The 56,316-nt window shown below is 60.9% G+C and carries 52 protein-coding genes (1 of these 52 cut by a window edge); 22 read left to right on the top strand and 30 right to left on the bottom strand.

Annotated elements, in window-relative coordinates:
* The 3 genes in view from CQ002_RS01830 to CQ002_RS01820 are tightly spaced (each overlapping or abutting the next) and all read left to right on the top strand, a layout consistent with a single transcriptional unit that may run on beyond the window.
* Positions 1–628, top strand: the 3' portion of a protein-coding gene (locus CQ002_RS01830) for an HlyD family secretion protein (RefSeq protein WP_105163034.1). Its footprint begins 338 nt before the window's first position; only the last 628 of its 966 coding nucleotides appear in the window; the start codon falls outside the window, past its left edge; its stop codon occupies positions 626–628.
* Positions 625–3,351, top strand: coding sequence for a ribosome-associated ATPase/putative transporter RbbA (gene rbbA / locus CQ002_RS01825; protein WP_105163035.1), 2,727 nt, complete (start codon positions 625–627; stop codon positions 3,349–3,351). The genes CQ002_RS01830 and rbbA overlap by 4 nt, the downstream gene beginning before the upstream one ends.
* The gene (locus CQ002_RS01820; protein WP_105163036.1) at positions 3,351–4,469 is read left to right on the top strand and encodes an ABC transporter permease; all 1,119 of its coding nucleotides are present in this window, start codon (positions 3,351–3,353) and stop codon (positions 4,467–4,469) included. The genes rbbA and CQ002_RS01820 overlap by 1 nt, the downstream gene beginning before the upstream one ends.
* Positions 4,470–4,533: 64 nt before the next feature.
* Here CQ002_RS01820 and CQ002_RS01815 read toward each other — a convergent pair whose 3' ends face one another.
* On the bottom strand, positions 4,534–4,941 hold the full coding sequence (locus tag CQ002_RS01815) for a flagellar basal body-associated protein FliL (RefSeq protein ID WP_015886451.1): 408 nt from the start codon (positions 4,939–4,941) through the stop codon (positions 4,534–4,536).
* Positions 4,942–5,091: 150 nt separating this feature from the next.
* Here CQ002_RS01815 and CQ002_RS01810 point away from each other — a divergent pair, with 150 nt between their 5' ends.
* Together CQ002_RS01810 and glpT are read left to right on the top strand one after the other, a co-directional pair.
* Positions 5,092–6,069: an NADPH:quinone oxidoreductase family protein gene (locus tag CQ002_RS01810; protein ID WP_034110148.1), complete on the top strand. Its 978-nt coding sequence runs from the start codon at positions 5,092–5,094 to the stop codon at positions 6,067–6,069.
* A gap of 230 nt (positions 6,070–6,299) precedes the next feature.
* Entirely contained in the window at positions 6,300–7,637 is a 1,338-nt protein-coding gene (gene glpT / locus CQ002_RS01805; RefSeq protein ID WP_034110150.1) for a glycerol-3-phosphate transporter, read from the top strand.
* Here glpT and CQ002_RS01800 read toward each other — a convergent pair.
* Both CQ002_RS01800 and CQ002_RS01795 read right to left on the bottom strand, forming a co-directional pair.
* Positions 7,634–8,287: a gamma-glutamylcyclotransferase gene (locus CQ002_RS01800; RefSeq protein WP_034110152.1), complete on the bottom strand. Its 654-nt coding sequence runs from the start codon at positions 8,285–8,287 to the stop codon at positions 7,634–7,636. The genes glpT and CQ002_RS01800 overlap by 4 nt on opposite strands.
* A 26-nt stretch (positions 8,288–8,313) precedes the next feature.
* On the bottom strand, positions 8,314–10,701 hold the full coding sequence (locus CQ002_RS01795; RefSeq protein ID WP_105163037.1) for a TonB-dependent siderophore receptor: 2,388 nt from the start codon (positions 10,699–10,701) through the stop codon (positions 8,314–8,316).
* A gap of 328 nt (positions 10,702–11,029) precedes the next feature.
* On the opposite strand from CQ002_RS01795, the gene CQ002_RS01790 reads away from it, so the two are divergent.
* Positions 11,030–11,512, top strand: a complete 483-nt coding sequence (locus tag CQ002_RS01790; RefSeq protein ID WP_069078528.1) for a sn-glycerol-3-phosphate transporter — start codon at positions 11,030–11,032, stop codon at positions 11,510–11,512.
* Between the two features lie 111 nt (positions 11,513–11,623).
* Here the strand turns inward: CQ002_RS01790 and CQ002_RS01785 are convergent, their stop codons facing one another.
* The 6 genes from CQ002_RS01785 to CQ002_RS01760 all read right to left on the bottom strand — a co-directional run bounded on the left by CQ002_RS01785 (position 11,624) and on the right by CQ002_RS01760 (position 18,897).
* Positions 11,624–12,592: a CDP-6-deoxy-delta-3,4-glucoseen reductase gene (locus CQ002_RS01785; RefSeq protein ID WP_034110159.1), complete on the bottom strand. Its 969-nt coding sequence runs from the start codon at positions 12,590–12,592 to the stop codon at positions 11,624–11,626.
* Positions 12,592–14,058: a 4-hydroxy-3-polyprenylbenzoate decarboxylase gene (gene ubiD, locus CQ002_RS01780; RefSeq protein WP_105163038.1), complete on the bottom strand. Its 1,467-nt coding sequence runs from the start codon at positions 14,056–14,058 to the stop codon at positions 12,592–12,594. The genes CQ002_RS01785 and ubiD overlap by 1 nt, the downstream gene beginning before the upstream one ends.
* Positions 14,059–14,117: 59 nt before the next feature.
* Positions 14,118–16,100 (bottom strand): acyltransferase family protein, encoded by a 1,983-nt coding sequence (locus CQ002_RS01775; protein ID WP_105163039.1) that lies wholly within the window; start codon positions 16,098–16,100, stop codon positions 14,118–14,120.
* A gap of 156 nt (positions 16,101–16,256) precedes the next feature.
* Complete coding sequence (gene rho, locus CQ002_RS01770) at positions 16,257–17,516, bottom strand: transcription termination factor Rho (protein ID WP_003176825.1); 1,260 nt, start codon at positions 17,514–17,516, stop codon at positions 16,257–16,259.
* 234 nt (positions 17,517–17,750) lie between these two features.
* A complete protein-coding gene (trxA, locus tag CQ002_RS01765) occupies positions 17,751–18,080 on the bottom strand; it encodes a thioredoxin TrxA (protein ID WP_034110164.1) in 330 nt (109 codons plus the stop codon).
* Positions 18,081–18,201: 121 nt separating this feature from the next.
* Positions 18,202–18,897, bottom strand: a complete 696-nt coding sequence (locus CQ002_RS01760) for a FadR/GntR family transcriptional regulator (RefSeq protein ID WP_034110166.1) — start codon at positions 18,895–18,897, stop codon at positions 18,202–18,204.
* A 264-nt stretch (positions 18,898–19,161) separates the two neighbouring features.
* On the opposite strand from CQ002_RS01760, the gene CQ002_RS01755 reads away from it, so the two are divergent.
* The 4 genes from CQ002_RS01755 to CQ002_RS01740 are packed head-to-tail and all read left to right on the top strand — an operon-like array spanning position 19,162 to position 22,001.
* Positions 19,162–19,947 carry a transporter substrate-binding domain-containing protein gene (locus CQ002_RS01755; protein ID WP_034110168.1) on the top strand — a complete coding sequence of 262 codons (786 nt, stop codon included), beginning with the start codon at positions 19,162–19,164 and terminating at the stop codon, positions 19,945–19,947.
* A 14-nt stretch (positions 19,948–19,961) separates the two neighbouring features.
* The gene (locus CQ002_RS01750; protein ID WP_034110170.1) at positions 19,962–20,630 is read left to right on the top strand and encodes an amino acid ABC transporter permease; all 669 of its coding nucleotides are present in this window, start codon (positions 19,962–19,964) and stop codon (positions 20,628–20,630) included.
* Complete coding sequence (locus CQ002_RS01745) at positions 20,627–21,277, top strand: amino acid ABC transporter permease (protein ID WP_034110172.1); 651 nt, start codon at positions 20,627–20,629, stop codon at positions 21,275–21,277. Before CQ002_RS01750 ends, CQ002_RS01745 begins: the two co-directional genes overlap by 4 nt.
* On the top strand, positions 21,264–22,001 hold the full coding sequence (locus CQ002_RS01740) for an amino acid ABC transporter ATP-binding protein (RefSeq protein WP_034110174.1): 738 nt from the start codon (positions 21,264–21,266) through the stop codon (positions 21,999–22,001). Before CQ002_RS01745 ends, CQ002_RS01740 begins: the two co-directional genes overlap by 14 nt.
* Here the strand turns inward: CQ002_RS01740 and CQ002_RS28715 are convergent.
* The 4 genes from CQ002_RS28715 to CQ002_RS01720 all read right to left on the bottom strand — a co-directional run bounded on the left by CQ002_RS28715 (position 21,973) and on the right by CQ002_RS01720 (position 26,487).
* On the bottom strand, positions 21,973–22,215 hold the full coding sequence (locus tag CQ002_RS28715; RefSeq protein WP_329606144.1) for a hypothetical protein: 243 nt from the start codon (positions 22,213–22,215) through the stop codon (positions 21,973–21,975). The genes CQ002_RS01740 and CQ002_RS28715 overlap by 29 nt on opposite strands.
* Before the next feature lie 289 nt (positions 22,216–22,504).
* Positions 22,505–25,006: a fimbria/pilus outer membrane usher protein gene (locus CQ002_RS01730; RefSeq protein ID WP_267894985.1), complete on the bottom strand. Its 2,502-nt coding sequence runs from the start codon at positions 25,004–25,006 to the stop codon at positions 22,505–22,507.
* 7 nt (positions 25,007–25,013) lie between these two features.
* Positions 25,014–25,730, bottom strand: coding sequence for a fimbria/pilus chaperone family protein (locus tag CQ002_RS01725; protein ID WP_098467556.1), 717 nt, complete (start codon positions 25,728–25,730; stop codon positions 25,014–25,016).
* Positions 25,731–25,827: 97 nt separating this feature from the next.
* The gene (locus tag CQ002_RS01720; protein ID WP_034110177.1) at positions 25,828–26,487 is read right to left on the bottom strand and encodes a DUF1120 domain-containing protein; all 660 of its coding nucleotides are present in this window, start codon (positions 26,485–26,487) and stop codon (positions 25,828–25,830) included.
* A gap of 447 nt (positions 26,488–26,934) precedes the next feature.
* Here CQ002_RS01720 and ppx point away from each other — a divergent pair, with 447 nt between their 5' ends.
* Entirely contained in the window at positions 26,935–28,437 is a 1,503-nt protein-coding gene (ppx, locus tag CQ002_RS01715) for an exopolyphosphatase (protein WP_069078533.1), read from the top strand.
* A 61-nt stretch (positions 28,438–28,498) separates the two neighbouring features.
* Here ppx and ppk1 read toward each other — a convergent pair whose 3' ends face one another.
* The gene (gene ppk1, locus CQ002_RS01710) at positions 28,499–30,721 is read right to left on the bottom strand and encodes a polyphosphate kinase 1 (protein ID WP_034110181.1); all 2,223 of its coding nucleotides are present in this window, start codon (positions 30,719–30,721) and stop codon (positions 28,499–28,501) included.
* 18 nt (positions 30,722–30,739) lie between these two features.
* Entirely contained in the window at positions 30,740–31,753 is a 1,014-nt protein-coding gene (gene hemB / locus CQ002_RS01705) for a porphobilinogen synthase (RefSeq protein ID WP_034110183.1), read from the bottom strand.
* 207 nt (positions 31,754–31,960) lie between these two features.
* Between hemB and CQ002_RS01700 the strand changes: the two genes are divergently transcribed.
* Positions 31,961–32,596: a DedA family protein gene (locus CQ002_RS01700; protein ID WP_034110185.1), complete on the top strand. Its 636-nt coding sequence runs from the start codon at positions 31,961–31,963 to the stop codon at positions 32,594–32,596.
* Here the strand turns inward: CQ002_RS01700 and CQ002_RS01695 are convergent.
* Entirely contained in the window at positions 32,577–33,812 is a 1,236-nt protein-coding gene (locus CQ002_RS01695) for a sterol desaturase family protein (protein ID WP_105163041.1), read from the bottom strand. The two genes, CQ002_RS01700 and CQ002_RS01695, sit on opposite strands and share 20 nt — an antisense overlap.
* Before the next feature lie 116 nt (positions 33,813–33,928).
* Between CQ002_RS01695 and elbB the strand changes: the two genes are divergently transcribed.
* The gene (gene elbB, locus CQ002_RS01690) at positions 33,929–34,594 is read left to right on the top strand and encodes an isoprenoid biosynthesis glyoxalase ElbB (protein ID WP_034110188.1); all 666 of its coding nucleotides are present in this window, start codon (positions 33,929–33,931) and stop codon (positions 34,592–34,594) included.
* 104 nt (positions 34,595–34,698) lie between these two features.
* Here elbB and CQ002_RS01685 read toward each other — a convergent pair whose 3' ends face one another.
* Together CQ002_RS01685 and CQ002_RS01680 are read right to left on the bottom strand one after the other, a co-directional pair.
* Positions 34,699–35,154: a YaiI/YqxD family protein gene (locus CQ002_RS01685; protein WP_098467559.1), complete on the bottom strand. Its 456-nt coding sequence runs from the start codon at positions 35,152–35,154 to the stop codon at positions 34,699–34,701.
* A 2-nt stretch (positions 35,155–35,156) separates the two neighbouring features.
* A complete protein-coding gene (locus CQ002_RS01680; RefSeq protein ID WP_034110192.1) occupies positions 35,157–37,052 on the bottom strand; it encodes an FTR1 family protein in 1,896 nt (631 codons plus the stop codon).
* Between the two features lie 267 nt (positions 37,053–37,319).
* On the opposite strand from CQ002_RS01680, the gene CQ002_RS01675 reads away from it, so the two are divergent.
* Genes CQ002_RS01675 through CQ002_RS01660 form a run of 4 tightly spaced genes read left to right on the top strand, consistent with a single transcriptional unit; the run spans position 37,320 to position 40,463 of the window.
* Entirely contained in the window at positions 37,320–38,714 is a 1,395-nt protein-coding gene (locus CQ002_RS01675; protein ID WP_069078537.1) for a COG3014 family protein, read from the top strand.
* Between the two features lie 10 nt (positions 38,715–38,724).
* A complete protein-coding gene (locus CQ002_RS01670; protein WP_034110196.1) occupies positions 38,725–39,096 on the top strand; it encodes a YcfL family protein in 372 nt (123 codons plus the stop codon).
* A 35-nt stretch (positions 39,097–39,131) separates the two neighbouring features.
* Positions 39,132–39,719, top strand: a complete 588-nt coding sequence (lpoB, locus tag CQ002_RS01665) for a penicillin-binding protein activator LpoB (RefSeq protein WP_105163042.1) — start codon at positions 39,132–39,134, stop codon at positions 39,717–39,719.
* A gap of 3 nt (positions 39,720–39,722) precedes the next feature.
* A complete protein-coding gene (locus tag CQ002_RS01660; protein WP_105163043.1) occupies positions 39,723–40,463 on the top strand; it encodes a penicillin-binding protein activator LpoB in 741 nt (246 codons plus the stop codon).
* A gap of 138 nt (positions 40,464–40,601) precedes the next feature.
* Here CQ002_RS01660 and CQ002_RS01655 read toward each other — a convergent pair whose 3' ends face one another.
* From CQ002_RS01655 to CQ002_RS01645, 3 genes are all read right to left on the bottom strand, one after another.
* On the bottom strand, positions 40,602–41,234 hold the full coding sequence (locus tag CQ002_RS01655) for a LysE family transporter (RefSeq protein ID WP_034110202.1): 633 nt from the start codon (positions 41,232–41,234) through the stop codon (positions 40,602–40,604).
* Between the two features lie 88 nt (positions 41,235–41,322).
* Positions 41,323–41,895, bottom strand: a complete 573-nt coding sequence (locus tag CQ002_RS01650; protein WP_025857438.1) for a mechanosensitive ion channel family protein — start codon at positions 41,893–41,895, stop codon at positions 41,323–41,325.
* Positions 41,895–43,805: an ATP-binding cassette domain-containing protein gene (locus CQ002_RS01645; RefSeq protein ID WP_034110205.1), complete on the bottom strand. Its 1,911-nt coding sequence runs from the start codon at positions 43,803–43,805 to the stop codon at positions 41,895–41,897. The genes CQ002_RS01650 and CQ002_RS01645 overlap by 1 nt, the downstream gene beginning before the upstream one ends.
* Positions 43,806–43,855: 50 nt before the next feature.
* Here CQ002_RS01645 and CQ002_RS01640 point away from each other — a divergent pair, with 50 nt between their 5' ends.
* Entirely contained in the window at positions 43,856–44,323 is a 468-nt protein-coding gene (locus tag CQ002_RS01640; protein WP_105163044.1) for a TIGR02444 family protein, read from the top strand.
* Here CQ002_RS01640 and CQ002_RS01635 read toward each other — a convergent pair.
* Entirely contained in the window at positions 44,320–45,540 is a 1,221-nt protein-coding gene (locus tag CQ002_RS01635; protein WP_105163045.1) for an AlgP family protein, read from the bottom strand. The two genes, CQ002_RS01640 and CQ002_RS01635, sit on opposite strands and share 4 nt — an antisense overlap.
* A gap of 192 nt (positions 45,541–45,732) precedes the next feature.
* Between CQ002_RS01635 and CQ002_RS01630 the strand changes: the two genes are divergently transcribed.
* Positions 45,733–46,410 (top strand): FKBP-type peptidyl-prolyl cis-trans isomerase, encoded by a 678-nt coding sequence (locus CQ002_RS01630; protein WP_105163046.1) that lies wholly within the window; start codon positions 45,733–45,735, stop codon positions 46,408–46,410.
* 54 nt (positions 46,411–46,464) lie between these two features.
* Here the strand turns inward: CQ002_RS01630 and rsd are convergent, their stop codons facing one another.
* The 7 genes from rsd to CQ002_RS01595 form a co-directional block, all read right to left on the bottom strand.
* A complete protein-coding gene (gene rsd / locus CQ002_RS01625; RefSeq protein ID WP_098467565.1) occupies positions 46,465–46,923 on the bottom strand; it encodes a sigma D regulator in 459 nt (152 codons plus the stop codon).
* Between the two features lie 210 nt (positions 46,924–47,133).
* Positions 47,134–47,655 carry a disulfide bond formation protein B gene (locus CQ002_RS01620; RefSeq protein ID WP_034110216.1) on the bottom strand — a complete coding sequence of 174 codons (522 nt, stop codon included), beginning with the start codon at positions 47,653–47,655 and terminating at the stop codon, positions 47,134–47,136.
* A gap of 237 nt (positions 47,656–47,892) precedes the next feature.
* Positions 47,893–49,134, bottom strand: coding sequence for a heme biosynthesis protein HemY (locus CQ002_RS01615; protein WP_034110218.1), 1,242 nt, complete (start codon positions 49,132–49,134; stop codon positions 47,893–47,895).
* A gap of 5 nt (positions 49,135–49,139) precedes the next feature.
* Entirely contained in the window at positions 49,140–50,252 is a 1,113-nt protein-coding gene (locus CQ002_RS01610) for a uroporphyrinogen-III C-methyltransferase (RefSeq protein WP_034110220.1), read from the bottom strand.
* A gap of 18 nt (positions 50,253–50,270) precedes the next feature.
* Complete coding sequence (locus CQ002_RS01605; protein ID WP_105702704.1) at positions 50,271–51,029, bottom strand: uroporphyrinogen-III synthase; 759 nt, start codon at positions 51,027–51,029, stop codon at positions 50,271–50,273.
* Complete coding sequence (hemC, locus tag CQ002_RS01600) at positions 51,026–51,967, bottom strand: hydroxymethylbilane synthase (protein ID WP_034110224.1); 942 nt, start codon at positions 51,965–51,967, stop codon at positions 51,026–51,028. Before hemC ends, CQ002_RS01605 begins: the two co-directional genes overlap by 4 nt.
* Positions 51,968–52,105: 138 nt before the next feature.
* The gene (locus tag CQ002_RS01595; protein WP_034110225.1) at positions 52,106–52,852 is read right to left on the bottom strand and encodes a LytTR family DNA-binding domain-containing protein; all 747 of its coding nucleotides are present in this window, start codon (positions 52,850–52,852) and stop codon (positions 52,106–52,108) included.
* 503 nt (positions 52,853–53,355) lie between these two features.
* Here CQ002_RS01595 and argH point away from each other — a divergent pair.
* Positions 53,356–54,750: an argininosuccinate lyase gene (gene argH / locus CQ002_RS01590; protein ID WP_105163166.1), complete on the top strand. Its 1,395-nt coding sequence runs from the start codon at positions 53,356–53,358 to the stop codon at positions 54,748–54,750.
* Between the two features lie 142 nt (positions 54,751–54,892).
* Here the strand turns inward: argH and CQ002_RS01585 are convergent, their stop codons facing one another.
* Complete coding sequence (locus CQ002_RS01585) at positions 54,893–55,552, bottom strand: glutathione S-transferase family protein (protein WP_034110226.1); 660 nt, start codon at positions 55,550–55,552, stop codon at positions 54,893–54,895.
* Between the two features lie 125 nt (positions 55,553–55,677).
* Between CQ002_RS01585 and CQ002_RS01580 the strand changes: the two genes are divergently transcribed.
* Together CQ002_RS01580 and CQ002_RS01575 are read left to right on the top strand one after the other, a co-directional pair.
* Positions 55,678–55,962, top strand: coding sequence for a hypothetical protein (locus tag CQ002_RS01580; RefSeq protein WP_034110227.1), 285 nt, complete (start codon positions 55,678–55,680; stop codon positions 55,960–55,962).
* A gap of 96 nt (positions 55,963–56,058) precedes the next feature.
* The gene (locus CQ002_RS01575) at positions 56,059–56,313 is read left to right on the top strand and encodes a TIGR02647 family protein (protein ID WP_025857453.1); all 255 of its coding nucleotides are present in this window, start codon (positions 56,059–56,061) and stop codon (positions 56,311–56,313) included.
* The last annotated feature ends 3 nt before the right edge of the window (positions 56,314–56,316 follow it).

Here is a 56,316-nt window from a genome sequence, read left to right as displayed (position 1 = left end):
GCGCCAGAGCGAACAACTGCTGGCCAACCAGGAACTCAAGCGCACCCAGGAGCTGTACAAGCGTGGCTTCGCCAGCAGCCAACTGATCGACCAACAGCAGGCACGGCAAAACACCGGAAACGCGGCGGTGGTTGCTGCGCAGGCCCAGGTCAACTCGGTAAAAGCCGCCATCGGTGCCGCCGAGGCCCAAGTGGCCCAGCTCACCAGCGAGATCGACGACAGCAGCCTGCGCGCGCCTATCGACGGCACTATCCAGCTGCGCCTGGCCGAGCCGGGTGAAGTGCTGGGCGCGGGCGGGCGTGTATTACTGTTGATCGATCCCAATGATCAATACATGAACCTCTACCTGCCCGCCTCCGTGACCGGCCGCCTCACCGTCGGCAGTGACGCACGCATCCTGCTCGACGCCTTGCCCGACCAGCCGCTGCCGGCCAAGATCAGTTTTGTCGCCGCCAAATCCCAATTCACGCCCAAGGAAGTGGAAACCCGCGACGAACGCCAGAAACTGGTGTTCCGCGTCAAACTGCGCCTGGCCCAACCCAGCGCCGTGCCCCAGGCCAAACCGGGTATGCCCGGCGCAGGCTATGTGCGCACGGCTGACATTGACTGGCCGGCCAACCTGCAATGACCGCCCTGGCGCTGCAGGCGACGGGGATCAACCACCGCTACGGCAAGCAGCAAGCACTGGTCGACATCACGTTCAGCTTGCCGGCCGGCACGCGCTGCGGGTTGATTGGCCCGGATGGCGCGGGCAAGTCGAGCCTGCTGGGCTTGATCGCCGGGGTCAAAAAGCTCCAGGACGGCCAGTTACACGTGCTCGGTGGCGCCATCGAGGACCGTCGTCACCGCAACAGTCTGTACCCGCGCATTGCCTTTATGCCCCAGGGTTTGGGTGGCAACCTGTACCCCGAACTGTCCATCCGCGAAAACATCCGGTTCTTTGCCACCCTGTTCGGCCTGTCGAAAGCCGATTGCGACCAACGCATGCACAACCTGCTGCTGGCCACCGACCTCGCACGCTTTGCCGACCGCCCGGCCGGTAAATTGTCCGGTGGAATGAAGCAGAAGCTCGGCCTATGTTGTGCGCTGATCCACGACCCGGACCTGTTGATCCTCGACGAACCCACCACCGGCGTTGACCCGCTGTCACGGCGGCGCTTCTGGGAACTGGTCGAAAGCGTACGCAGCGAGCGCCCGCAATTGACGCTGCTGGTGGCCACGGCCTATATGGAAGAAGCCGAGCAGTTCGAACATTGCCTCATGCTCGATCGCGGCAAGCTGATCGCGGACGGCCTGAGCAGTGAACTGGCATCGGCAACATCCGGCGGCAAATTAGATGAGGCGTTTACCCACTTCCAGGGCGACAGCGCCCACGACAACCAAGCGCTGGTCATCCCTCCAAGGGCAAACGCCAACGCCGATATCGCCATCCAAGCCCATGACCTGACCCTGCGCTTTGGTGATTTCACCGCGGTGAACAAGGTCAGCTTCGCCATTGGCCGAGGCGAGATCTTCGGCTTCCTCGGCTCCAACGGCTGCGGCAAGACCACCACCATGAAAGTCCTCACCGGGCTGATGCCGGCCACTGAAGGCAGTGCGATGCTGCTGGGCAATCCGGTGAACGCCAAGGACCTGGCAACCCGCAAGCGTGTGGGCTTCATGTCGCAAAGCTTCTCGCTGTATGGCGAGCTCAGCGTGCGCCAGAACCTGGTGCTGCATGCACAATTGTTCGACTTGCCCAAGGTGGACAGCGGCCGGCGTATTGACGAGTTGATCCAGCGTTTCGACCTCGGTGACGTGGCTGAACAACCGTCCGGCGAACTGCCCCTTGGCCTGCGCCAGCGCTTGTCACTGGCGGTGGCGGTGCTGCACCGCCCGGAAGTGCTGATCCTCGACGAGCCCACCTCGGGTGTCGACCCGGCCGCGCGAGATGACTTCTGGCGGCTGCTGGTCGAGCTTTCCCGCGAGCAGGGCGTGACCATTTTCCTGTCCACCCACTTCATGAACGAAGCCCAGCGCTGCGACCGCATTTCCCTGATGCACGCGGGCAAGGTGCTTGCCTGCGATACGCCGGACGCGCTGCAACGGCAATTCCACGGCGATACCCTGGAGGCTGCCTTCGTCACCTGCCTGGAACAGGCCCAGGGCGAAGCAGAACCCGCCGCACCCACTGCAACCCCTGCAACCGTCAACGCAACCAGCACACCGCCCGTGAGCAAGCCTGGTTTCAGCCTGCCGCGCCTGCTGGCCGTGGCCAGCCGCGAAAGCAAGGAACTGCTGCGCGACAAAGTGCGCATGGCCTTTGCACTGCTGGGTGCGATGTTCATGATGGTGATCTTCGGCTACGGCATTTCCCTGGATGTGGAAAACCTCGCGTTCGCGGTCTACGACCAGGACCAGACTCCCCAAAGCCGTGCCTACCTGGAGGCCTTTCGCAGCTCCCGCTATTTCGCCGAGCAGTTGCCCATTCAGGACTCGAATGAACTGCACCGACGCTTGCAACGCTCGGAAATCAAACTGGCCCTGGAGATCCCGCCCGGTTTTGGCCGCGATCTCTACGCTGGTCGCCAGCCCACGGTGGCCGCATGGCTCGACGGCGGCATGCCGTTTCGTGCGGAAACCAGCCGTAACTACGTAGAGGCCGTGCACCAGGGCAACCTTGCGCAACTGGCCGAACTGAGCAGCGTGCCACGCAACAACCAGGCGGCCGTCAAGCTGGAGACGCGCTTTCGCTATAACCAGGACGTGGTCAGCGTAAACGCCATCGGCCCCGGCGTGATGGCGCTGATCCTGGCGTTTATCCCGGCGATGCTCACCGCCCTCGGCATCGTGCGCGAGAAGGAACTGGGCTCGATCACCAACTTCTACGCCACGCCACTGACCCGCCTGGAATTCCTGCTCGGCAAACAGGCGCCGTACCTGGCCGTGAGCCTGGTCAACCTGGCGGTATTGGTGGCGATGAACCGCTGGCTGTTCGGCGTGCCGTTCAAGGGCAGCGCCCTGACGCTGGCATGCGGCGGCCTGCTGTACGTACTGGCGACCACCAGCATGGGCCTGCTGATTTCGGCGTTCACCCGTACGCAGATCGCGGCGATCCTGGGCACCATGATCATCACCAGCTTGCCGACGATCCAGTTCTCCGGGCTGATTGTGCCGCGCTCGTCACTGGAAGGTGCGGCGGCATTGATGGGCACGTTGTTTCCGGCCGGGCACTTCCTGGATATTGCCGTGGGCACGTTCACCAAGGCCCTGGACCTGCGCCAGTTGTGGCCGCAGTGCCTGGCGCTGTTCGGGTTTTTCGTAGGGTTTACCGGGCTGAGCCTGATCATGCTCAAGAAGCAGGAGGCCTGATGCATACATTCGCGCACATCCTGCGCCTGGGGATCAAGGAACTGACCAGCCTGCGCCACGACAGCGTGTTGCTGCTGTTCCTGTTCTACGCCTTTACCGTCGCTATCTATATGCCCGCCGCGGGTTCGGTGATCGGCGTGCACAACGCCAGCGTCGCGTTTGTCGATGAGGACCACAGTGCGCTGTCGCGGCAGATGGCCGAGGCGCTGCAGCCGCCCGAGTTCCAGGCGCCCGCGCCGCTGGCCTACGACCAACTGGACAAGGTCATGGACAGCGGTGAATACACTTTCGTGATCAATGTGCCGCCGAATTTCCAGGCCGATCTGCTGGCGGGGCGCCAGCCAGGCGTGCAGGTGAATGTGGATGCCACGGCCATGAGCCAGGCGTTCATGGGCGCGGGCTACATCGGGCGGATTTTCCAACGGGAATTGCTGACCTATAGCGGACAAGGCGATGTCGCCAGCCAGGCACCTGCGCTGCTCACCACTCGGGCGCTGTTCAATACCAACCTGGAAGGCGGGTGGTTCCTGGCGGTGATCCAGATCGTCAACAACATCACCATCCTCGCCATTATCCTGACCGGCACCGCACTGCTACGCGAGCGCGAGCACGGCACCCTCGACCACCTGCTGGTACTGCCGCTGACGGCGCTGGAAATCATGCTGGCGAAAATCTGGAGCAACATGCTGGTGGTGGTGCTGTGCACCTGGCTGTCACTGGAGGTGGTGGTCAAAGGCCTGCTGGGCGTGCCGCTGGCCGGGTCGCTGAGTTTGTTTCTGTTGGTGACGGCGCTCTACCTGTTTGCCAGCACCGCGCTGGGCATCTTCCTCGCCACCCTCGCCCGCTCGACGCCGCAGTTCGGCCTGCTGGCAATCCCGGTGATTATTCCAATGCTACTGCTCTCAGGTGGCAGCACGCCGCTGGACAGCATGCCTGAGTGGCTGCAGTGGGTGATGCAGGGCTCGCCGTCGACGCATTTTGTCAGTTTGAGCGCGGCGATTCTGTTTCGGGATGCGGGGGTGAGTGTGGTGTGGCCAGACTTGCTGGCGCTGGCGGGGATTGGGCTACTGTTTTTTGCGGTGGCGTTGGCGCGGTTCAGGAAGAGCCTGGCGTCGTAACCGACAGGAACCCACGTGTCGTGGTGGACCGGCCGGCCCACCACGACACGTGCGCTTGCGACGCTTACTGGATGATCAAGTTGTTGAACAACAGGTCTTCCACCACCGGTTTGCCGGTCTCGTCGTTCATCACTTGCTGGGTTTGCTTGAGCGCTTCCTGGCGCAGCTTTTCCTTGCCTTCAACGGTGCTCATGGCCTCGTTGGTCTGCTGGGTGAACAGCGCCACCAGTTGGTTACGGATCAAGGGGTCATTGGCTTTGACCAACGCCGCGGCTTCGGTGCCGGTCACGCGCAGGGCGATGTCGGCCTTGAACACCTTGAGTTTCGCTGTGCCGTCCAGCCCGTAGTTACCCACGAACGGCGGGCTCAGGCTGATATAGCTGACCTTCGGCGCCTCGCCTTCCTTGGCTTCTTCGGCCTGGGCTGCCATCGGCAAAGTCAGGGCCAGCATCAACAGGATCCACGCTTTCACAGTTCATTCCTCACATTCGGTTGCCGGGTAGCATAACGCTAGCAAGGCAGAGCACAAGCTTATGGCGGCTTATCAGGCCTGGGCATGCTCGTTGACCCACGGGCGTACCCTCCTACACTTATCGGCCACGACACCAAAAGGAATAGTCCGATGAAAGCTGTGCTGTGCAAAGCCTTCGGCCCCGCCGAAACCCTGGTGCTGGAAGAGATCGCGAGCCCGGCGATCAAGAAGAACGAAATCCTGCTGGACGTGCATGCCGCCGGGGTCAACTTCCCGGACACCCTGATCATCGAAGGCAAGTACCAGTTCAAGCCGCCCTTCCCGTTCTCGCCCGGTGGCGAAGCGGCAGGCGTGGTCAGTGAAGTGGGGGAAAAGGTCAGCCACCTGAAGGTCGGTGACCGGGTCATGGCGTTGACCGGTTGGGGCAGCTTTGCCGAACAGGTTGCGGTGCCGGGCTATAACGTACTGCCGATCCCGCCGAGCATGGACTTCAACACCGCCGCCGCTTTCAGCATGACCTACGGCACCTCGATGCACGCGCTGAAACAACGCGCCAACCTGCAGCCCGGCGAAACCCTGCTGGTCCTCGGCGCATCCGGTGGCGTGGGCCTGGCCGCAGTGGAAATCGGCAAGGCCATGGGCGCACGGGTGATCGCCGCCGCCAGCAGCGCGGACAAACTCGCGGTAGCCAAGGCCGCCGGCGCCGATGAGGTGATCAACTACAGCGAAACTGGCCTGAAAGACGAGATCAAGCGCCTCACCGACGGCAACGGCGCCGATGTCATCTACGATCCGGTGGGTGGCGATCTGTTTGACCAGGCCATCCGTGCCATCGCCTGGAATGGTCGCCTGCTGGTGGTGGGGTTCGCCAGCGGGCGTATCCCGGAACTGCCGGTGAACCTGGCATTGCTCAAGGGGGCTGCGGTGGTCGGGGTGTTCTGGGGTTCATTCGCCCAGCGCCAGCCGCAGGACAATGCGGCGAATTTCCAGCAATTGTTCACCTGGTACGGCGAAGGCAAGCTCAAGCCGCTGGTGTCGCAGGTGTATCCGCTGGAACACGCCGCCCAGGCGATCAATGACCTGGGGCAGCGCAAGGCGGTGGGCAAAGTGGTTGTCCAAACCCGATAACACACCTGCAATGCCGTCCATGTGGGAGCTGGCTTGCCGGCTCCCCTATGAGTGATTCGTTGGCCCCAGGATCCAATCACGACCAGCACTTATCTATTAGCGACATGTTCATAAGAGAACATGCAATTGCTCCCATTTCCTATGTTTGCAGATAAGAGGCGATGCTATTTTCGGTAACGAAACTGTAACATTCGCATCCGCAGTCAAAACAAGAAATTTGGAGCTCTTGAATGTTTGCTTTCTTTCGACCTGCCGCACACCAGGCGCCCCTGCCTGAAGAAAAGATAGACAGTACCTACCGACGCCTGCGCTGGCAGATCTTCGCCGGCATTTTCTTCGGTTACGCCGGGTACTACCTGCTGCGCAAGAACTTTTCCCTGGCCATGCCCTACTTGATCGACGAGGGTTACACCCGCGGCGAGCTGGGCTTGGCGATGTCCGCCATCGCGATTGCGTACGGCCTATCCAAGTTCCTCATGGGCCTGGTGTCCGACCGCTCTAACCCACGCTACTTCCTGCCCTTCGGCCTGCTGGTTTCAGCGGGAGTCATGTTCATTTTCGGTTTCGCACCTTGGGCGACGTCCAGCGTGACCATGATGTTCATTTTGCTGTTCATCAACGGCTGGGCCCAAGGCATGGGCTGGCCGCCCAGTGGTCGCACCATGGTGCACTGGTGGTCGCAGAAAGAGCGCGGCGGCGTGGTGTCGGTGTGGAACGTGGCGCACAACGTCGGCGGTGGCCTGATCGGCCCGCTGTTCCTGCTCGGCATGGCCTGGTTCAACGACTGGCATGCCGCGTTCTACGTGCCAGCCACGGTGGCCTTGCTGGTGGCGGCGTTTGCCTTCATCACCATGCGCGACACCCCGCAGTCGGTGGGCTTGCCCCCGATCGAGCAGTACAAGAACGACTACCCGGAAGGCTACGACGCCAGCCACGAAGACGAATTCAGCGCCAAGGAAATCTTCGTCAAGTACGTGCTGCGCAACAAAATGCTGTGGTACATCGCGTTCGCTAACGTGTTTGTCTACCTGCTGCGCTACGGCGTACTGGACTGGGCACCCACCTACCTCAAGGAAGCCAAGCACTTCACCGTGGATAAATCGTCCTGGGCGTACTTCTTCTACGAGTGGGCCGGTATCCCGGGCACGCTGCTGTGCGGTTGGATGTCGGACAAGATCTTCCGTGGCAACCGTGGCCTGACCGGCATCGTATTCATGGCCCTGGTGACCGTGGCGACCCTGGTGTACTGGCTCAACCCGCCGGGCAACCCGATGGTCGACATGATCGCGCTGGTCTCCATCGGCTTCCTGATCTACGGGCCGGTGATGCTGATCGGTCTGCAGGCGCTGGAGCTGGCACCGAAGAAAGCCGCTGGCACCGCTGCGGGGTTCACCGGCCTGTTCGGTTATCTGGGCGGTTCGGTGGCGGCGAGCGCGGCCATGGGCTACACCGTGGACCATTTCGGCTGGGACGGTGGTTTCGTGCTGCTGATCGGCGCGTGCCTGCTGGCGATCGCCTTCCTGATCCCGACACTGTGGCACACCAACAGTGTCAGCTCGGCACGCTAACTGCCTGAGCAATCCTTTGCACAACGCTTGAGCCGCGCCTCCAGGTTCTTATCTGGCATGGCGTGGCTACGCAGGGCGTTGACGGTCTGCTCGACATAATCGCGAGTCGTGCCGTAACGCCCGCAAGCGCTTTCGAGTACATGGTTCAGCACGATGTCGGGCAAGTTGCCGGCGTAGCTGGGCAAGTGCCGCTCCAACACAAACCCCAGCGCCTGCACCGTAGTGCCATCTTCCAGGCGGCAGCTGAGCCAGTGCGGCCGGTAGGAGGGGTAAGGCATCTCGCGCTGCCATAAGGCGTAGAGCGAGGCCTCCAGCTGATCTTCCGGCAAGCGGTAGGCAAACCCGCTGCAGGAGCCACCGCGATCCAATCCGAATACCAGCCCCGGCAGCTCCGGCGTGCCCCGGTGCTCGTGAGACCACAGGTACAGGCCCCGGTGATAACCGTGGACCCGTGCCCGCACCCGCTCGGTCGAGGAGCATTCAGGGCGCCAGATCAGCGAACCATAAGCGAATAACCAGACCGGCCCACCCTTATGCCGCGCCATCGTGGCCTGCATCGAGCTCATCAACTGTTCGTGAGTGAGTTGCGGCCCAAGATCGAGCCGCGGAGGGTACGCCAATTGCAAAAGATCAGATTCAATGACGGTCATGGCAAATCGCTTAGGTCTCCTGTGCTTTACCAGTTATAGGCAACTCTACCGTAATAGAACGCGCCGCTGTAACCGTACGGCGAAAAAGTGCTATAGGCCAGATTGCCACCACTGCTGGCGAAGGCGTTGACCTTCTCCGGGTATTTATCGGTGACGTTGTCGCCGCCCAGGGTGAAGGTCCAGTTCTTCAGCTTGTAGTCTGCCGAGAGGTCCAGCACCCAGGCAGCCTTGAAGGTCTGGTCATTGACCTTGTCTGCCTGGTAGCTGGTGAACTCACCATAGCGCACCAGGTTGCTGTGCAGCGCCCAATTGCCGAACGTGAAGTCGTTACCCAGGCTCAGCTTGTGCTCGGGCGTGGTGTCGCCCAGCAAGCCGCTTTTTTCGCGACGGTCCACCCGTAACAGGTTCACACCCAGGCTGTCGAGGATCGCCGGGTTGGCTTTCACGTCGGTCACTTTGGTGTGGTTGTAGTTGTAGCCCACGGTGCTGTTCCAGCGAATACCGTTGTCGAACTGGTAGCGATAGTTGGCCACCAGGTCGACACCGTCAGTGCTGGTGTCGGTCGCGTTGGTGAAATAGCGGGCGCTGGTGTAGTTGATGTTGCCCACGCCGTTGGCTTGCAGGTAAGCAATCGCGGCCGGGTTGAGGTTCAGGTTTGACGACAGGCTGATGCGATCGCGGATGTCGATGCGGTACACATCAAGTGTCACTGTCAGGTCATCGGCAGGCTCCAGCACCAGGCCGAGGCTGTAGTTGCGCGACTTTTCAGCCTTGAGGTCTTCGGCGCCGAGCAAGCGCGCCACCTGGCTGTTGGCCGGGAAGGTGCCCGCTTCCTGGACAGTGCTGCCGATCAGCTGCGATGAGGTATAGGCGAAGTTCTGCTGGGCCAGGGATGGCGCACGGAAACCATTGGAAATACTGCCGCGCAAAGCGACCTGAGGGGTGAAGTCGTAGCGGGCAGACAGTGAGCCACTCACGTTGGAACCGAAGTCGCTGTAATCCTCATGGCGCACGGCGGCCGACGCGCTGAGCTTTTCGGTAAAGTTGGTTTCCAGGTCCAGGTACTGCGCCCAGTTATGCCGCGCGCTGGTACCGGCATCGGCCTCGCGGAAGCCGCCCAGGCCGGAGCTGCCGGTCTGGTAGTAGGACGCCGGTTCACCCGCCTCGATTTCATAGCCCTGGTGCAGGTACTCGCCGCCAAAGGCCACGGAAACCGGGTAAGGCAGGAAGCCCACGTCGAACTCACGAGACAGGTCCAGGCTCAGTTGCTTCTGGTCGTTGCTCAGGGTGCCGTTGTTGAACTTGCGCGGCGTGGCCAGGCCCAGGGAAGTGTTGATGGTCTCAGTGCCCAGCGCGTACTGGTTCTTGCCGTAGTTGGCCGACAGGTCGTAATGCCAGTCATAAGCGAGCAAGCCACGCAGGCCCACTACCAGCGAAGTGTCTTCCAGGTTGCCCTTGATCAGCGGCAGGTAGCCGTTGGGGTTGAGCGCCGGAATGTTGTTGGAGGCATTGCTCGCCCGATAGAACGCCGCCGTCTCGCCGCGCCGTTTGCTGTAGCCACCGAAGGTGTAGAACTCGGCTGCATCGTTGAAGGAATATTCCGAGTTGAACTGGAATTTGCCTTCATTGGTGGCCGGCTCGCCCTGGCGGAACACCCGCTGGCCGTACGTGGTGGAGCCGATGCTGGCGGGGCGGTAATCATTGCCGGCGCGGTTGGTGTAGTCGTTATCGGCGCCTTCAGCCGACAGGTTGATGAAGCCGTTGTCACCCAAGGCCAGGCCGGTATTGCCACTGACATTTCGCTGGATGCCGTCGCCCTTCTTATATTCGCCGAACTTGGTGGAGATCGAGCCGCCATGATCGGCATGCTTGAGGATCACGTTGATCACCCCGGCAATCGCATCGGAGCCATAGCGCGCAGAGGCACCATCACGCAGCACTTCGATGTGGTCCACCGCCGACAGCGGGATCGCATTCAAGTCCGCCGGGGCCGACCCACGGCCCACTGCCCCGCCAAGGTTGACGAAAGCGCTGGTGTGGCGACGCTTGCCGTTGACCAGCACCAGCACCTGATCCGGCGACAAGCCGCGCAATTGCGCGGGGCGCACCAGTTCGGCACCGTCTACCAGGCTTGGGCGCGGGAAGTTGATCGACGGAATCAGCCGCGCCAACACCGCGCCCAGCTCGTCGGAGCCGGTACTGCGCAAGGAATCGCCGGAAATTACATCGATCGGTGACAGCGATGCACTGGCGGTACGCTCTTGGGCGCGGGTGCCGGTGACGATCACAGTGTCGAGCCTGGGTGCATCGGTGGCGGACGTTTCGGCCGCGAAGACTGGATTGAAACCCACAGCGGTCAGCAAATTGGCCGATAAAATCGCCGTGTATAGCGCGTGTTGCTTGTAGCTCCCCATACCGCTCCCCTTGGATTCAAACCCTAGAACGTCATGCTCTGAGTTCGTACGATCGATCCGGCTGGCGGGCGGTGGCGGTCAGTTATTGGTGGTTGTGAGTCAGTCGGTAGTCCGTTGAGATATAGCTTAATGATATTTATGTAACAAATTAAATACCTTTAAAGAATAAGCGAATGCATAAGCACAGCGCCCCATTCGTCAGGATTCAGGGGGGCAATCCCGCTACTTTCAGCCCAGGTTCAGCCTGGGGACGCACCAAGCCGTCAAAATGCCCTACACGTCACGACCCACCTAGCCGCCCATCAAACCGACTACCGAGGTCGCACCCATGATGAAATTCCGACTGCCTGGCCTGCTGTTCCTGGCCCAGGCAACCACGGCCCTGGCTGGCGAAACGCCGGCTACCGAGGACGACAAAGGCTTTTGGTACGCGCAGACCAGCGTCTACACCCGACATTTCGCGCCGGACCCGGAGCACAACAACAACCAGGACCTGATCGGCCTGGAGCGCAATGAAGCATCCGGTTTCGTGTATGGCGGGGCGACGTTCCGCAACTCATTCCGCCAGCGCTCGTACTACGCCTATGCGGGCAAGCGCTATGACATGGCCGACTATCCGGTGTATTTGAAGCTGACAGGCGGGGCAATCCAGGGGTATCGCGGCAAGTACCGCGACAAGATCCCGTTGAACCGTTATGGCGTGGCGCCGGTGATCATTCCGTCAGTGGGCACGCACTACGGGCCGGTGGCAGCGGAGATGGTGTTGCTGGGGTTCAATGCAGCGATGGTGACGACCGGCTTACGGTTTTGACACTGACACGGCACGGTCTACTGTGGGAGCTGGCGTGCGTGCGATAGCGGTGTTGGCTGACAAACCGCTGCCGCAGGCAAGCCAGCTCCCCTATGGATTCCGCTTGAGTCTCTAGGGACGTGGGGCGTAAGCAAATACGTCGGCGCGCATCTGGTGCGCATCCATACCGGCCTCGACCAACGCATCCAGGGTGCCGTAGATCATCGCCGGTGAACCGCTGGCGTAGACATGCACGCCTTTGAGGTCGGCAATGTCTTCACACACCGCTTCATGCAGCAACCCGCACCGCCCCTCCCAGCCGCACAGGTCGCTGACGACCTTGTGCAGGAACAGGTTGGGCAGCTGCAACCACTGGTCCCAGTGTTCGATCTCGTAGAAATCTTCCGGGCGACGTACGCCCCAATACAGATGCACAGGGTGCTTGAAGCCGGAAGCGCGGCAATGTTCGATCAGGCTGTGCATCTGCGCCATGCCGGTGCCGGCGGCGATCAGCACCAGCGGCCCGTCCGGCAGCTCGGCCAGGTGGGTATCGCCAAACGGCAGTTCCACACGCGCCATCTGGTTGCGCTGCAGTTGCTCCAGCAGGCTGCGCGCACTGTCTTCGCGAACCAGCACGTGCAGCTCCAGCTCGCGTCCGGCGTGGGGCGCCGAGGCTAGGGAAAAAGCCGATTTCTCGCCGTTCTCCCGCTCGATCATCAAGTATTGACCGGCGTGGTAACGCACCGCCTTGCCGGCCGGCGCACGCAGGCGCACGCGCCACACGTCGCCACCGACCTCTACACATTCACTCAATTGGCACGACAACTTGCGCAACGGCAATTCTCCCGGCGCCAGCACGCCATCCCACAATACGACGCAATCTTCCAGCGGCTCGGCGATGCACGTGTAGAACTCACCGTGGTCACGAACCTCACCCGCCTGCTGCACCCGGCCTTCCACCAGTAGAGCGGCACACACGTGGCATACGCCGTTGCGACATGCCTGTGGGCATTCGTAGCCCAGGCGACGTGCGCCTTCGAGGATCCGCTCGCCGGGGACCAGCTCCAGCACAGCGCCGGAAGGTTGCAGGGTTACACGCATCAATCTATTCCCAATTCTTTCCAGATCGCATCGACACGGGCGGTGACGGTCTCATCCTTGACGATCACCCGGCCCCACTCGCGGGTAGTCTCACCTGGCCATTTGTGGGTAGCGTCCAGGCCCATTTTCGACCCCAGGCCAGATACGGGCGAGGCAAAGTCGAGGTAGTCGATCGGCGTGTTGTCGATCATCACCGTGTCGCGCTTGGGGTCCATGCGCGTGGTGATGGCCCAGATCACGTCGTTCCAGTCGCGGGCGTTGATGTCGTCGTCGGTGACGATAACGAACTTGGTGTACATGAACTGTCGCAAAAACGACCACACACCGAGCATTACCCGCTTGGCATGGCCCGGGTACGACTTCTTCATGGTCACGATGGCCATGCGGTACGAGCAGCCTTCTGGCGGCAGGTAGAAGTCGGTGATCTCCGGGAACTGCTTCTGCAGGATCGGCACGAACACTTCGTTGAGCGCCACGCCCAGAATCGCCGGCTCATCCGGCGGACGGCCGGTGTAGGTGCTGTGGTAGATCGGCTTGATGCGGTGGGTGATGCGCTCGACGGTGAACACCGGGAAGCTATCAACCTCGTTGTAGTAGCCCGTGTGGTCGCCGTAAGGACCTTCATCGGCCATCTCGCCCGGATGAATCACACCTTCGAGGATGATTTCGGCGGTGGCCGGTACCTGCAGGTCGTTGCCACGGCACTTCACCAGCTCGGTGCGGTTGCCGCGCAGCAGACCCGCGAAAGCGTATTCGGACAGGCTGTCTGGCACTGGGGTCACGGCACCCAGAATGGTGGCCGGGTCCGCGCCCAGGGCCACGGACACCGGGAACGGTTTGCCAGGGTGTTTTTCGCACCACTCGCGAAAGTCCAGCGCACCGCCACGGTGGCTCAGCCAGCGCATGATCACCTTGTTGCGGCCGATCACTTGCTGGCGGTAGATACCGAGGTTCTGGCGGTCTTTGTTCGGCCCCTTGGTGACGGTCAGGCCCCAGGTGATGAGCGGGCCGACGTCGCCGGGCCAGCAGGTCTGCACCGGCAACATGGCGAGGTCGACGTCATCGCCTTCGATGACCACTTCCTGGCACACCGCGTCCTTGACCACTTTAGGGGCCATGGCAATGATCTTGCGGAAGATCGGCAGCTTCGACCAGGCATCCTTCAGCCCCTTGGGCGGCTCGGGCTCCTTGAGGAAAGCCAGCAGCTTGCCGATCTCGCGCAGTTCGCTGACCGATTCGGCCCCCATGCCAAAGGCCACGCGCTCGGGGGTACCGAACAGGTTGCCAAGCACCGGGATATCAAAGCCGGTCGGGTTTTCGAACAGCAGCGCCGGGCCCTTGTTGCGCAGGGTACGGTCGCAAATCTCAGTCATTTCCAGCACCGGGGAAATCGGCATCTGGATACGTTTCAACTCTCCGCGCTGCTCAAGTTGCTGCACGAAATCCCGAAGATCCTTGAATTTCATTAACCATGCCACCCGTAAAATAGGCGTACATCCTACCTGCTCTGACGGCCGCTGGCAGCTTAATTGGCCGTCAGCTCCCTTGATTGCAGCGAACGGAACAGCGGTTCCAGGAAGGCCTCGATGTGCCGCGCCCCTACCTCGGAGAGGTGGTTGTCGTCGGTGTACAGCGCGCGGCCATTGAGCTCGACCCGGCACAGGCCATCGGCGCCACACAGCAGGGGCGCGGGGTCCAGTACCGCGACGCCGCTGTCGGCCGCCGCCAGTTCGTCAAAAAGTCGAGTGATAAACGCCTGGCGCGCCACGTGCTCCTCCACCGGCAACCCTTCCCTGTCCACCGGACGGTGCATCATGGCCAGGCGACTGAGGCGGTACGGCACAATGATTTCCTGCAACGGCACCTCCTTGACCAGCCATACCCGATGCCCGGCTGCACGCAATCCGTTGATGCGCGCGCGCAGGCCCTCGGCGAAGCGCTGTTCAGCCACGGCGCGCACGTACTCGCCAGTGCGCGGGTCCTTGAGCGCATGCTCCTTGTCACCCGACATCTGTCCGTAAAGGTACAGGCTCCAACGCGCGGCCAATACCACATCACTGAACGACTGTTCGGCCAAGGCTTTCTCGACGCGCTGGTTAAAATGCGCACAACGGGCAATGTTCTCCAGGCCATCGAGCGGCATGCAACCGGCGAAACTCGCCTGCACCAGGCTGATAGCGTGACGATTGGCACCGTCCTCCAGGGCCGGGATCAACGCGGTGGCGTGGCTGTCGCCCCAAACCAGCGCAGACACCGAGCGCCCCTTGGGGCCGAAGTGGCAAAACAGACGTTCATCCGGCGTGTCCTTGTCGGCCATGCACGCCATTAACACAGGGCTCCACGTCTTCGCCTGGGCATAACGCAGCGCCTGGTCGGACAAACGCCACGGCACCCCCTTGGCTTCACGCAATGCCAGGCCGGTAAAACCCAGGCACAGGATGCCGGCGGCGCCGGCTGCCAGGATCGCCTTGCGCCCCGCCAACAAGCGCTTTTCACGAAACGGAGCTTCCACGAATCGCCAGGACAGATAGCCCAGCACCAGGCTCAGCAGCATGAGCCCCGCCAGCTCAAGCGTGCCCAAGCCATCCACCGCGGCATAGTTGGCGTACACGAATACCGGCCAGTGCCACAGGTACCAGGAATATGAAATGAGCCCCACACCCACCATCACCCGCGAGCTCATCAGGCGCCCGACCCAAGTGTGTTGCTGCCCATTGGCCCAGATCAACCCGACCACGCCCAGTACCGGCAGCAATGCGGCCGCACCAGGAAACGGCGTGTGTTGATCAAAACCGAACACGGCAACCAGGATCAACCCGATGGACACCAGGCTGACACCTTGGGCCAGGGCGGGCGAGGCGCGCCAGTCACGCGTGGGCAGCACCGCCAACATGGCCCCGGCGAGCAATTCCCAGGCACGCAGGTGCAGCAGATAGAAGGCCTTTTGCGGCTGATGCGTGACCGCCCAGACGCTCATGCCAAAAGACACCAGCAGTACGCAGAACAGCGCCAGGCGCCAGTGTTTCAAACGGCTTGAAAGCAGTGTCAGCAACAGCGGGAAGACGATATAGAACTGTTCCTCCACCGCCAGCGACCAGGTATGCAGCAGGGGCTTGATGTCGGAGGCCGCATCGAAATAACCGTGCTGGCGAGCGAACAGTAGGTTGGAACTGAAAGTCGCCTGATAGTGCGCCGAACGTCCCAGCGCTTCGTAGTCCTTGGGCGCCAGCAGGAACCAGCCCACCACCAGCGTCGCCGCCATCATCACGAACAGTGCTGGCAGGATGCGCCGGGCGCGACGCGCCCAGAAATCAACGAAACTGAAACGCCCCGCCTGGCGTTCACGCCAAATGATCGAGGTGATCAGGAAACCGGAAATCACAAAAAAAACATCAACGCCGACAAAGCCGCCCGTGACGCCTGGAACACCGAAATGGAACAGCACTACGGCCAGGACAGCAATGGCACGCAGGCCGTCGATGTCTCTGCGATAAACAAGAGTGGTCATAAATCAATGGTCAGCCAGATACGAATGGGGATGAGCGTAGCCGCACTCACGCTTTTTTGTTTCCTAACTGACACCTAAGGCGGGCAAACCTCCCTTCTCGGACACAAAAAAAAGGCGCCCCTGAGGGCGCCATTCTTTCGGACCTGAAACGTCGTATTACTTACGCTTCATCGACAAGAAGAACTCATCGTTGGTCTTGGTGGTTTTCAGCTTGTCGATCAGGAACTCGATGGCGGCGACTTCGTCCATCGGGTGCAGCAGCTTGCGCAGGATCCACATACGCTGCAGTTCATCGTCGGCGGTCAGCAACTCTTCGCGGCGGGTGCCGGAACGGTTGATGTTGATCGCCGGGAACACGCGTTTTTCCGCGATGCGACGGTCCAGGGGCAGTTCCATGTTACCGGTACCCTTGAACTCTTCGTAGATCACTTCGTCCATCTTCGAACCGGTTTCAACCAGTGCGGTGGCGATAATGGTCAGCGAGCCGCCTTCTTCGATGTTCCGCGCTGCGCCAAAGAAACGCTTCGGTTTCTCCAGGGCGTGGGCATCGACACCACCGGTCAATACCTTGCCGGAGCTCGGGATCACGGTGTTGTAGGCGCGGGCCAGGCGGGTGATCGAGTCGAGCAGGATCACCACGTCTTTCTTGTGTTCGACCAGGCGCTTGGCCTTCTCGATCACCATTTCGGCAACCTGCACGTGGCGAGTTGGCGGCTCATCGAACGTCGAGGCAACCACTTCGCCGCGCACGGTGCGCTGCATTTCGGTTACTTCTTCCGGGCGTTCATCGATCAGCAGCACGATCAGGTGAACTTCAGGATTGTTGCGCGCGATGTTCGCTGCAATGTTTTGCAGCATGATGGTCTTACCGGCTTTCGGCGGTGCGACGATCAGGCCACGCTGGCCTTTGCCGATCGGGGCGCACAGGTCGATCACACGACCGGTCAGGTCTTCGGTGGAACCGTTACCGGCTTCCATCTTCATGCGCACGGTCGGGAACAGCGGGGTCAGGTTCTCGAAGAGAATCTTGTTTTTCGCGTTCTCGGGACGATCGAAGTTGATCGTGTCGACCTTGAGCAGGGCGAAATAACGCTCGCCTTCCTTCGGTGGGCGGATCTTGCCAACGATGGTGTCACCGGTGCGCAAGTTGAAGCGACGGATCTGGCTCGGCGAGACGTAGATATCGTCTGGGCCGGCAAGATAGGAGGCGTCTGCAGAGCGGAGGAAGCCGAAGCCGTCCTGGAGAATCTCCAGCACGCCATCACCGGAGATTTCCTCGCCGCTTTTCGCGTGCTTTTTCAGCAAGGAGAAAATCACGTCCTGCTTGCGCGAACGGGCCATATTTTCTATGCCCATTTCTTCGGCCAGTTGGAGCAGGTCGGTAATCGGCTTTTGCTTGAGTTCAGTCAGATTCATATAGGAATGACGTAATCATTTATGGAGGGGGGAAATTAAGCTTTTGGCTTAATGAGGCCGCGCCGCAGAGAAGGCGACAGGATCGCGTACTAATCGAAAAGGAATGCGTCGGCGACGGCTTGCAGGGGGCAGTGGAGAAACCAGTGCGGGGCCGAATGTACCACCTGAGTTTCGGAGCGTCTAGCCCTGTTTCACGAAAAAGCCCCGCTGTTTGCGGGGCTTTTTAGAGGACGCTTAGATGTTCGCGTCGAGGAAAGCTTGCAGCTGAGACTTCGACAGCGCGCCTACCTTGGTCGCTTCAACGTTGCCATTCTTGAACAGCATCAGCGTAGGAATACCACGCACGCCGTGCTTGGCCGGGGTTTCCTGGTTGTCGTCGATGTTCAGCTTGGCAATGGTCAGCTTGCCTTCGTAGGTGGTCGCAATATCGTCCAGGACTGGAGCGATCATTTTGCAAGGGCCACACCATTCAGCCCAGTAGTCAACCAGCACCGGGCCTTGAGCCTTGAGTACTTCGGCCTCAAAGGTCTCGTCGGTGACGTGCTTGATAAGATCGTTGCTCATGGATGTCTCCGGATTGTAAGCAAAAAAAACGTGGCCCATCATAGCCGCCCTTCCCCCGTTCAGGAAGCCGCCTCTGATTGAGTCTTCCTATGGTGGCGCATGAGTTTGGGTATAGCCCAACTCAAGGCGTGACGGGCGTCACAAAGGCAATGCCGGTGCGCAATGCGGCGTTGCGCACGTGTTCCTGCATGGTTTTCTGGGCTGCGGCACTGGCGCGCCGGGCCAGGGCGCGCAGTATCCTGCGGTGCTCCTGCCACGTCTCCATGGCCCGCTCCGGCCGGATGAACGGTAGTTTCTGGCTCTCCAGGAACACCTCGGCACTGGCGCTGAGGATGCTGACCATCGCCTGATTCCCGCTGGCCAGCAGGATACGTTGATGGAATTCGAAGTCGAGCCGGGCCGCCGCTTCGAAGTCACCAGCCTTGAGCACCTTGCGCATGGCCTCGACGTTATCCTCCAGGCTGTCCAGTTCATCGATGCTCAACGTCACCGCCGCCAACCCCGCCGCGAACCCCTCCAGGGCATAACGCAACTGGAAGATATCCAACGGCGTGGCCTGGGCCGCAAAAGGCCAGGCGAACCCCGGCGACTCCTCGGCCGCTTGCACGAACACCCCTTTACCTGGTTGCACACTGACCACGCCCAAGGCGCTGAGGGACGACAACGCCTCGCGCAATGACGCCCGGCTGACCCCCAATTGCACCGCCAGGTCGCGCTGGGACGGCAAGGCGTCGCCCGGGCCGAAGCCTTGCTCCTTGATCAGTTTGCGGATGGCCTGCAGGGCCGCTTCCGGTACGGCTTGGGCGATGGAATTCATAAAAAACTCAAGGTTCCAGTCAACGTATCGGCTAGTTGTAAAGCTATTCGAAGCCGGCGGCAAGCCACGCCCCAAAGGGGCTCGCACCGTTTTGTCGACGCTCGAAAAGGGTGCGAAAACGCCGATCACTGTTCAGACCAGTCCGACCACGCCAACTCAATAAATACCGGCCTTGCAGACGATTCGGGAGGTGATGGCATGGGCTGTGCAATCACCGCATGAACCCAATGCAGAAAATACCTTCGCCCTTCTCGGAGAGTTGCCATGACCAAACGCTACAGCGCCCTGCTTACTGCCCTGTTTGCCAGCCTGATGCTGAGCCAGGCCCCCGCCCAGGCCAATGGTCTGGACGACATCGTTGCGCGTGGCACCCTTAAGGTCGCCGTGCCCCAGGACTTCCCGCCGTTCGGCTCGGTCGGCCCCGATATGAAGCCCCGCGGTCTCGACGTCGACACCGCCAAGCTGCTGGCCGACCAGCTCAAGGTCAAGCTGGAACTGACCCCGGTCAACAGCACCAACCGTATTCCATTCCTCACCACCGGCAAGGTCGACCTGGTGATCTCAAGCCTGGGCAAGAACGCCGAACGCGAGAAAGTCATCGACTTCTCCAAGGCTTACGCACCGTTCTACCTGGCGGTGTTCGGCCCGCCTGAAGCTGCCATCAGCAGCACTGACGACCTCAAGGGCAAGACCATCAGCGTGACCCGTGGCGCCATTGAAGACATTGAGCTGACCGCCGTCGCGCCCAAGGAAGCCACGATCAAGCGTTTCGAAGACAACAACTCGACCATCGCCGCCTACCTGGCCGGCCAGGTCGACTTGATCGCCAGTGGCAACGTGGTAATGGTGGCGATCAGCGAACGCAACCCTAAACGGGTGCCGGCGCTGAAAGTGAAGCTCAAGGACTCTCCGGTGTACGTGGGCGTGAACAAGAACGAGCCGGCGCTGCTGGAGAAGGTCAATCAGATCCTGGTCGCGGCCAAGGCGGATGGCAGCCTGGAAAAGAACGCTATGCAATGGCTGAAAGAGCCGCTGCCCGCCGATCTGTGAAGCGGAGCTGACTCATGGCGTATCAATTTGACTTTGTGCCGGTGCTGGCCAACACCGACCTGTTGCTGCGTGGCGCGCTGTTCACCCTTGAGCTGACAGCTATCGGCACCGTTCTGGGCGTGGCCCTGGGTACCGTCGGCGCGGTGGTGCGAGCGTGGAAGCTCCAGCCGTTCGCATGGTTCTTTGGCGTTTACGTCGAGTTGATCCGCAACACGCCGTTCCTGGTGCAGTTGTTCTTCATCTTCTTCGGCTTGCCGTCCCTGGGGCTGAAGATCACCGAGTGGCAAGCAGCCGTGCTGGCGATGGTGATCAACCTGGGGGCCTACTCCACGGAAATCATCCGCGCCGGTATCCAGGCCATTCCACGCGGGCAACTGGAAGCCGCCGCCGCGCTGGCCATGACGCGCTTCGAAGCCTTCCGCCACGTGGTGCTGCTACCGGCTCTGGGCAAGGTGTGGCCGGCCCTGAGCAGCCAGATCATCATCGTGATGCTCGGCTCGGCGGTGTGCTCACAGATCGCCACCGAAGAACTGAGCTTTGCCGCCAACTTTATTCAGTCGCGCAACTTCCGTGCGTTCGAAACCTATGCCCTGACCACTCTGGTGTACCTGTGCATGGCGCTGATGATTCGCCAACTGCTCAACTGGATCGGCCGCCGCTTCGTGATGAGGAACAGCCGATGAGTGATTTTTCCTTCTGGGACATCGTGCGCAACCTGGCCATCGGCCTGCAATGGACGCTGCTGCTTTCACTGGTGGCATTTATCGGTGGCGGCGTGATCGGTTTGCTGGTGATGACGATGCGCATCAGCCGCAAAGCCTTCCCGCGCAACCTTGCACGCGCCTACATCGAACTGTTCCAGGGCACGCCCCTGTTGATGCAGCTGTTCCTGGTATTTTTCGGCATTGCCCTGCTGGGCGTGGATATCTCGCCCTGGCTGGCGGCGGCGATTGCCCTGACCCTGTTTACCAGCGCCTACCTCGCCGAAATCTGGCGTGGCTGCGTCGATTCCATCGCCCACGGGCAATGGGAAGCGTCGGCCAGCCTGGCGCTTAACCCGCTGGAGCAATTGCGCTACGTGATCCTGCCGCAGGCCCTGCGCATTGCCGTGGCGCCGACGGTGGGTTTCTCGGTGCAAGTGGTCAAAGGTACCGCCGTAACCTCGATCATCGGTTTCACCGAGCTGACCAAGACCGGCGGCATGCTCGCCAACGCCACCTTCGAACCCTTCATGGTCTATGGCCTGGTGGCCCTTGGTTACTTTTTGCTCTGCTACCCCTTGTCCCTCAGTGCCCGCTACCTGGAAAGGAGACTGCATGCCTCTGCTTAGAATTTCCGCCCTGCATAAGTACTACGGCGATCACCATGTACTCAAGGGCATCGACCTGACCGTTGAAGAAGGCCAGGTGGTGGCGATCATCGGCCGCAGCGGCTCGGGCAAATCCACTTTGCTGCGTACCCTCAACGGCCTGGAGTCCATCAACGACGGCGTGATCGAAGTCGATGGCGAATACCTCGACGCCGCACGCGCCGACCTGCGCAGCCTACGGCAGAAAGTCGGCATGGTGTTCCAGCAGTTCAACCTGTTCCCGCACCTGACCGTCGGCGAAAACGTGATGCTCGCGCCGCAAGTGGTGCAGAAAGTGCCCAAGGCCAAGGCCGCCCAATTGGCCAGGCAAATGCTCGAGCGGGTCGGGTTGGGTGAGAAGTTCGACGCCTTCCCCGATCGCCTGTCCGGCGGCCAGCAACAACGTGTGGCGATAGCCCGCGCCCTGGCGATGTCACCCAAGGTGCTGCTGTGCGATGAAATCACCTCGGCGCTGGACCCGGAACTGGTCAACGAAGTGCTCAGCGTGGTGCGCCAACTGGCCAAGGATGGCATGACCCTGATCATGGTGACCCACGAGATGCGCTTTGCCCGGGAAGTCGGTGACAAGCTGGTCTTTATGCACCAAGGCAAAGTGCATGAGGTAGGCCCTCCCCAGGAGTTGTTCGCCAATCCAAGGACCCCTGAGTTCGCCAACTTTATCGGCTCAGTGGAACAGCCGGGCTGATCAGCTCGAACGTACCCTGCCCCTCAAGCACGGTTTGATGACGCACTTGCAGGGCATCCGACGGCAGGTCGACATGGATTTCGACCTGCGCCGTCAGCCGTTTGCCTTTTACCGCTGCTCCTGCGGCGCTTGCCACCAGGACCTGGCCCGGTAGCAACTGCCCGCCACCATGCTCACCCGCCTGAGGCGCCCACTCGACGGTCAGCCCATCCACCTGGGCATGCCTGAGGTGTATACGAAACCTCCCCTGACGACCAAAACGAAAACCGCTGCCATTGGCTGCTCCGAGAAACCGCAACGCCATCGCTGAAGGCTCTACACACAGTACGCTTAGTTGCAGCGCACGCGTGCCAAGCGCCAAGGTGGAACTATCGGCCGTTTCCTCCCTGCGAATAAGGCCATAGTCGATGCGTGGCTGGCTCACCGATAGCTGGCAGTTGTCAGCCCGCGCGCCCTGGGTCGATAACACTGCACAAAAAAGTACGCCCCCCACACAGTTCAACTTAACGCCCATGGCACACCGCCGATGTCGTTTCATAGAACGTGTCATTATCAGGCTCGGCCGTGGGGGAAATGTTAAGCAGGCAGCGGGAGGAATCCGGCAATGAAACCTGCAGTGTCTGTGAGTCATTCACATCGTTCAGGAAAATCATGCCCTCACCCACCACGCTGGTTACAAAGTGATTGTCCTTGCCGAACACCGAGGCGCCCTGAGGCAGTGGTCGGCCTTGTTCATCGCTTGCCGTGACCAACAGACGGCGCACTTTCAACACATCGAACGCGACGGTATTGACTGACCCTCGGGCCGCAGAAAGCACTTGGGTGCCGTTTTTCAAGTCAACACTTTTAGGCAAGGACTGTGTCTGCACTTCGATACGGCTGCTGGTGTAAGCGGGTAGGCCCGGGATCACCGCTTGCCCGCTGAAATCGGTCCATACCGGACCTTGCGGGGTGTCGATTCTTGCAGAGCCGATATCCCCCACTGACACGATGCCGAACGTATCCTGCACGGTGTAGGGCGAGAAGGTCACCCCACCTTCGTGAGCCACGACCCCACCTTGCAGTCGGCCGTTGTAGCCAGTGCCCAGCGCGTCGCGGGTGCCTCCCAGACTGACTTGGGTATAACGCGGCATGAGATCGACCTGGCTACGAATCGACTGCTCCCGGGCATTCATGTCGCGCTCGACACCCACCTCGTAGTTCACGTACTCATTGACCCGCTCACTCAGCGCCGTCCCGGCACGAGCGCGTTCCCCGCGGCGACTGATGTAGCTGTTCAGGCGACGATCGCCCCCCAAGGGCACGCTGACCTGCAGCCGCACGGACAGATCATTCTCCAGGTTGGCATCACGTTGGCGGTCACCCCGCGTGGCGTCACGGCGCGCCTGGGTGCTACCGACCTGCGAGTCGGCGATCAACGTGACATCGACGCGGCTGAACGACCGGTTCCATGAAGCAAACACATGCTCACTCGACTGCCCGTCAAATTGAGAACCGTGGGTATAGCCCAGGGAAAACGCACCCAGCATGGGGTCGGCCCAACTCAGCGCGGCGGTGTACTGATTTTTGAAGCGTGAATCCAGTTCGTCGACCTTGGTCGCGCGACCCGCCTCCAGAACATCGCGATATCCACGGGTCTGGCGGGTTGCGCTAAGGCTCAGATCCAGGTTGTTGTAGACCGGGCTGTTGATAGACACGCTGCTGCGTGAGCCAGATAGGGCATTACGGCTGTCACGGGACAGGTTATGGCGCGCGCCAACGGAAACTCGCTGGAAAAATACGCTGCCCAATGTCCCTCCTGCTGACCAATAGTCATCGGCGCTCAACATGCCAAACCCCGCTGACGAGTCACGCCCCAGCCCCCAGGTACCGCTACCCATCGCAACTACCGGCGTCGGGGACTCCCCCTGTGCATCATCACGTACCTTGCCAAGGGAGAAGTAATAGCCGGGCGCCGCAGGCGCTGCCCCCGCGAACGATGCCGCCGGCACCACGAAGTTGCGCCTGGCGCCTTGCACATCGATCAAGCTGACCTCCAGGTCGCTGGTGCCATTGAGCAAGGGCAATCCGGTAAGCCTGAAGGGACCTTCGGGCACCAGCGTGCTGTGGATCAACACACCGGACTGACGCACTTCTACCCGCGACTGGCTCTGGGCCAAGCCTTCTACCACGGCATTGTTGCTACCCGCCGGCGCACGCAACTGGCCATCGGGAGAGAACTGCACACCGGACATTTGGATCCCCCCAAACAGCGGGTTGCTGCTGGAGAGCTGGCCGACCTGGAAAGTCGATTTCAGCGCAGTAATATCCTTCTGGGCATAGGCATAGAGGTGCTCATTGCGGCTTGACCCGTTGTCGGACACATAGAACTGACGGCTGCGAACAATCCAGTCGCCCAGATTGAAGCCCGCCTCGGTGTAGGCTGAAACAAACCGACTGCTCCCTGTGCGCGAGTGGCTGTCGAAGCCCTGCACGTCATAGTTGAACAACCCCGCAGCACCGCCCCGCGCGAAGTGCCCGGACTCCCATTGCGGTTCGCGAAGTGATTGGGTGGGCACGACCAGCGCTACCTCATCGCTGCCCGGCCGCAGACGTATCATCGTCGTCGGGAAAGCACCGAGGAAATCATGGCAGACTCGATCTTCGGTAGGGCCCGCCTGGAAGATGCCATCGGGTTTTACCAGCCCGGCTTTTTCCAGCAACCCCGCGGTGAAACACAGCTGCCCTTGTGAATCAAACCGCGCATCCACCAAGCCGAGCGGGTTCCCATTGACCCGTAACCCGACCACCTGGACACCTTCGCGAAAACGCGTTGCGGTGCGGAAGTAGTCGGAAACCTTCGGGTCAATACCATGGGCGGTCAGCGCGGCGAGGTCGAAGCCTTCGCCCAACTCCAGCGCAGGAACAGCGCCAGGCAGGCTCCACAATGTTGCGACCCCCATCAGCAGCGTGGGACGACGGGGCCACGACAAGGTCATTAATGTGTTGCTCAACAGGTTGGTCATGGGTCGATCAAACCCCATCGGTCTTGATCGAGGCCCTGTAGCTGCCCGCCGAAAACCCGTAGACCGTGGCGGGCTGCATGTCGACGGCAGTCGAACCCTCCAGCGCCCCGTCCACCCTTAATTCGAGCGCTTCGCCTGGTAAAACGTAGGTACGCGGCAAAGTCCCCAGGGTTCCTTGCGGAAACATCCTCACCTGCGGCGCCAGGCGCACGATGTAGGCACTGTCGTTATTAACCGTGAGGCGCCCCCCCACACGCTTCCATGTCAACAGTTCCCACGGGGTGTCATGCACAGGCAAGCCACGTGGGTGCAGGATAAGCGGCAAGTTCTGCCGCAGGGTGATACCGATGGTCGCACCGCCCGCAGCACTCGCCTGGGGGATACCCTCGAAGGTCACGCGCTTCAACCGCTGGGTTTTCAGTGGCTCCTTCAGCGTACTGATGAAGCGCACCAACTGGGTTTCACCCGCCTCCACTCGCGTAATGGGGGGTGTCACGATCAATAGCGGCTCCACGTCCTCCGGCACGTTCGCCACGACAGAATGAAGCAACGCCGGCGTCGCATCGGTGTTCTTGATATTTATCGTGGCCTCGCCCTGTTCCTCATAGAGCAAGACCACCGTTGTTTCTGGCAACATACCGTCGGCGGCTGCAACCGGGATAAAACACAACCCCACACTTGCACCAAACACCCACGCACGACTAATTACTGAAAGGCCATTCACTCAGCTTCCCCACACCTTGAAGTTGGCCATATATAGCCAGGCGCTAAAGAACAGCCGATAAGAAATAGACACTTTCCAACCAGCTGTATTTTATTTATTAGTAGATATAACTCAACTCAAGCGTTGCGCGCCCGTCGAGGGTTATGTCACGGCTCAAGTCCAAGTCGGCGCCTTTGTTGATAACCGGCCTAACGGCGATAGTGCCGGTAAGTTGTGAGATCGAGGCTGGAGTAACCGCCGTGCTGCTGCGCCACGAATGCTGACTCGGTGATTGGGCAACTTTGCCATCACCGCTTTGCCAGGCTCCGGTCCCGACCCGCATGATGGGATACAGCGCGGCGGTCGACGACCTGAGGTCCTTGAGGGCGACCGCGAATCCGCCGGTCTTGCGGCCCGAGGTGATGCCCAAGCCATAGTTGTGTGCCTCGGTGTAGCCTGCGCCCAGCACATTGAGAATACCCGGCACCTTGCTGCCAGGCTGCAGGTCGACAAATTTCAGCCCGAAAAGAGTGGGCGTTGTGCCGCAACTGACGGTCAGGGGGGTGGTCTTTTCCGCCAGCGGGTTGAACGCGGTTGAAGACAGTTGACCCGAGGGAATGTTGCCATAGTTGATAATGCCACCGCCGGTCATGCTCAGGTTACAAGCGGCGGGTTTGATAGTGCCCCTGACGATCAGTTCGGCGCTGGTCGAGGCATGGGCATTGAGAGTGGCGGCCACGCAAGCGAGACCAAGAGTCAATCCAACAATTTTTTTCATAGTTAACCTGTCACTGAAAGTTTTCAGGTGTATTTATTTTTGCCTAACCGTTACGAAGCATAAATAAATAACACCACGGCAAAATTGCCGAGTGACAGTCTGTCGCTTTGGCACCTCACTATAGAATAAGACGACACATCAAATAGCGTGAGATCGATGAAAATAAACCGTCGGTGGGACGAGCCTCGGCAGTCAGTTTAAATACAAGAGCGAACAAACAATCGACATCATACTTGTAGGCAAAATCATAATTTGCCTTATGACAATCTAAAGTTAAAACTTCCTACATGGCTGCCGACAACTTCAACAAGCGCGAGGAAAGACAGGCTGCATTTCCCACGATATAGCCCTACAGATAGCCTCAGAAAAATTCCCGAAGCACTACGCGTTGGCTCCAGCGGTCGATCGTGGCACGATGGTCAGGTTATCGACCGAGAACCCTTAACCATGCCGCAATCCCAGCCCAAGAATCTGTCCCTGATCGCCGCCATCGACCTGGGCTCCAACAGCTTTCACATGGTCGTGGCCAAGGCCCAGAACGGTGAGATCCGCATCCTTGAGCGACTCGGGGAAAAAGTGCAGCTGGCTGCCGGTATCGACGACGAGCGCCAGCTCAATGAAGAATCCATGCAGCGCGGGCTCGATTGCCTGAAACGGTTTGCCCAACTGATCAACGGCATGCCCCTGGGCGCCGTGCGAATCGTTGGAACGAACGCCCTGCGCGAGGCGCGCAACCGTGGTGAATTCATCCGCCGCGCCGAGGAGATCCTCGGGCACCCGGTCGAAGTCATCTCCGGCCGTGAAGAAGCACGCTTGATCTACCTCGGCGTGTCCCACACCCTGGCCGACACGCCTGGCAAACGCCTGGTCGCCGACATTGGCGGCGGCAGTACCGAATTCATCATTGGCCAGCGCTTCGAGCCGCTGCTGCGCGAAAGCCTGCAGATGGGCTGCGTCAGCTACACCCAACGCTATTTCAAGGATGGCAAGATCACCCCGGCACGCTATGCCCAGGCCTACACGGCGGCGCGGCTGGAGATCATGAGCATCGAGCACGCCCTGCACCGCCTGACCTGGGATGAGGCCATCGGTTCGTCTGGCACCATCCGCGCCATTGGCCTGGCCCTCAAAGCCGGGGGCCACGGCACTGGCGAGGTCAACGCCGAAGGCCTGGCGTGGCTCAAGCGCAAACTGTTCAAGCTGGGGGACGCCGAGAAAATCGACTTCGACGGCATCAAGCCTGATCGTCGCACGATCTTCCCGGCGGGCCTGGCGATTCTCGAAGCGATCTTTGACGCCCTCGAACTGCAGCGCATGGACCACTGTGACGGCGCCCTGCGTGAAGGCGTGCTCTACGACCTGTTGGGCCGTCATCACCACGAGGACGTGCGTGAGCGCACGCTGACCTCGCTGATGGAGCGTTACCACGTCGACCTGGAGCAAGCAGCCCGCGTGGAGCGCAAGGCCCTGCACGCCTTCGACCAGGTGGCCGAGGACTGGGACCTGGAAGACGGCGTATGGCGCGAACTCCTGGGCTGGGCTGCCAAGGTGCATGAAGTGGGCCTGGATATCGCCCACTATCATTACCACAAGCACGGCGCCTACCTGATCGAACACTCGGACCTGGCTGGTTTCTCCCGGGAAGACCAGCAAATGCTCGCCCTGCTGGTGCGCGGCCATCGCCGCAACATCCCCAAGGACAAGTTCGCTGAGTTCGGTGACGACGGCATCAAGCTGATTCGCCTGTGCGTGCTGCTGCGCTTTGCGATCCTGTTCCACCACATTCGTGGCACCCAGGAAATGCCCCAGGTAACCCTGCGCGCCAACGGCGACAGCCTGGATGTGGTGTTCCCGAAAGGCTGGCTGGATGAGAACCAACTGACCCAGGCGGATTTTGGCCAGGAAGCCGAGTGGCTGACGCGGGTGGGGTTCAGTCTGAACCTGCGCTGATCCAACGCAAAGAACACGACAAAACAAATGTGGGAGGGGGCTTGCCCCCTCCCACATTTTTTTAGTTCACGGTGAGAATCGGGCTGCCCAACTTCTCCAGCAACGTCGCCTGTGCACTGCGCGGGTTCTGGTTGCCGGTCGGCGTGTTGCGCACATAACGGCCGTCCGACTGCAGGCTCCAGCTGTGGGTGTTGTCGGTCAGGTAGCTTTCCAGCTCCTTCTTCACCCGCATGATCAGCTTCTTGCCTTCGACCGGGAAGCACGTCTCTACACGCTTATCGAGGTTGCGCTCCATCCAGTCGGCACTGGAGAGGAACATCTGCTCTTCGCCGCCGTTGAGGAAGTAGAACACCCGCGTGTGCTCCAGGAAGCGGCCGATGATCGAGCGCACATGAATGTTGTGCGACACCCCGACGATGCCAGGACGCAGGCAGCACATGCCACGCACCACCAGGTCGATACGCACGCCAGACTGGCTGGCTTTGTACAGGGCGCGGATGATCTTCGGATCGGTCAGCGAGTTGAACTTGGCGATGATGTGCGCCGGCTTGCCGTCGAGGGCGAACTGGGTCTCGCGGGCAATCATGTCGAGCATGCCCTTCTTGAGCGTGAACGGCGCGTGCAATAACTTCTTCATGCGCAACGTCTTGCCCATGCCGATCAGCTGGCTGAACAACTTGCCGACGTCTTCACACAAGGCATCGTCGGAGGTGAGCAGGCTGTAGTCGGTGTAGAGCTTGGCATTGCCGGCGTGGTAGTTACCGGTGCCCAAGTGGGCGTAACGCACGATTTCACCGGCTTCGCGGCGCAGGATCAGCATCATCTTGGCGTGGGTCTTGAAGCCGACCACGCCATAGATCACCACCGCGCCCGCCGCTTGCAGGCGGCTGGCCAGTTGCAGGTTGGACTCTTCGTCGAACCGTGCACGCAACTCGATCACCGCGGTGACCTCCTTGCCGTTACGCGCGGCGTCGACCAGTGCGTCGACGATCTCCGAGTTGGCGCCGGAGCGATACAGGGTCTGGCGTACGGCCAAGACATGCGGGTCCTTGGCGGCCTGGCGCAGCAGGTCGACCACCGGAGTGAAGGACTCGAACGGGTGCAACAGCAGGATGTCCTGCTTGCTCACCACACTGAAAATGTTCTCGCTGTTCTGCAGCAGTTTCGGGATCTGCGGGGTGAACGGCGTGTATTGCAGCTCCGGGTGGCTGTCCAGGCCGGTGATGCTGAACAGGCGCGTCAGGTTCACCGGGCCATTGACCTGGTACAACTCGGTCTCGCTCAGGTTGAACTGCTTGAGCAGGTAGTCCGACAGGTGCTTAGGGCAGGTGTCGGCCACTTCCAGGCGCACCGCATCACCGTAGCGCCGCGAAAACAACTCGCCACGCAGGGCGCGGGCCAAGTCTTCGACGTCTTCGGAGTCCAGCGCCAGGTCAGCGTTACGGGTCAGGCGGAACTGGTAGCAGCCTTTTACCTTCATGCCCTGGAACAGGTCATCGGCGTGCGCATGGATCATCGACGACAGGAATACATAGTTATCGCCAGCCCCCCCCACCTCTTCCGGTACCTTGATGATCCGTGGCAACAGACGCGGCGCTGGGATGATCGCCAGGCCGGAATCGCGACCGAAGGCGTCGATACCTTCCAGCTCGACGATGAAGTTGAGGCTCTTGTTCACCAGCAAGGGGAACGGGTGCGTCGGGTCGAGGCCGATCGGGGTGATGATCGGTGCGATCTCGTCGCGGAAGTAGCGGCGCACCCAGGTCTTGATCTTGGTGGTCCAGTGACGGCGACGGATGAAGCGGACCTGATGTTTTTCCAGTTCCGGCAGCAGGATATCGTTGAGGATCGCGTACTGGCGATCCACATGACCGTGTACCAGCTCGCTGATGCGCGCCAGTGCCTGGTGCGGCTGCAGGCCATCGGCGCCGGCTTGCTCGCGGGCGAAGGTGATCTGCTTCTTGAGGCCGGCGACACGGATTTCGAAAAACTCGTCCAGGTTGCTGGAGAAGATCAGCAGGAATTTCAGCCGCTCCAGCAGCGGGTAGGACTCATCCAGCGCCTGTTCCAGCACACGAATGTTGAATTGCAATTGTGACAGTTCACGGTGGATGTACAGGCTGCTGTCATCCAGGTTGGTCACGGCGACCACCGGGGCAGGCACGGGCGGCTCGGCCACCACCACAGGCGCAGCGGGCTCGTGCTCCGGCGGGGTCTCGGTGACTTGTTCAACCACCGGGTGAGCGTCTTTTACGGCAACTTCTGTGAGTCCTTCGGTATTCATCGAGTGTTCCTGTGAGGGCTATTGTTGCTCTCTAAGCAATTGTGCAGCGCGGGCGGCGAAGTAGGTCAGGATGCCATCGGCCCCGGCGCGTTTAAAGGCTGTCAGGGATTCTAGGATCACCCCTTCACCCAGCCATCCATTCTGTATTGCAGCCATGTGCATCGCGTATTCGCCGCTGACCTGATAAACGAAAGTCGGCACTTTGAATTCGTCTTTGACCCGATAAAGGATGTCCAGGTAAGGCATCCCCGGCTTGACCATCACCATGTCGGCGCCTTCGGCCAGGTCGGCCGCCACTTCGTGCAGGGCTTCATGACTGTTGGCCGGGTCCATCTGGTACGAGGCCTTGTTGGCCTTGCCCAGGTTGAGCGCGGAGCCCACCGCATCGCGAAACGGGCCGTAATAGGCGCTGGCGTACTTGGCCGAGTAGGCCATGATCCGCACGTTCACGTGGCCGGCCAGCTCAAGGGCTTCGCGGATCGCCTGGATACGGCCGTCCATCATGTCCGACGGCGCAACCACCTGGGCACCCGCGGCAGCGTGGGACAAAGCTTGCTTGACCAGCGCGTCGACGGTGATGTCGTTTTGAACATAGCCGTCTTCGTCAAGAATGCCATCCTGCCCATGGGTGGTGAACGGGTCCAACGCCACATCGGTAATCACCCCAAGCTCAGGGAACCGCTCGCGCAAGGCACGGGTAGCGCGCTGTGCAATCCCTTGCGGGTTCCAGGCTTCGGCAGCATCCAGGGACTTGAGTTCAGAAGGCGTGACCGGGAACAACGCCAATGCCGGAATCCCCAGCTCGACCCATCCCGCGGCTTCTTCAAGCAGCAGATCAATGGTCAAGCGCTCCACACCCGGCATCGAAGCCACCGCTTCCCGACGATTTTCACCGTCCAGCACAAACACCGGCAGGATCAGATCGTTCGTCGTCAGCACGTGTTCACGCACCAGGCGGCGAGAAAAATCATCACGGCGATTGCGACGCAGACGGGTGGCGGGGAACAGGCGATTGGCAGGGGTAAAGCTCACGACAGACTCCTGAGCCCGGGTTTACGGGCGAGCGTTGCAGTTATAAGCGGCCATTATGACGAAGGTATGACAGTTGTGCTTACCGATGCGACCTGTAGTCGCATTCGTCATTTTGGTGGGAATTGTTCACTTCGTGACACATCTCGATACTTTCATGAATCTTCGTGAAGGCGTAGGCTGCGCGTTCATTTCGCCAGCACCCAGACCATGCTTCAACAATTTCTGCATGACTTCGGCTACTTTGCCCTGTTCCTAGGCACCTTCTTTGAAGGCGAGACCATCTTGGTGCTCGCAGGCTTCCTGGCGTTCCGTGGCTACATGGATATCAACCTGGTGGTCGTGGTTGCGTTTTTCGGCAGCTACGCCGGCGATCAGCTTTGGTATTACATGGGCCGAAAACACGGTCGCAAGCTGTTGGCGCGCAAGCCACGCTGGCAATTGATGGGCGACAAGGCCCTGGAACACATTCGCAAGCACCCGGATATCTGGGTGCTGAGCTTCCGCTTCGTGTATGGGCTGCGCACTGTCATGCCGGTGGCGATCGGCTTGTCCGGTTACCCACCGATGCGCTACCTGATCCTCAATGGCATTGGTGCCGCGATCTGGGCTGCCGCCTTGGGCGCGGCGGCGTATCACTTCGGCGCCGTGCTGGAAGGCATGCTCGGCAGCGTCAAGAAATACGAGCTGTGGGTATTGGGTGCATTGCTGGTACTGGGCTTCGGCCTCTGGCTGCGCCGCCGCTTCAAGAATGCGCGCATCGCCCGTGAAGCCTGCGCCGAAGCCAAGGCTCGGCTTGCCGCCGAGCCCGCCCGGGTCGAAGCCCCTAAGACACCAGTCGAGTAACCTGGCTTCTGCAGCAGTAGAGGCCAATCACGCTGAGCAGGCTGTAACTCAGCAGGCCCAGCCAGCCCAGGTTACTGGCCGGCCATAACCCGACCAACGGCGCCAGCCATACCAGCGGTACATTCAGCAGCAGCCTCAAGAGTTCGGCCTTCAATGCCCATGGCCGGTTCTCCAAGGCCACGCCCAGCGTAAACAGCCCCAGCGCCATGGCACTCCACCCCAGGATCAGCGCCGGCAAGGGCAAATTTTCGCCGAAATTCATCAAATAGCTGCCAAAACCCACATACGCCGCGAATTGCAGTGCGATGTAGACCTGCTGGCGCACATCCAACGGCACTTCGAATTTGCGGAACTGGCTCAAGTCGTGTTTCGCCAGGGGGTACTTGGCCTTCACATCTGCCGGGCGCCAGCCGGTGCGCATGAACCAGATGCGCAGCTTGTCCCACCGGCTCTCGGTGCGCCGCGCGTCACTCCACAGTTGTGCATAGAACTGCAGGTTCGCCCATAGCGGGTTCCAACTGGCCAACGGTGTGGTGACGCCAAAAATCACCGGCTCATTATCGTCCTCCTCCTGGAAGGTGCCGAACAGCCGGTCCCAAAGAATGAACACCCCGCCGTAGTTGCGATCCATGTAGAGAGCGTTCTGTGCATGGTGGGCCCGATGGTTGGACGGCGTGACGAAAAACCACTCATACCAGCCGAGCTTCGGCACGTGACGGGTGTGCACCCAGAATTGATACAGCAAATTGAGCGAGGCCACGCTGATAAACACCACCAGTGGCACGCCCAGCACCGCCAGGGGCAGGTAGAAGATCCAGCTGAGCAGGAAGCCGGTGCTGGTCTGGCGCAGGGCAGTGCTGAGGTTGTAGTCCTCGCTCTGGTGATGCACCGAGTGCGCGGCCCAGAGGATGTTACGTTCGTGACCCATGCGGTGCAGCCAGTAGTAGCAGAAGTCATAGAACACAAAGGCGAACACCCACGTCCAGACACTCTGGGCAGGCAGTTCGATGAGTGCGAGATGCTCGAGGGCGAACGCGTAGGTCAGGAGCCCCACGCCCTTGGTCAGCAACCCCGTGGTCGTCGATAGCACACCGGTGCTGAGGCTGTTGATGGCATCGGCGACCCGGTAGTTGCGCTCGCCGCGCCAGCGGTCGGCGAGCAGCTCCACGACGATCAAGGCGATGAAAAACGGTACCGCGTAAGGCACGAAGTCCATGGTCTGGTCCGGTCTGTTTTTGTTACATCAAGATTAGGTGGAGCCGTGCGAGATCCCATTGGCAACAGATGACAAATTAGTAGACATTTAACGCCAAGAACCCAGGAGAAATGCCCATGAGCAAAAAGATTGCAGTGATCCTTTCCGGCTGTGGCGTATATGACGGCGCAGAGATCCACGAAAGCGTGATCACCTTGCTGCGCCTGGACCAGCGTGGCGCTCACGTCCAATGTTTTGCCCCGGATATCGCGCAATTGCATGTGATCAACCACCTCACCGGCGAAGAGATGCCCGAGTCGCGCAATGTGCTGGTGGAGTCGGCCCGGATCGCCCGGGGCAACGTGAAAGACCTGCGCGAGGCCAACGCCGAGGACTTCGATGCGCTGATCGTGCCAGGCGGGTTTGGTGCGGCGAAAAACCTGTCCAACTTTGCCGTGGAAGGCGCCGGCTGCAGCGTCAACCCGCAGGTTCTGGAGCTGGCCGAGGCCTTTGCCGAAGCGGGCAAGCCTGTAGGGCTGATCTGCATCTCCCCTGCCCTCGCGGCAAAGATCTACGGCCCGGGCGTGACCTGCACCATCGGCAACTGTGCCGAGACCGCCGCCGCACTGGACAAGATGGGCGCCACTCACCAGGAATGTGCGGTGGAAGATATCGTCGAAGACAAGGCGCGCAAGCTGGTGACCACGCCGGCGTATATGCTCGGCAAGAACATCAGTGAGGTCGCTTCGGGGATCAATAAGTTGGTGGACCGGGTGCTGGAATTGACCCACGAGAACGACTGATGCCCTCCGTGTAGGAGCGAGCTTGCTCGCGAAAAACGTCAACGAAAACGCGAGCACGCAGCAAGAACGCTGTGTTCTCAGGCGCTTCGCGAGCAAGCTCGCTCCTACACAGCCTTCATCAACCGCGTGAGAATGCGGTCCAGCGCATTGGCAAACGCCTGCTTCTCCTTCTCCCCGTGAGGCGGCGGGCCACCGCCCATCTGGCCTTGCTCACGCAGGTCAGTGAACAGGTTACGCACCGCCAGGCGTTCGCTCATGTTCGCGGGGCTGAACTCTTTGCCCCGCGGATCGAGCGCCGTGACGCCCTTCTTCACCAAACGATCGGCCAGGGGCACATCGCTGCAGATCACCAGTTCACCGGGCACGGCGTGCTCTACCAGGTAGTCATCGGCCGCATCCGGGCCGCTGGGCACCACGATCAGCTTCACACAGGCAAAGCTCGGCTTGATCTGGCTCTGCCCGGCCACCAATACCACCTCGAACTGGCGCTTGAGGGCAAACTTCACCACTTGGTCCTTGGCTGCGCGCGGGCAGGCGTCGGCATCGATCCACACCCGCATACTTATGCGACCACCCGGCGCTTCTCGGCCAAGCGGCTGCGGCCATACAGCACCACAATCGCCAGGATCGCCAACGCCTGCGCACTCAACGAGTACGCATCGGCGTGGATGCCCAGCCAGTCGAAGTCAAAGAATGCCACCGGGCGCGTGCCGAAGATGCCAGCTTCCTGCAACGCCTTCACGCCATGCCCGGCAAACACCACCGAGAGCGCACACAGCAATGCCGCGTTGATACCGAAGAACAACGCCAGCGGCAGCTTCGCCGAACCACGCAGGATCACCCACGCCAGGGCCACCAACAGCACCAGCGCCGTGGCGCCACCCGCCAACACCGCGTTGTGCCCGGCCGGGCCGGCTTGCAGCCACAGGGTTTCGTAGAACAGGATCACTTCGAACAGCTCGCGGTACACCGAGAAGAACGCCAGCATCGCAAAGCCGAAGCGCCCACCGCCGCCCACCAGGCTGCTCTTGATGTAGTCCTGCCAGGCGGCCGCGTGGCGTCGGTCGTGCATCCACACACCAAGCCACAGCACCATCACGCTGGCGAACAGGGCCGTGCAACCCTCAAGCAGTTCGCGCTGGGCGCCGCTTACGTCAATCACATAGGCCGCCAGTGCCCAGGTCGCCAGACCCGCCAGCAGCGCCAGGCCCCAACCCACGTTGACGCTGCGCACCGCCGATTGCTGGCCGGTGTTACGCAGGAACGCGAGGATCGCGGCCAGTACCAGGATCGCTTCCAGGCCTTCACGCAACAGGATCAGCAAGCCAGAGATATAACTCAACGACCAGCTCAGGCCGTCGCTGCCCAGCAAGCCGGCAGATTCGGTGAGCTTGCCCTTGGCCACGTCCAGGCGCTGTTGCACCTGCTCGACCGGCAAACCGTCCTGCAATGACTGCCGGTAGGCCATCAGCGCTTTCTCGGTGTCCTTGCGCACGTTGGCGTCGACGTTGTCCAGGGAGCTTTCTACCAGCTCGAAGCCTTCCAGGTACGCGGCCACCGACAGGTCGTAGGCCTGCTCGTGGTCACCCTTCTGGAACGCGGCCAGGCTCTTGTCCAGCGTGGTGGCGGTGTAGTCGAGCAACTGCGCCGGGCCGCGCTTGACCTGCGGCGGTTGCGCACGCTGCGCGCGGAACGTCGCAGCCGCCGCAGGGCCGTTTGCGGCCAGCACTTCGTTGGGGGTCTGGCGGGCCAGGTCGGCGAGGTTGAACGGCTGCTCGCTGTTCGCGGCGGCCGGGTCGGCAGTGAATCCGGCAATGTAGGTGGCCAGGTCCCAGCGCTGGCGGTCGTCCAGCTGGTCGGTGAAGGACGGCATGTCGGTGCCTTCGACGCCCAGGCCGAGGGTGTTGTAGATCGCGTAGAGGCTCAGGCGATCCAGGCGCACAGCATCCCGCAGGTTGGCGGGCGGCGGCGTCATACCCACGCTGGCCGGGCCGTCACCGGCGCCAGCAGTGCCATGGCATACCGAGCAGTGCTGGGCGTAGAGCGGTGCTCCGCGCGTTGGGTCAGGGGTGATCGCCGGAGCTTGGCTGACTTCATAAGCCACTGCCAACTGCGCGCCCAATTGACGGGCTTGGCGAGCGACTGTAGGGCCGTCCTGATGGACGGTTACCGCCGCTAACAGTTCGTCGACGCCTTTGACCAACGCCGCGCGCTCCGGCCGCTGTGGCAGTTCTGCCACCAGGCCCTGCAACACCCCGAGAAATTCCAGTTGTTCGCGGTATTCGGATTCATCGATAACCTTGCCCGCCTCCACCGTCGCGGGATAGTCAGCGCCAATGTAGTCCAGCAAATGCAGGGCTTGTGGCGCGCCCTCGGCAGTCGCGGCCAACAGGTTGAAGCTGCACGACATCAACGCCGGCAACATCAGCCAGGCGAGAAAACGGAAGGGGGCAGTCATGAACGAATCTCAAAGGGAAATACGAAGTAACACATTGTTAGGGCTTAACGGATTTGACTCAAGGCGTAAGTGATTGGGCGTTTGCACGGGAGGGCAGTTTCAGAAGCGGACTAGTGGCGCTTTTGTTGAGTTTGCCAGGCAAAAAGCCATTGTTTTGCCATTAATGGTGCTTATAATGCCGCGCCCTGTTAGTGCGAAAGGGAATTTCGTTCCTCGTTTTTATGAGGAATGACCACATCGGTTGATACTTTCAGGGAAGAAGTCTGCATGGCATTTCGCGCCTTACCTTCGCTCGCGCTCGCGGCGGTGACGTTGTTGTCCGGCTGTTCGATGTTCCGCAGCTACGACACCGAGCTGCAAGCCACCAATCAGCAATTGGCCACCGGCAATGTCGACGCCGCCCTGACCCTGCTGGAAAAGAACAACACCGGCGACGACAAGGACCTGCTCTATTTCTTCGAAAAGGGCGAGCTGCTGCGTGCCAAGGGTGATTTGACCGGTAGCCAGACCGCCTGGCGCAGCGCCGACCTGCAAGTCTACCAGTGGGAGGAGTCGGTCAAGTTCGACAGCGCCAAGTACCTCGCCCAGTTCGGCAGTTTCCTCGCCAACGACAAGGTGCGTCGCTACGAAGGCTATGACTACGAAAAGGTCATGCTGACAACGCAGATGGCCCTGAACCTGCTGGCCATTAACGACTTCGACGGTGCACGCACCGAAATCAAGAAGACGCATGAACGCGAAGCGGTCATCGCCGACCTGCGCGACAAGGAATACCTCAAGCGCGAGGACGAAGCCCAGCGCGAAGGCGTGACCACCCAGATGAAAGACCTGCGCGGCTATCCAGTGGAAACCCTGGACGCGCCGGAAGTGGTCGGCCTCAAAAACAGTTACCAGAGTGCGTTCAGCCATTACCTGGCGGGTTTCGTCTACGAAGCCCTGGGCGAAAAAGACCTGGCCGCGCCAGGGTATCGCAAGGCCGCCGAGCTACGCCCCAACACCCCGCTGCTGGAAAAGGCCCTGCTCGACCTGGACAAATCCAAGGTCGGCGCCGATGAAACCGACGTGTTGATCGTGGTGCAGAGCGGCCTGGCACCGGCCCGTGACTCGATTCGCCTGCCGCTGCCAATCCCGATCAATGGCAACCTGGTGATCACCCCGCTGTCGTTCCCGGTGATCAAGGCGGACACCTCCACCGCGCCCTTCGCCCAGATCGGCGTCGACGGCCAGCAACAGAACCTCACTGCACTCAATAGCACCACGGCGATGTCCCGCCGCGCCCTGCGCGACGACATGCCGGGGATCATCCTGCGTACCACGGTGCGTGCGGTCACCCGTGGCGTGGCGCAAAACAACCTGAACAAGACCAACCCCATGGCAGGCCTGGTACTGGGTATCGCCTCGGCCGTCACCGAAGGTGCCGATACCCGCACCTGGCGCACCCTGCCGGACATGACCCAGGTGACTCGCTTGCGCCTCAAGCACGGAGAGCACCAAGTCAGCCTGCCCAATGCCCTGGGCGGCACGCGGGTGACAGTCAAGGCCGATCAGCGTTACCAGGTCGTGACCCTGCGCGTCGTCGGCAACCAGGTATTCGCTGGCGGCCTGGCCGCCCATGTGGTGCCAAGTACCGTCAACCAGGCCATCGCCCTCAAACAACCTTAAGGAGCACGCTATGCGTCATTTCATCCTCGGCGCCCTGGCGCTGGTCCTGCTTGCCGGCTGCGCCACCCCGCCGCCACCGGAACCCGGCAGCGCCGCGAGCAAAATCGTGGTCATGGGCAAGTTCAAGGGCATTGCAGTCGGCGCCATCCGTGTTGCCCGCGAGAACGGCTTCCTCACCGCCAAGGTGCAGTTGAGCAACATCACCAGCAGCAACCAGATGATGTATTACCGCTTCGCCTGGCTAGGGGCAGACGGTTTCCCGGTGGGCGAAGAAGAAACCTGGAAGGTGCTGAACCTGTACGCCAACCAGGCGACCTTCCTGCCGGCGATTGCCAATTTGCCACAGGCGGCGGACTTCCGTCTTGAAGTGAAAACCCCTTGAGCCGTCCATCCTTTTTGCTGCTGAGAGATTTCCCAATGTTTGCACGCTTCTCGATCCTTGCCGCCGTCGCCATCCTGGCCAGCGGCTGCGCCAACACGTCCCCGGTACTGGGCGGTAAAAACATCAGCTACGGCGATACCAAGGCCGTGGAACTGGTGACTAACGAGTTCGGTTCCACCGACCTGCAGATGATCGCCGAAAGCATGACCCGCTCCCTGGCCCAGTCCGGCATCCTGCAAGGCCGTCCGGTGGTGCAGGTGTACGACGTGAAGAACAAGACCAGCGAGTACATCGATACCCGCGAAATCACCACGTCGATCAAGACCCAACTGATGAAGACCGGCACCGCACGCTTCGCCAGCGACAACACTGACATGCAGAGCCAGGTCGACCAGCTCAAGCTGCAGAACCAGAGCGGGCTGTACAAGAAGTCCACCGTCAGCAAGACCGGCAACATGGTTGCCGCCAAATACCGCCTGGAAGGCTCCATCAGCTCCATCATCAAGCGCAGCGCTGACTACAAGGACGTGTTCTACAAATTCAGCCTGCAGCTGATCGACGTCGAGAGCGGCCTTGCCGAATGGATGGACGAAAAAGAAATCCGCAAGACCACGGAGCGCTAAGCAATGCGTGCATGGATCGGCATGATCGGCCTGCTGTGCGCCTTCGGCGCCTCGGCCGCCCCGAAAATCGCGGTGACCGACCTGGCCTATGAGGCACGGGTCGAGGAATACATCCACCAGGTTTCGGCGAGCAACAACTTCCAGGCCAGCGCTTACCACGCCAGCGGCGCCTCGAACTACAGTGAGTACGAAAGCCGTACCAGCTACATCGAACAGACCGAGCTGCGCAAATTCAGCGGTGATATCAAGGGTGAAATCCTCAAGTCCCGGCAGTTCCAACTGGTGCAGGGCACGCCCTACACCGCCGAGGCCAAGGGTGACGTCTACGATGTGATCAAGCGCATCAAGGCCGGCAACTTCAAGGGTGCGGACTACGTGTTGTTCGGCACCCTGTCAGACATCGATTTCACCCAGGACATCAATGCCCTGGACCACACCAACGGTTACTCGGCGGTGCTGGGCCTGACGCTGGTGGCGGATTTCAGCCTGATCAATACGCGCACCTACGAGATCACCTCGGCGTTTACCGCCATGGGTGAAGGCCAGGACACCAAGCTGGTGAACAGCCGTGATGTACGCGTAAGCCTGAATCGGCCGCGTGTGGTCAGGGAAGTATCGAAAGCCTTGGGTGAGGATGTGGCTCGGCAGTTGGCGGAGCAGTTGGGGGGTGGGTATCAAAACCCGGGCCAACCGCCGTTGCGCAACAACCTGCCAAGGGATGAAGCGCCGAAGATCTTGCGCTGAATCGGGACGTCACCAGCAACTCAAAGGCTTGCTCACGAATGCGGTAGATCAGTCAGTACTTCTGTTAATTGACACGCCACATTCGCGAGCAAGCCCGCTCCCACCTTCTCTAGACGTCTTCTTCAGTTGAATCGTGGTTTACGCCGTGGCGCGATGCAAGCTGGCCAGAAAACCTGCCGCCCCCACGAACAAGCCGGCAAACGTACGGTTCATACGCTTCTGTTGCTTAGGCGTACGCAACAGGCGCAAGACTTTCGACGCCAGCCCCGTATACCCCGCCATCACGACCATATCGACGCAGATCATCGTTGCACCCAGGATCAGGTACTGGACCAGCAGGGGCGCCTGCGGGTTCACGAACTGCGGCAGTACTGCCAGCATGAACACCAGAGCCTTGGGGTTGCTGGCGTTGACCAGAAAGCCACGGAACATCATTGCCATCGGCTTGCCGATTGGGCGCACGGCTGCGTCATCGGTCATGTCCATGGGCAAGGCTCGCCATTGCTTGATGGCCAGGTACACCAGGTACGCCACGCCAAACCATTTGATCGCATAGAAGGCTGTGGACGACGTCGCCAGAATGGCGCCCAGGCCGCACGCCACGACCGCAATCTGCATCGCCAGGCCCAACTGCAGGCCAATGGCATTCCAGTAACCGCGCAGGAAACCGTATTGCAGGCCGCTGGACATCGAAGCGATGGCGCCGGCGCCGGGGGAAAGGGAGATTATCCAACTGGCCAGGAAAAAGGCCAGCCACGTATCGAGAGCCATTACACACCTCAGGAGGGAGTTTGCTGTTGCGCTTTAAGCTAACTCCACCGCCCAAAGGATGGCTATAGATTTTTACAAGATGTGAATGCTAGCGGTCGCCCGGAAACACATGGGTACCTGGCCAACGTCGCACCGAGCGCTGGAAGAACAAGCTGTTGGGCACTTGCACCATCGCGCTGTCGGTTCCGGCCTCCGCCACTTCAACCAGCGTGGTGTAGAGCAGGTTGATCGCCACGACCCTGCCTTTCACCCCTGGTTTGTCGACGGTGTCCACCAGTTCGACGATATCACCGAGACGAAACGGCCCGACGGTGAAGATCAGAATGGCGCACAGCAGGTTGGACAATACCGACCACATGGCGAAGAACGCCACCGCTGCGACTGCGACAAACCCCGACAGCGCCGTCCACAACACCGTGGCAGAAACACCCAGGCGACCCAGTACAAAGATCAGCGCACTGCCCATGATCAGCCAGCGCAGGCCTCCGCGCAGCGGCATCAGCAATTGCGGGGGGAACGGGTAACGCTCACCCAGGCGAGTCAGGCCCTTGGCAACAAAACGCTGCGCGAGGTAGCCGGCCAGCAGGATCAGCAGGATTTGCACACCGATCCATACGGGCTCGACCCACTGCGTCGGTATAGGCAGCTGCAACGCTTCCATCAGGACAGCGCCTCCAGCTCCGCTTGCAGGGTTTCCAGCAGTTCGAGGGCTTCCATCCAGGTTTCCTCCAATTGCCCTTCGCGCACCTTGAGCTTGGCTTGTTCAGCCAGCAGGTCGCGCAACTCGTCCTTGCGAGCAGCTTCGTACACGGCGCTGTCGCCCAGGCTGGTTTCGATCTTGGCCAGGCGCTCGTGCACCTTGCCCAACTCGGCTTCCAGCTTGTCGGCTTCACGCTTGTGCGGCGCCAATTGTTGGCGCAATGCAGCGGCCGCCTGACGCTGGGCCTTCTTGTCGGTCTTGTCGGGGTTGACCGGGGTATTGCTGACCGGCGCGTTGCGCAGGCGATATTCCGTCAACCAGCGGGCATAGTCGTCCAGGTCGCCGTCGAATTCTTCGACTTTGCCATCGGCCACCAGCAGGAAGTTATCCGTGGTGCTCTTGAGCAAGTGGCGATCGTGAGACACCACCAGTACCGCACCACTGAATTCCTGCAGGGCCATGGTCAGCGCCAGGCGCATTTCCAGGTCGAGGTGGTTGGTGGGTTCGTCGAGCAACAGCAGGTTCGGACGGTCCCAGGCGATCAACGCCAGGGCCAGGCGGGCTTTTTCGCCGCCGGAGAAATTCAGCACCGGCTCATCAATGCGCGCGCCACGGAAGTCGAAACCGCCCAGGAAGTCGCGCAGGGTCTGCTCGCGCTCGGTCGGCGCCAGGCGCTGCAAGTGCAGCAATGGGCTCGCCTTGGAGTCCAGAGAGTCCAACTGATGCTGGGCGAAGTAGCCCACCACCGTGTTCTCGCCACGGGTCAGCCGGCCGGCCAAGGGCGAAAGCTCGCCGGACAGGTTCTTGATCAGTGTCGATTTGCCCGCACCGTTAGGGCCGAGCAAACCAATACGCGCACCCGGTGTGAGTTGCAGCTTCACTTTTTCCAGGATGGTTTTGTCGCCATACCCCAGGCGCGCATCGGAAAGATCCAGCAAGGGGCTGGAGATCTTCACCGACTCGCGGAACACGAAGTCGAATGGCGAATCAACGTGGGCCGCCGACAGTTCCTCCATGCGCTCCAGGGCCTTGATCCGGCTCTGGGCCTGACGGGCCTTGGTGGCCTGGGCCTTGAAGCGGGCGATGTAGCTTTCCATGTGCGCACGCTGCGCCTGCTGCTTCTCGTAGGCCTGTTGCTGCTGGGCCAGGCGTTCGGCGCGGGCGCGTTCGAAGGCTGTGTAGCCGCCACGGTAGAGCGTGATTTTCTTCTGTTCGACGTGGGCGATGTTGTCGACCACGGCGTCGAGGAAGTCCCTGTCGTGGGAGATCAGCAGCAAGGTGCCCTGATAATTCTTGAGGAAGTCTTCCAGCCACAGGATCGCATCGAGGTCCAAGTGGTTGGTCGGTTCGTCGAGCAGCAACAGGTCCGATGGGCACATCAACGCCTGCGCCAGGTTCAGGCGCATGCGCCAGCCCCCGGAGAAATCGGCGACCGGACGGTCCATTTGCTCGTTGGTAAAGCCAAGGCCGGCGAGCATCTTGCGGGCGCGGGCGTCGGCGGTGTAGCCGTCGGCGCTGTCGAGTTCCGAATGCAGGCGGGCCTGGGCGGCGCCGTCCTGGGCTTTCTCGGCCTCGGCCAGGTCGTGTTGCACCTGCCGCAGGCGCAGGTCGCCATCGAGCACGTAGTCGATCGCGATGCGGTCCAGGGTGTCGATCTCCTGGCGCATATGGGCGATGCGCCAGTCGGCCGGCAGCAAGCAGTCCCCGGAATCCGGGGTCAGCTCGCCCAGCAACAGGGCGAACAACGTGGATTTGCCGGCACCATTGGCACCGATCAGGCCGGCTTTGTGACCGGCGTGCAGGGTCAGCTCGGCGTCTTCGAGAAGACGTTGCGGGCCACGCTGTAATGTTAGGCTTTGAAGTCGGATCATAATGGCGGCGGAGTCTACCAGCTTCGTTGGCCGCTGGCTTGGGTGTGAATATGTGCGCTGACCTGTGGAGCTTTGCCCTATCGACTTACGCCCGGCCGGGCGTCGAAGCCGCTTGCCTGCGTTTGCAACAGCAAGGTGCGGATGTGTGCCTGTTGCTGTGTGGCGCCTGGCTGGAGCAGCGCGCAGTGACCGCGACCGCCGAACGCATGCAAGCCCTGAAACAGATTGCCAGGCCTTGGCAGGCGCAGGTGATCGAACCGTTACGACACGTACGTACGCAATGGCGTGGCATGGCGCAGCAGGATGAGGATCTGGCGGGTTTACGCGAACGGGTCAAGGCCTTGGAGCTGGACGCCGAACGGCAGCTGCTGACGCGACTGCAAACGCTGGCACAAGCATGGCCGACAGGCGAGCCGATGGACCCAGGATTCTGGCTGGAAGGACTGGCGGCTGAGGATGCCGCCAACCTTGACCACGACGCGCTGCAGCAGCTGCGCGTCGTGGCCACCAGCACTTAGGAAGCGCTGGTTGGGGTGGTGCTTGGCGCTACCGGAGCAGGGGTGCTGCTGGCCGGTGCAGTTGGAGCGGTGGGCGCTACCGGGGCGGCAGCAGGTGTCGCCGGCTTGGCCGGTGCTGGTTTTGCAGCAGCAGGTTTGGCAGCTGGCTTGGCGGCTGGTTTTGCAGCAGCAGGTTTGGCAACTGGCTTGGCGGCTGGTTTTGCAGCGGGCTTGGCGGCTGGTTTGGCAGCGGCAGGTTTGGCAGCTGGCTTGGCGGCTGGTTTTGCAGCAGCAGGTTTGGCAGTTGGCTTGGCGGCTGGTTTTGCAGCAGCAGGTTTAGCAGCTGGCTTGGCGGCTGGTTTTGCAGCAGCAGGTTTGGCAGCTGGCTTGGCGGCTGGTTTTGCAGCAGCAGGTTTAGCAGCTGGCTTGGCGGCTGGTTTTGCAGCAGCCGTTTTAGCAGCTGGCTTGGCAGCAGGTTTTGCAGCAGCCGTTTTAGCGGCTGGCTTGGCGGCTGGTTTTGCTGCGGCAGTTTTAGCAGCTGGCTTGGCAGCAGGTTTTGCTGCGGCAGTTTTAGCAGCTGGCTTGGCAGCAGGTTTTGCTGCGGCAGTTTTAGCAGCTGGCTTGGCGGCTGGTTTTGCAGCAGCCGTTTTAGCGGCTGGCTTGGCAGCAGGTTTTGCTGCGGCAGTTTTAGCAGCTGGCTTGGCGGCTGGTTTTGCTGCGGCAGTTTTAGCAGCTGGCTTGGCAGCAGGTTTTGCTGCGGCTTTCGCAGGTGCCTTGGCAGCAACAGCCTTGCTCGCCGGCTTTTTCGCCGCGCTCGCTGCAACAGCTTTTGCAGGGGTACGAGTGCCCAGCACTTTCGCCACAGCTTCCTTCACACGACCAACGCCCTGGGCCAATTTCAGGCTTTCCTGAGCGTCTTTTTTGAGTTGGGAAATGTAGGCGCGGGTTTCAGCTTGGCGATCCTTGAGAGCGTCCAGCAGGTCCTCAAGTTCTTTGACAGCGTCTTTGGCTTTGGCTTGAGCCTTGGCCTTGCCGGCAGTGGCGGCGTCTTGCAGTTTGGTGCGGGATTTGTGCAGCTTTTCTTGCGCTTTACCGCGTTGTTTTTCCAGCTTGGCGAGCAGTTTTTCTGCATCGGCCAAAGCTTGGGAACAGGCGCTTTCCAGATGTTCGAGCAAGCTGCCCGAAAGTTGTTGGAGTAAATGCAACGGGGTATTAACAGGCTTCTGTTTGGCCGACATGGTTTACCTCCTGGCTGACGTGGGTGCGGCTCATACTAGCCCTCTGCTCTTACCGCCGCTAGGGCATGTTGACAGTATCCTTTGCCTCGCGTTGCACCGTGCGAAAATTCTTATCGTTATAACGAAAATACGCGGCACTTTTTACCCCCTCACACTGGCATAATCCGTCGCACTTTCGGCGGGAGAATGCCCATGACGCGTTACCTTTTTCTTGTGCTTGGCCTGGCGATTTCGGCGGCCAATGCGAGCGAGCAATCACCGTCCAAAACCACCGAACAGAACCAGCACGATCTCGCCTACAGCCTGGGCGCCAGCCTTGGTGAACGCCTGCGCCAGGAGGTTCCCGACCTGCAGATCCAGGCGTTGATCGACGGCCTCAAGCAAGCGTATCAAGGTCAGCCGCTGGCGCTGGACAACGCACGCATCGAGCAGATACTTGCCGAGCACGAAGCACAGAACGAAGCCGATACGCAGGCACCTCAAAGCGAAAAATCACTCGCCGCCGAACAGCAATTCCTGAGCAAGGAAAAAGCCGTAAAAGGTGTGCGCGAGTTGGCGGATGGAATTCTGCTCACCGAACTTACGCCCGGTACTGGCGACAAGCCGACGGCCAGCGATCAAGTTCAAGTGAAGTACGTGGGACGGCTACCCGATGGCACCGTGTTTGACCAGAGCGCGCAACCCCAGTGGTTTCGGCTGGACAGCGTGATCAGCGGTTGGAGCAGTGCGTTGCAACAGATGCCCGTAGGGGCGAAATGGCGCTTGGTGATTCCATCGGCCCAGGCCTATGGCGCGGACGGTGCCGGTGAACTGATCCCGCCCTATACGCCTCTGGTGTTCGAGATCGAGCTGCTCGCGACACGACGCTGAGCCAATAAAAAACGGTGCGTCATGCGCACCGTTTTTTTATACCGCTGTCGAGGTTCAAGCCTGGGTAGCAGACTCCTCCTTGTGGGCGTTGTGCAGCACTTCGATCAGGCAATCTTCCAACTCGAATCGCTCATGCAGCAACGCACCCAATTCCTTGAATTTTTCTGCAACACAGTTTCCGGCATCACACAGGTCCGTGAACGCCAGCAGCTTCTCGGTGATGACGTCGATGCGCGGGTAGAGGGTCTCAGCCAAGTCCAGGCCACGCTGATCGTCGAAGGCTTCCGCCTCCTTGGTCAGTTGCTCGTAGACGCCGAAATGGCCGGCTGACACATAGTCCACTAACACACCGCAAAAATCCTGCAACGGTTCACGATTCTCAGCCAGTGCCTCGGGCTTGGCGCCGAGAGCATCAAAGGCCCGAACCAGTTCGTGACGTGCCTTCAACCAGCTGTCGATCAGCTTGTGCACCCCACCCCAGCGTTCCTGAGCATTCTGACAACTTTCCAGCATGATGATCTCTCTTCCCTAGTAGGGGCGCTGCCGCCTGGTGCCCGCGCAACACTTCAAGGATAAAGCAGCAGCCGGACAAGGCCGCGTCTGACAAACGGTTTCGATAACACGTGCGGGCCAGATTATGCCCGCATGACTATGGCTTCAAGGTACGCAGGAGAGAAAGTTCATACAAGTGTTTAATCCCATCCTACAAACTGAGACTGGCCTTCAGTTCCTCGCCAGGCGCAAACGCGGGCTCAAGAACAACCGTGAAAACTGCAGGATGTTCAGGATCAGCATCCCGACGAAGAACAACAGGCTCCACTCTGGAAGGCTTAGGTCAAACAGCGTCCAAGTGATCTCCACGCAGTCGACGGTACCTTTGACGGTCAATTGCAGGGCCTGCCAAAACGACAGGTTTTCGATCATGTAGTGAAGGCTGGGCCAGCAGTCGGCTGCCTGGTCCGGTGCGGCGTTTTGTAGCAATACCTGGCGCACGGCAGTCATGGCGCCGAGCAGCGCGAAGCCCATGCTTGCCAGCCCGTAAACGTAGATGACGGAACGCCTGGGGTTATGGAGGGCGGCGACGAGGTTGATCAAGGTGACAGCGGCCAGGAACGCCCGCTGCATCTGGCACAGGAAGCAAGGGCGCAGCGAGACGCCGAACTCAAGGTAAAAAGACGCGCCCAATGTCAGCGCACCTGCCAGGAACGCAAGGAAAAACAATGAGCGTGAAGGGGCCAAAGACATGCTTTATCCGCATCGCGAAAGATAGGTCGCTACGGTAGAGGAAAGGCCTGACCGCTTTCAATACATGCCAGAGCAGACGATTCCGCGAGAGGGTAAGGACTTCCCACCAGAAGATGGAAGACTTAGGGCAATCGAGCGTCGGACTTTGCCCACAAGCGCTCTAGCGCCACTCTTTTCGAGTTTTTGAAGGGTTGGCTACCAGACATATCCGAGCCAACCCTCCTGCACTTTCCTACATCAGGCGCGTGCCGGGACAGGCAGGGGTGACGCCAGCAAACGGTTATCCAGCAACCCAAGCCCCTCCTGGAACAGCTGGTTACTGCGCTCAGTGTCACCCAGTTGGGCCAGCAAACGCGCCAGCTCGGCGCAGGCTTCAGGATTGCGTTGCACCTGCAGACTGCTTTCCAGGTAATCCCGCGCCTTGCCCCACAGGCTGTTTTGCAAGCACAGGCGTCCCAGCGTCAACAGCAGGCTGGCATCGCCCGGGTGGTCCTTGAGCCAGCCCTCGGCAAACTTCAATTGCCGGGCTGGATCGCTACCACGCAACAGGCCATACAGCCGGATCAGGTGGCTGTCGTAGCTGCGCTTGATCGCGACACGCAACACTTCTTCCGCCTTGGCGTCGGCGCCCAGCTGGCGCAGTTGCTCTGCATAGGCCAGAACCAGTTGTGGCTCCTGGCGCTGGGCGGAAGTCAGTTGCTGCCAGGCCCGCTCAAGGGATTGCAAGCCGGCTTCGCCCTGTTCTTCACGTTGGGCTGCAAGGCTCAGGTTCTCACCCCAGGCACGGCGCTCAAGCTCGGCCAACTCGCTGGCAGGCAGCACTTTGTCTTTGCGCAGTTCCGGCAGCAGGCGGATCACCGATGACCAATCGCCTCGCTGCTGATGCAGGCGCTGCAATTGACGCAGGACCTGCGCGTTATGAGGATGACGCTCATGCATCGCCTGCAAGGTTATCAGTGCGCCCTCGCTGTCGCCGCGGTCCAGCTGCAGTTGCGCATGGCTCAAGGCAACCGCCAGCTCGGCCTGGGGCTGGCGCTCCAGGGCGCGTTCCAGCAAGCCGTCGGACTCTTCGTAACGTCCCTGCTCATTCGCTGCACGGGCCGCGCCGAGGTAGTACAGCAATGGATGGCGCTCGGCTTCGGCAGCACGGTGCAGGTGGCGCTCAGCGCTGGCCCAGCGGCCTTCGGCGAGGTCCATCTGGCCTTGCTCGATGGCGATCTGCACGCGGCGGCTGCGGTTACGCCGCGACCACGGGTTGACCACGCCACCGGAAGTGGTGACCAGGCTCAACAGCACCCGGATCAGGTAGATCGCCAAACCGAGGGCAAACACCGCCACCACAGTCGCCCACAGGCTCGACTCGTAATGCAGTACATGCGGGTAGGTAATCAGCACGTAGCCGGTGTGTTTCGAAATGCCCACAGCCAGTGCCAGCGCGATTGCAATTGCCAGCACCAGGATCACATAGAAACGCTTCATCGGCTCTACTCCTGCTTCGCCGGCGTCGCCGCCGCCTTGGCTTCGTCGGCAGACAGATGACGACGCTCAAGGTACGCCTGCACCGCAGCCAGGCTCGCCGCCAAGTCCGGCGTCTTCACCGAAACCGCCTTGGGCTCAAGCTCGGCGATACGCGCCAGCATCGCCTTGCTCTGCGGGTTGTCCTGGTTGAAGTTGTCCTGCAACACGCTGCGGGCCTCGCCCAGGGAGCGGCTGTAGACGGCCGACTCGCCGTTGAGCGCCGCCCATTGTGCTTGCTCCAGGGCCAGGCTAAGGGCCAGGCGTACCTGGTTCAGACCCTGGCCGGCGAGCAGCGGACGGATGTTGTCATCGGGGTTGAAGTCGATGCGAAAGTAACGGGAAATCTGCTCCCACCACTGTTTCCAGCGGCTGTCCGTATCAGTGTTCGGGCGCCCCTCGGAAGCAGGTTCCGTCAGCTGATACTCAGGGGCAATGGCCGCCAACTGCACGACCTGGTCACGCAAGGCCGCCAATTGCAGATACAGCCCGGTGCGGTCCGGCTGCTCGGTGCTGCGCAGCGCGGCAAGGCTCTTGGCCAATTGCTCGCGGGCAGCATAGGCACCTGGATCGCTTTGCTCACGAAGAATTTCGTCGGCCCCCTGGACCAGCGCCTGGGCGCTGTTGATATCCTGCAGGGCAGACAAGCGCAGGCTCGCCAAGCGAATCAAATGTTCGGCCTCGGCCAGGCGCCAATCCTTGCGGCTGGCCCCCAGTACGGTTTCCAGGCGCTGGCTCAGCTGTTGCTGGTCACCTTGCAACTGGGCCACCAAGCGACGGCGCTCCTCCAGCTCATCCGCACCCGGCAATTGCGCCAGGCGCGCGGCCAGCTGTTGCTGGCTTTGCTTGAGGGACTGGGACTGGTCATCGAGGGTCTGCACCTGGCCCAACTGCTGTTGGCTGCTGGCTTGCAGGGCGCGGACCTGCCAGATCCCCCAGCCGCCGGCGGCAACACCCGCGGCGCCGAGCAGCAGGGCGACGATTGCCAGGCCATTGCCACGGCGCGGCGCGATGACCGGTGACTCAACCGGCGCCTCAAGTGCGGGTTGGGTTTCATCTTTAGGCAAGGCTGTTTCGCTCACGTATCCGTCCTTTGCGTTTCAGAGAGTGGGAACGGTATAGCTCCGTATCGCCACTAACAAAGCCGCGGCACTCGCACCGCGACAATCCACAACTTTTTCTGCGCCAGCGGCCCGCGCCATTTCCTGGACTCGCGGGCTCGGCACGAACAACGGCAGCTGAGCCACCTGTGGCCAATCGGCTCCGGCCAGGGCCTGCAGGTGTAAAAAACCCTGCCCACTGCTGACCACCAGGCCGTTCAAGCGTTCCAACTGGATGCGTTGCATCAATATCCCGGCGTCGTAGTCCGGCAGGAAACGGCGATACAACTCCAGATAGTCGACACTAGCACCTTGCTCACGCAAGCGCTCCGCCAGCAGTTCGCGGCCGCCCTCGCCACGCAGGATCAATACCTGGGCATCGGGGCGAGCGATAGCCTCGCGCAACGCAGGCAATTGAAGCAAGGCCTCGCTGTCATCGCCAGTCGAGGGATAGTGAACGTCGAGGCCGTGATCAGCCAGTACCTGTGCGGTGGCTGCGCCGACACTGAACCACGGCAGTGGCTTCACTGCTCGCTCCAGCTGCCGCACGGCCAGGCGTGCGGCGGGCTTACTGACGACGATCACCGCGCAGTAGCGGCCCAGGTCATGGAAGACAGCCTGCTGTTCGGATGTAACGGGGAGCGGCTCGATGTCGAGCAACGGCAAGCTGCTGCTGAAAATACCCGCGTCGGACAACGTGGCCGCCAGGGCCAATGACTCCTCGGCAGGCCGCGTCAGCAGCAGGCGCCATTCGGTCACTGCGGACCGGCCTCGCCGTAGACCTTTTGCAGAATGGCACCGGCGCCCTTCTCCAGCAGCGCTTCAGCCACCTGGATACCCAGGGCGGTAGCGTTGCCCTGAGGACCACGCACCTCAGCGGTCAACAGGGTGCCGCCTTCCGGGTCTCCAACCAAGCCGCGCAACCACAGGTTGTCACCTTCGAGCACCGCGTAGCAGGCAATCGGCACCTGGCAGCCACCGTTGAGGTGTTTGTTCAGCGCACGCTCGGCGGTGACGCGCACTTCGGTGTCCTGATGGTCCAGGGGTTTGAGCAGGGCATGGATTTCACTGTCGGCGGTACGGCATTCGATACCAACGGCACCCTGCCCACCTGCGGGCAGGCTGTCCTCGACGCTGATTGCCGAGGTGATACGGTGTTCGAAGCCCAAGCGGATCAGGCCGGCCGCCGCAAGGATGATCGCGTCATATTCACCCGCATCCAGCTTCGCCAAACGGGTGTTGACGTTGCCGCGCAGGAAACGGATCTGCAAGTCCGGGCGCCGGGTCAGCAGCTGTGCCTGGCGGCGCAGGCTGGACGTACCGACGATGCTGCCCAGGGGCAGCTCATCCAACGATGCATACGTATTGGAAACGAAGGCATCACGCGGGTCTTCGCGCTCACAGATACAAAAAAGGCCCAGGCCTTCCGGGAAGTCCATGGGCACATCTTTCATCGAATGCACGGCGATGTCGGCTTCGTTTTCCAGCAGCGCGGTTTCCAGTTCCTTGACGAACAAACCCTTGCCGCCGATCTTCGACAGTGGCGAGTCGAGCAGTTTGTCGCCGCGACTGACCATGGGCACCAGGGACACCTTGAGCCCCGGGTGAGCCTGCTCCAGGCGTGCTTTGACGTATTCGGCCTGCCACAAGGCCAGGGCGCTTTTACGGGTGGCGATGCGGATTTCGCGAGAGGACATGGATCAATCCGTACTGAATAGATACGGCAGATAATAACAGCTCAGGCAAATACGCTTTGATTTGAATCAGCAAGTGCGGGGCCTCCCTGGCCACGTCGCACCGGGATAAGGAACACAGGCCTCGCCAAAGCCCTTGGGCTAAAGCTGCTGCATCATCTTGCGCACACCGGCGACATGCCGTCGGCTGACGATCAACGCGTCACCGTTAAGGCCTTTCAGGAAGAGCTGAAAGTGCCCAAGGGGCGTGCGTTGCAGGCGTTCGATTCGCTCGCGGGCCACCAGCGCGTTGCGGTGGATGCGCACGAAGCGGTCGCCGAACTCATCCTCAAGCGCCTTCAGCGGCTCATCGAGCAGCACTTCGCCGCCCTGGTGACGCAAGGTCACATACTTGTGATCGGCAATGAAATAGACCACTTCGCCCAGCGGGATAAGCTCGATGCCTTTGCGTGTACGGGCGCTGATATGGCTGCGTGGCCCGTTACCACTTTGAGCCGCAGGCTGAGTCAGCGCGGCAAGCTGGACGCGGGTTGGGCGCTCGGCCTTTTTCAGGGCCTTGAGCACTGCATCGCCAGCCACCGGCTTGGTGAGGAAGCTGACACCGCTGGCCTCCAGCGTCTCCGCGGAAAACTCTTCACCGGCTGCGCAAAACACCACGGCGGGTGGTGACTCGCGCTCGCTCAGTCGGGCAGCAACTTGCAGGCCATCGAGGCCCGGCATACGGATATCGAGCAACACCACATCCGGCTTGAGGCTGTCGATCAGCGTCAACGCCTCTTCGCCCGTGGTGGCGCTCGGCTCTAGTACTGCATAACCCTCGAGTTCACTGACCAAACGGCTCAGTCGCTCGCGGGCTTGGGGTTCGTCATCAACGATCAGGACATTCATATTGCGCTGGATTCCTGCGTGAGTCTCGCACAAGGATAGCGTAGACAGGTGCGGTGACTTGCGTCACAGCGATCCACGCTAAGACTAGCGCGAGCGGCAAAAAGTGCCCTGAGAGTGGCACCCATATTTACCCGGACCTGTTCAATAGCGCCCAAGACCTGCTGCCTTCGGGCATCGTCGTAGGGTTTGCTGATACACAATCCGAATACCCCCCTTTTTTAATGGATAGTCTGGGCTCTGACCGCATCACCCGACTTTGGTGCATTCACACACTATCAGTCCAACTGTAGACGCTCACTGAGACGGCATTGCTCAATCGTCAAATATCGTTTCAATAAGCCCTGCACCAGTCTCGTACCGGACGCGGCCGGCGGCAAGGCACTTAGCCATCCTTTGCACAAATAAAAATGCCGACGACCCGCAGCACCGCCTCCACGGGCAACCCTGTTATCATCGCCGGCACACTTCCATGCCTTTTTATCAAGCAGATCACGAGCGAATCCATGAGCACCGACAAGACCAACCAGTCCTGGGGCGGCCGCTTCAGTGAACCCGTCGACGCCTTCGTCGCCCGCTTCACCGCCTCCGTCACCTTCGACCAGCGCCTGTACCGCCACGACATCATGGGCTCCATCGCCCACGCGACGATGCTGGCCAAGGTCGGCGTGCTGACCGATGCCGAGCGCGACAGCATCATCGACGGCCTGACCACCATCCGTGGCGAGATCGAAGCCGGCACGTTCGACTGGCGTGTCGACCTGGAAGACGTGCACATGAACATCGAAGCCCGCCTCACCGACCGCATCGGTGTGACCGGCAAGAAGCTGCACACCGGCCGCAGCCGCAACGACCAGGTGGCCACCGATATCCGCTTGTGGCTGCGTGACGAGATCGACCTGATCCTGTCGGAAATCACCCGCCTGCAGAAAGGCCTGCTGGAACAGGCCGAGCGTGAGTCGGACACCATCATGCCGGGCTTCACTCACCTGCAGACCGCGCAACCGGTGACCTTCGGCCACCACCTGCTGGCCTGGTTCGAAATGCTCAGCCGCGACTACGAGCGCCTGGTGGATTGCCGCAAGCGCGCCAACCGCATGCCATTGGGCAGCGCCGCGCTCGCCGGTACCACTTACCCGATCGACCGCGAGTACACCGCGCAACTACTGGGCTTCGATGCCGTCGGCGGCAACTCGCTGGATGGTGTGTCGGACCGTGACTTCGCCATCGAATTCTGCGCCGCTGCCAGCATCGCGATGATGCACCTGTCGCGTTTCTCCGAAGAGCTGGTGCTGTGGACCAGCGCGCAGTTCCAGTTCATCGACCTGCCGGATCGCTTTTGCACCGGTAGCTCGATCATGCCGCAAAAGAAAAACCCCGACGTGCCCGAGTTGGTACGTGGCAAGAGCGGCCGCGTGTTCGGCGCCCTGATGGGCCTGCTGACCCTGATGAAAGGCCAACCCCTGGCCTACAACAAGGACAACCAGGAAGATAAGGAGCCGTTGTTCGACGCCGCCGACACCCTGCGCGACTCGCTGCGCGCGTTTGCCGACATGATCCCGGCGATCAAGCCCAGGCACGCGATCATGCGTGAAGCGGCGCTGCGCGGGTTCTCCACCGCGACGGACCTGGCCGACTACCTGGTACGCCGTGGCCTGCCGTTTCGCGACTGCCACGAAATCGTCGGCCACGCGGTGAAGTATGGCGTGGACACCGGCAAGGACCTGGCGGAAATGAGCCTGGAAGAACTGCGTCAGTTCAGCGATCAGATCGAGCAGGATGTGTTTGCCGTACTGACCCTGGAAGGCTCGGTGAATGCGCGTAACCACGTGGGCGGTACTGCGCCGGCGCAGGTGAAGGCTGCCGTGGCACGCGGCCAGGCACTGCTCGCCAGCCGCTAGACCCAGCGCTCAGCTGCAGCGCGGTCAAACCTGGGGGAGCGGGCTTGCTCGCGAACGCCGTATTTCAGTCACCAATGCGTTGACTGATCCACCGCTTTCGCGAGCAAGCTCGCTCCCCTATTACGAGCAGCGGCCGTCGTGACTATTTCTTCGCCGCAATCATGGCCATGAACGCCGGCATCGCCGCCTCCCTGTCTGCCGCCACTTTCTGAGCGTTGGGCATGGCGTGCAACTTTTCCAGCAATGCCTTGGCCACCGGCATCTCAGCCAGCAGATCCAGGCCAAACAGCTTCTCGCCCACCGCACAGGCGAGGTTCACGCTGTACATGAAATACAGGTCGGCAATCGTGAAGCTCTCCCCCGCCACAAACGGCGCGAACTTCCCGTGCCTGCCCAACGAACTGAACCCCAACAGCAACTCGGCCTTGGATTTCTCCTTGATCGCTTCCGGTACCGGCATGCCAAAGAACGCCTCGGCAAAACATGCGCGGGCAGGCAATTCGATGTACAGCTCGATCTCCCGGCATAGCGCCAGCACCTGCGCGCGCTGGAACGGCTCGGCCGGCAGCAGCGCCGGCCCCTCCTGGGTATGCTCGATGTATTCGAGGATCACGCTGGTTTCGTTGATGAAACCCTGCTTGACGCCCAGCACCGGCACCTTGCCTCGCGGGCTCACGGCCAGGGCTTCAGGGGTTTGCCCGGCATAAAAGGGCACCTCTTCGAACGGCAGCCCTTTCTCCAGCAGCGCCAGCTTGACCATGTTGTAGTAGTTACTGACTGAGAATCCGTAGAGCTTGAGCATGACTGTGCCTCCAGGCTGGGAATGGGGTTGGCTGCAAGTGTTATAGATCCCGGCGCTTGCCTTGACCAGCAGCATCACCCGCTTGAATGGGGGTAGACTGGCGCCCTTTCCTTAAGGAGCCTGCCATGAGCGAGCCGACCGATATCGACAACGACGAAGAAGAATTCACCGAAACCACCCTGATCGAAGCAATCGAGAATCAGATCGAAAGCGAAAACCCGCCAGCGGCCAAAGCGACCTTCAACAAGCTGACACTGGTCGGTTACGAGCGTGAAGACATCTTGCAAATGATGGCCCACGTGCTCGCCGTCGAAATCGACGCATTGCTGGAAGAGGACCGCGCCTTCAATACCGAATGGTATGAAACTGCACTGCGCGCCCTGCCGGAACTGCCTGCGCAAAAGCAATAATCCCAGGGTGCAGCAACACGCTGGACAGTTCGGCAAAGTGCGTTCACCTTATGGCCTGCTAGCCTCTAATAAATTCTTAGAAAGTCTGGAGTCCTTATGTCGTATACCCCTGAGTTGGTTGCCGAACTGGAAATCCTTGCACTCTTCAACCTGGGCAGCTCCCAGGAAGGTCTGAAAGTCCACCAGACCGCCGCGCCCACTGCCATCGCCGCTGCCAAGCGCCTCCATGCGAAAGGGCTTATCGACCAGCCGGACGGGGGCTACCTGACCAGCCTTGGCCGGGACGCTGCCGAGCAAGCCCAAACCCTGCTGACCATCCTGACCACTGCCAGTACCAAAGAAGCCGCCTGACAC

Source organism: Pseudomonas sp. MYb13 (assembly GCF_002980075.1).
GTDB classification, from domain to species: Bacteria; Pseudomonadota; Gammaproteobacteria; order Pseudomonadales; family Pseudomonadaceae; genus Aquipseudomonas; species Aquipseudomonas lurida.
The sequence above is the reverse complement of the archived record's forward strand: the minus strand, read 5'-3'. Positions and strand labels throughout refer to the sequence as shown.

What these genes read in the sequence shown, in the direction of transcription:
- rbbA (WP_105163035.1), top strand. Translation starts at nt 625, where the DNA reads ATGACCGCCCTGGCGCTGCAGGCGACGGGGATCAACCACCGCTACGGC.
- CQ002_RS01820 (WP_105163036.1), top strand. Translation starts at nt 3,351, where the DNA reads ATGCATACATTCGCGCACATCCTGCGCCTGGGGATCAAGGAACTGACC.
- CQ002_RS01810 (WP_034110148.1), top strand. Translation starts at nt 5,092, where the DNA reads ATGAAAGCTGTGCTGTGCAAAGCCTTCGGCCCCGCCGAAACCCTGGTG.
- glpT (WP_034110150.1), top strand. Translation starts at nt 6,300, where the DNA reads ATGTTTGCTTTCTTTCGACCTGCCGCACACCAGGCGCCCCTGCCTGAA.
- CQ002_RS01800 (WP_034110152.1), bottom strand. Translation starts at nt 8,287, where the DNA reads ATGACCGTCATTGAATCTGATCTTTTGCAATTGGCGTACCCTCCGCGG.
- CQ002_RS01795 (WP_105163037.1), bottom strand. Translation starts at nt 10,701, where the DNA reads ATGGGGAGCTACAAGCAACACGCGCTATACACGGCGATTTTATCGGCC.
- CQ002_RS01790 (WP_069078528.1), top strand. Translation starts at nt 11,030, where the DNA reads ATGATGAAATTCCGACTGCCTGGCCTGCTGTTCCTGGCCCAGGCAACC.
- CQ002_RS01785 (WP_034110159.1), bottom strand. Translation starts at nt 12,592, where the DNA reads ATGCGTGTAACCCTGCAACCTTCCGGCGCTGTGCTGGAGCTGGTCCCC.
- ubiD (WP_105163038.1), bottom strand. Translation starts at nt 14,058, where the DNA reads ATGAAATTCAAGGATCTTCGGGATTTCGTGCAGCAACTTGAGCAGCGC.
- CQ002_RS01775 (WP_105163039.1), bottom strand. Translation starts at nt 16,100, where the DNA reads ATGACCACTCTTGTTTATCGCAGAGACATCGACGGCCTGCGTGCCATT.
- rho (WP_003176825.1), bottom strand. Translation starts at nt 17,516, where the DNA reads ATGAATCTGACTGAACTCAAGCAAAAGCCGATTACCGACCTGCTCCAA.
- trxA (WP_034110164.1), bottom strand. Translation starts at nt 18,080, where the DNA reads ATGAGCAACGATCTTATCAAGCACGTCACCGACGAGACCTTTGAGGCC.
- CQ002_RS01760 (WP_034110166.1), bottom strand. Translation starts at nt 18,897, where the DNA reads ATGAATTCCATCGCCCAAGCCGTACCGGAAGCGGCCCTGCAGGCCATC.
- CQ002_RS01755 (WP_034110168.1), top strand. Translation starts at nt 19,162, where the DNA reads ATGACCAAACGCTACAGCGCCCTGCTTACTGCCCTGTTTGCCAGCCTG.
- CQ002_RS01750 (WP_034110170.1), top strand. Translation starts at nt 19,962, where the DNA reads ATGGCGTATCAATTTGACTTTGTGCCGGTGCTGGCCAACACCGACCTG.
- CQ002_RS01745 (WP_034110172.1), top strand. Translation starts at nt 20,627, where the DNA reads ATGAGTGATTTTTCCTTCTGGGACATCGTGCGCAACCTGGCCATCGGC.
- CQ002_RS01740 (WP_034110174.1), top strand. Translation starts at nt 21,264, where the DNA reads ATGCCTCTGCTTAGAATTTCCGCCCTGCATAAGTACTACGGCGATCAC.
- CQ002_RS01730 (WP_267894985.1), bottom strand. Translation starts at nt 25,006, where the DNA reads ATGACCAACCTGTTGAGCAACACATTAATGACCTTGTCGTGGCCCCGT.
- CQ002_RS01720 (WP_034110177.1), bottom strand. Translation starts at nt 26,487, where the DNA reads ATGAAAAAAATTGTTGGATTGACTCTTGGTCTCGCTTGCGTGGCCGCC.
- ppx (WP_069078533.1), top strand. Translation starts at nt 26,935, where the DNA reads ATGCCGCAATCCCAGCCCAAGAATCTGTCCCTGATCGCCGCCATCGAC.
- ppk1 (WP_034110181.1), bottom strand. Translation starts at nt 30,721, where the DNA reads ATGAATACCGAAGGACTCACAGAAGTTGCCGTAAAAGACGCTCACCCG.
- CQ002_RS01700 (WP_034110185.1), top strand. Translation starts at nt 31,961, where the DNA reads ATGCTTCAACAATTTCTGCATGACTTCGGCTACTTTGCCCTGTTCCTA.
- CQ002_RS01695 (WP_105163041.1), bottom strand. Translation starts at nt 33,812, where the DNA reads ATGGACTTCGTGCCTTACGCGGTACCGTTTTTCATCGCCTTGATCGTC.
- elbB (WP_034110188.1), top strand. Translation starts at nt 33,929, where the DNA reads ATGAGCAAAAAGATTGCAGTGATCCTTTCCGGCTGTGGCGTATATGAC.
- CQ002_RS01685 (WP_098467559.1), bottom strand. Translation starts at nt 35,154, where the DNA reads ATGCGGGTGTGGATCGATGCCGACGCCTGCCCGCGCGCAGCCAAGGAC.
- CQ002_RS01680 (WP_034110192.1), bottom strand. Translation starts at nt 37,052, where the DNA reads ATGACTGCCCCCTTCCGTTTTCTCGCCTGGCTGATGTTGCCGGCGTTG.
- CQ002_RS01675 (WP_069078537.1), top strand. Translation starts at nt 37,320, where the DNA reads ATGGCATTTCGCGCCTTACCTTCGCTCGCGCTCGCGGCGGTGACGTTG.
- CQ002_RS01670 (WP_034110196.1), top strand. Translation starts at nt 38,725, where the DNA reads ATGCGTCATTTCATCCTCGGCGCCCTGGCGCTGGTCCTGCTTGCCGGC.
- lpoB (WP_105163042.1), top strand. Translation starts at nt 39,132, where the DNA reads ATGTTTGCACGCTTCTCGATCCTTGCCGCCGTCGCCATCCTGGCCAGC.
- CQ002_RS01660 (WP_105163043.1), top strand. Translation starts at nt 39,723, where the DNA reads ATGCGTGCATGGATCGGCATGATCGGCCTGCTGTGCGCCTTCGGCGCC.
- CQ002_RS01655 (WP_034110202.1), bottom strand. Translation starts at nt 41,234, where the DNA reads ATGGCTCTCGATACGTGGCTGGCCTTTTTCCTGGCCAGTTGGATAATC.
- CQ002_RS01650 (WP_025857438.1), bottom strand. Translation starts at nt 41,895, where the DNA reads ATGGAAGCGTTGCAGCTGCCTATACCGACGCAGTGGGTCGAGCCCGTA.
- CQ002_RS01645 (WP_034110205.1), bottom strand. Translation starts at nt 43,805, where the DNA reads ATGATCCGACTTCAAAGCCTAACATTACAGCGTGGCCCGCAACGTCTT.
- CQ002_RS01640 (WP_105163044.1), top strand. Translation starts at nt 43,856, where the DNA reads ATGTGCGCTGACCTGTGGAGCTTTGCCCTATCGACTTACGCCCGGCCG.
- CQ002_RS01635 (WP_105163045.1), bottom strand. Translation starts at nt 45,540, where the DNA reads ATGTCGGCCAAACAGAAGCCTGTTAATACCCCGTTGCATTTACTCCAA.
- CQ002_RS01630 (WP_105163046.1), top strand. Translation starts at nt 45,733, where the DNA reads ATGACGCGTTACCTTTTTCTTGTGCTTGGCCTGGCGATTTCGGCGGCC.
- rsd (WP_098467565.1), bottom strand. Translation starts at nt 46,923, where the DNA reads ATGCTGGAAAGTTGTCAGAATGCTCAGGAACGCTGGGGTGGGGTGCAC.
- CQ002_RS01620 (WP_034110216.1), bottom strand. Translation starts at nt 47,655, where the DNA reads ATGTCTTTGGCCCCTTCACGCTCATTGTTTTTCCTTGCGTTCCTGGCA.
- CQ002_RS01615 (WP_034110218.1), bottom strand. Translation starts at nt 49,134, where the DNA reads ATGAAGCGTTTCTATGTGATCCTGGTGCTGGCAATTGCAATCGCGCTG.
- hemC (WP_034110224.1), bottom strand. Translation starts at nt 51,967, where the DNA reads ATGTCCTCTCGCGAAATCCGCATCGCCACCCGTAAAAGCGCCCTGGCC.
- CQ002_RS01595 (WP_034110225.1), bottom strand. Translation starts at nt 52,852, where the DNA reads ATGAATGTCCTGATCGTTGATGACGAACCCCAAGCCCGCGAGCGACTG.
- argH (WP_105163166.1), top strand. Translation starts at nt 53,356, where the DNA reads ATGAGCACCGACAAGACCAACCAGTCCTGGGGCGGCCGCTTCAGTGAA.
- CQ002_RS01585 (WP_034110226.1), bottom strand. Translation starts at nt 55,552, where the DNA reads ATGCTCAAGCTCTACGGATTCTCAGTCAGTAACTACTACAACATGGTC.
- CQ002_RS01580 (WP_034110227.1), top strand. Translation starts at nt 55,678, where the DNA reads ATGAGCGAGCCGACCGATATCGACAACGACGAAGAAGAATTCACCGAA.
- CQ002_RS01575 (WP_025857453.1), top strand. Translation starts at nt 56,059, where the DNA reads ATGTCGTATACCCCTGAGTTGGTTGCCGAACTGGAAATCCTTGCACTC.